The organism is Richelia intracellularis HH01, from assembly GCF_000350105.1.
Lineage (GTDB): Bacteria > Cyanobacteriota > Cyanobacteriia > Cyanobacteriales > Nostocaceae > Richelia > Richelia intracellularis.
In genome coordinates this window covers 1-57,671 of record NZ_CAIY01000038.1, presented here as the reverse complement: position 1 = coordinate 57,671, position 57,671 = coordinate 1, and the positions used below count along the sequence as shown (strand labels likewise).

Here is a 57,671-nt window from a genome sequence, read left to right as displayed (position 1 = left end):
TATCTATACTCCACAGTTTTTTCATTTTACCTCCCTGCTCACTGGCTATTGATTAAGGGGTATTCTAAATTAACAGTCATAATTCAACTTGAAAAAGCCAGTTGGCAGAGAGTATGAGGAAATAGACATTTAAAAATTAAAGTGTAACACTATAAAATAGATGTACACATTCTTAGTTATTTGTCAATTTCATCTAAGAAGATAATAAAACTGTTATCAGAGAATTACATCAAGTAATATTAATCCACGGAGTGTTGTCAATCATAATATCATCAAACTACCTGTTGTGCAGAGATACAATTCCACATGCAAAGTTACTAATTCTACTGTGAAAAAAGTGGATTGAATAATCACTGCCACCTGATTTTTTCTAAGCAATAATATTAGATTTGTTGGCAAGTGTAATCGATTCCCTTAAACTGCGTACTGCTGCAACCATTGCCACTTCACTATTAAGCTGGTTAATATAAGAACCAACACCCACACCAGCTGCACCAGATGCAATTGCCAATGGTACAGTGACATCAGAAAGACCGGAAGCACATAATACTGGGATAGAAATGGCACGGCTAATTTCATGAGTTGCAGCTAACGTAGGAGAGGCTTTTTCTATTAAACCTAATGTTCCTGAACTATTAGGTCTGCTGCTAGTACCACCCTCAGTTTGGATAATATCTGCACCAGCTTGAACTAATTCTTCTGCTAGTTGTACTTGTTTATCTAAGCTGAGAATGTGAGGGACTGTCACAGAAAGGCAAATATTTGGTAATAAAGTACGAGTTTGCTCCGTTAGAGCCAAAACTTCATCTGCCTGAAATTGAAGCCCTTGAGCATAAAAGCTATCAAAGTTACCAATTTCAATTAAGTCTGCACCGGCTGCTACTGCAGGTAGGAACTTTTCTGGTTCTACAGCAGACACGCAGATAGGAAGATTTGTTAGTTTCTTGGCTAGCCTTACTAAGGCTGGTTCTATAGCGATGTCAATAAAAGTTGCACCACCATGATTTGCTGCCTTGATAGTAGAAGTAACACTTTGAGGATTAAAATTATTCAAGCCACTGATAATTTTTAGGACTTGCCGTTTATTAAATATATTTAGGAGTGCAGGATGCATTGCCATAGTTTTTACCTTGAAGCTAAGTAAATTATAATTATACCAACCCTAAAGAACAATTTTATTTTGGATTTTGTATTAATGACTGGTAAGAAGATAGTATAATTGTACTTAAAGGTTGTTGCCATTACTTCAAATGAATAACCAAATAATCTCCAACTCTCAAAATACTTATTCTTTTTTGAGTCGAACTCAATGCTTACGAGTTAGTGATGGGAATATTAAATCAGTATTAGATGATTGCTGGAATGCCCCCCAATTGCTAGTAATAATTTGGTCACTATTAGGGGATTTCGATAGTTTGGAATATGCTTGGTGGTTACAAAGAGAGAGAAAGCTACTTTCTAACAAGGGAATTGCGGTTCGTGCTATTGGAATTGGTGATCGTGATTCTGGACTTAAATTTTGTAAATACACAGGATTTGCCCCAGAATGTTTGTTTGTAGAAGAGAAGGCGGAAATTCATTCCCAACTAGGACTATATGGCGGCTTATCTATTCAATTTCCCCTATTATCAGTCTCACAAAAGGCTTGGCTGAATTTTCTTGTCATGTGTACTGGAATTGGTAGCCCTGGCACTATGAAGGAGGTTTTTCGTGGTTACATAGGAGATAAAAAAGCACCACAATTAATTACTGATGATGAGTTTTTAGATTTTACTCCCCTACCAGTAATAAAAGGTTCATTGTTTAATTTAACTGGGGGAAAAGGTTTTCAACGTCCTTTTGAATTAGCAACCCTACGTTTGCGAAATATGATACATGTTTTGAGTAATTGGAATACTTACATGTCCAACACATCTTATTTGGTGCAAAGGGGAGGGACTTTTTTATTTGATGCTCAAGGATGTTTAATTTATGAACATCGTGACCGAGGTATTCTGGGTTTTGCAGAAGATATGGGCAACCCCTTATCTTTTCTTGGAAATTATTAACCTTGCAAGAATTGCCATATGTTAGAGTATTTTCACATTAAAATTTTACTTCACAAGTGTAATAAAATAAAGGCTAAAATCACAGTCTATTCCGTACAACTAATCAAGCTAATAATTAATTAGCTGGGGGCAGATAAGTGATAGTTCCAACCAATCCCCTAGTTGTGTTCCTATTTACCAAGTAATTTTACCAACCCAATACCGCTGAAATATAATCCTAATATTGCTCCTGCTAATAAACTCTGGGTAAGAGGATCGGTGGATGGGGTAAGTATAGCTCCCAGAACTACTGCTCCCAAAATAACGTAGCGCCAGCCGGAAATCATTGTTTGGGAAGAAACTATACCTAAAGAGCCTAATAATAGCTGAATTACAGGAATTTGGAAGGCTAAACCAGCACTAAAAAGTAATAGCAACACAAATTTAAAGTATTTATCGATAGACCACAACTGATCTACTACTTCTGCACCATAATTAATCAAAAAGTTTAATGCAGCGGGAATTAGTAAAAGGTAAGAAAATATTAAACCAGCAAAAAATAGAATACTAGAACCTAAGACTACTGGTCCTAAAAAGTGACGCTCACGACGGGTTAATCCAGGTAAAACAAATTGAATAATTTGATATAGAATGAAAGGACTAACAATTAGCAAACCACTATATCCAGCAACTTGAACAGAAACAAAGAAATACTCCCCAGGTGCGAGTTGAAGGAATTTAACTCCCTTGGCCGGGACTTCTAATAGCTGGACAATAGGTTTAACTATAATAAAACAGCCAATAGCAGCTATGACTGTAGCAACTAGAGCATAGAACATCCGCATCCGCAGTTCTTCTAAATGCTCAAACAGAGACATTTCCACATTACCTGGTAATTCATCCAGTGAATCATTATCTGCTAAAAAGCTATCTTCTTCGATATCAACTAACGTGTCTGCATCTTTTGAAAGTGGCATGATTCAGCTCTTAAGCATTACTTATGTCATTCTGATGACTATTTTATCTAGATGGGTAACTGAAAGGGATTTTCTTGATGATAATATGTGTTCTCGCTTTAAAGTCAGTGTATCTGCATAATCTATTCAGGGCAAGAATGCCTATGGCCAAAGGGTAGGACTTTTCCTGAAGGGGATTAAGTAATTTTCATAAGCAATTTTCACAATTCAGTTTTTCTACACTCTAGATCCTAACTAGAATATTATCTCACTAATAGGAGCTATGAATAATAAATGATAAAACTTGTGTGGGGTGATTGGCTGTATGTGCATCAAGCTCTTATTGTTATATAACCTTCATGTTATCTTTAGTTATGCTCTAACTCAATACATTTTAATAAGATTTCAGTAATTTCATTAGAAATCATTTTTCTCTAGTCTTTGTTTTTTCTGCTACTCCCAAGCCAATTGTCTATTAAATATAAATATTTATAGTTCTCAGCAAACAGTTATTACAGTGAATTTAAGTACAATGGCTAACACTTAACTAATAAGTAAATAACTGAAGAATTCTATATCCCTTATCCCATGGACTACCTAATATCTTGCAGTAGCATGGGGCCATTCATATAAATGAAACATAGGATTGTTGAAGTTGTTAGGTTTTCGAAACAAAACCACATTATTGATATAGGCACTCGAAAGAAAACATAAAGCTCCTCCTAAATCAAAGCAATTACCTTTATTATTGAGTTATGTTAATAAACTAATAAATTTAAATATTGAAATAACAAAAGTATTCCCACATCTATGATTATGATTAATTAATGGATAGAAACCATACTTCCTATAATCCATCTGTAAACTAGTAGTCGTAAAAAAATTATAAATGTTACAATTATTAAAAATACGCATAAAGAAATTTGACATTCAACCATTGATATCTAACTGGCTATGCTTGTTGAGTTTGTGGAATTTAGATAGAGCAGTTGTGAGAATTAACACTTAGGTAAATTTAATTACCATTTGCAGTTAAACTGAGAATATGTAAGGGTAACTGCGTACAAACTTGTTAAATCCCATATTGGCAAGTGGTAAATATTACTATTATCTAATCGATCTTATTCCAAATATCAAAGAAAATACCTAAAACTACATCATTCACGAAAAGTAGCACCATGAAGACTATCCCTAAACCCACAGATCTTGTGCGGACTTACTTACGCGAAATTGGTCGCGTACCACTTTTAACACATGAACAAGAAATTCAATATGGTAAACAAGTGCAGAAGGCTGCCATGTTATACAAAGTGAAAGAATCTTTGGCTAATCAGTTAGGATATGAACCAAGCTGGGAAGAATGGTTACGAGCAACCAAGTTAGAATTAACAGAATTAAAACAGGTGATTGCAGATGGTGAAATAGCTAAGAGGAAAATGGTGGAAGCAAATTTGCGTTTAGTAGTATCGGTTGCAAAGAAGTACATTAAGCGCAACGTCGATCTACTAGACTTAATTCAGGAAGGTAGTATTGGTATGCAGCGAGGGGTAGAAAAATTTGACCCTAGTAAAGGCTATAGGTTTTCTACATATGCCTACTGGTGGATACGACAGGCTATAACCAGAGCCATAGCAGAAAAGGGCAGAACTATTCGTCTTCCCATTCATATTACTGAGAAGCTAAATAAAATAAAAAAGGCCCAACGTACTATGTCTCAAACACTAGGACGGGCTCCGAATATTTCAGAGTTATCTACAGAACTGTCATTGACTCCTCAACAAGTAAGAGAATATTTAGAAAAGTCTCGTGCTCCTTTATCTTTAGATTTAAGGTTGGGAGATAACTATGACACTGAATTAGGAGAAATGTTGGAAGACCCTAATATTTCCCCGGAAGATTTTGTGATTCAATCTTCTCTTTCCTATGAAATAGAACACTTAATGGATAAATTAACCCCCCAGCAGAGAGAGGTTTTGTCTTTACGCTATGGCTTGAATGATGGGAACCCCTTGACCTTGGCAAGGATTGGTGAAATTCTTAATATTAGCCGTGAAAGAGTACGCCAAATTGAACGAGAAGCTTTAAAGAAACTGCGTAAAACCCAACCTAATATGAGTGAATATTTGGCAAGTTAGTCACTTTCTTCTGCTGACTCTTCTTTTCAGGACATAATTGTTCAGATATTTCCTTCCTTGAAAGATTTGCTGGTGCAATAGGCATAATATTTTAAGTTTTCTATGTCAGAAAATCTATTATAGAATTTTCCTATCTGTAGCTGTTAGCAACCTACCTAAAATCAAAAATAACACCTGACTTAATATCTTGCATCTCTAGTAGTAAATCCATTGCCCCTGATTTCTCTAATTTAGTTATTTTTCTATTAATTAGAGTAATATATATAAGTGAATTGTAATGATAATAAATACTCATAATAGAAATCCCCCATCCGTCATGGGGGATTTGTTGATTGCTTAAACTACTATTGGTTTAGATTAACCAAATTTCCCAGCAGTTGAAGCAATTAGAAAAGCTGCGTAGGTAAGAATATAACCAACAGTGAAGTGAGCTAAACCAACTACACGAGCTTGTATGATAGAGAGAGCAACAGGCTTATCTTTCCAGCGAATTAAGCTTGCCAAAGGTGTGCGTTCATGTGCCCAAACAAGAGTCTCAATTAACTCTTGCCAATAACCTCTCCAGGAAATTAAAAACATGAAACCAGTGGCCCAAACCAGATGTCCGAAGAGAAACATCCAAGCCCAAACAGATAGATTATTCATACCGTAGGGATTGTAACCATTGATTAACTGAGCAGAGTTAGCCCAAAGGTAATCACGGAACCAGCCCATTAAGTAAGTTGAGTTTTCGTTAAACTGAGCAACATTGCCCTGCCAAATACCTAGATGCTTCCAGTGCCAATAGAAGGTTACCCAACCAATAGTATTTAACATCCAGAACATAGCCAGGTAGAAGGAATCCCAAGCTGAAATATCACAAGTACCTCCACGGCCAGGGCCATCGCAAGGGAAAGCATAACCAAAGTCTTTTTTGTCGGGCATTAACTTAGAACCACGTGCATCTAAAGCACCTTTAATTAGTACTAGAGCAGTAGTATGAATTGCCAGAGCAAAAGCATGGTGTACTAGAAAATCTCCAGGCCCAATAGTTAAGAACAGAGAGTTTGTACCAGAGTTTATTGCATCAGACCAACCAGGTAACCAAGCAGCACCAGCCGTGGAAGGAAGACTACTAGCATTAGATAGTAGGATATCCATGCCATACATCACCTTGCCGTGAGCAGCTTGTATAAACTGTGCAAACACGGGTTCAATTAAAATTTGCTTTTCGGGAGTACCAAAAGCAACCACTACATCATTGTGGACATAAAGACCCAAGGTGTGAAAACCAAGAAACAGAGTTACCCAACTTAGGTGGGAAATTATCGTTTCTTTATGATTTATAATCCGGGCAAGAACATTATTTTTATTTTGTTCTGGATCGTAGTCGCGAACAAAGAAGATCGCACCATGAGCAAAAGCACCAACCATCAGAAAACCAGCAATGTATTGGTGATGAGTATACAATGCTGACATTGTAGTGTAGTCCCTAGCAATAAAGGCATAAGGAGGCAAGGCATACATGTGTTGTGCCACCAAAGAGGTAACTACACCTAAAGAGGCCAAGGCCAGTCCTAATTGGAAATGTAGGGAGTTGTTAACTGTGTCATAAAGACCCTTGTGACCATCACCCAGGCGACCAGAAGGAGGTATATGAGCATCAAGAATCTCCCTCATGTTATGACCAATGCCGAAGCTAGTCCGATACATATGGCCAGCAATAATGAAAATCACTGCAATTGCCAGATGGTGGTGAGCCATATCGGTTAACCACAACGATTCGGTTTGGGGATGGAAACCGCCCAAAAAGGTCAGGATTGCAGTTCCTGCACCTTGAGAAGTACCAAATACATGACTAGCAGTATCTGTATTTTGAGCATAAATCCCCCAGTTTCCACTAAAGAAAGGTTGTAAACCAGCTGGGTGTGGAGCAGTACTTAAAAAGTTATCCCAACCCACATGTTGTCCTCGAGATTCAGGAATGGCAACATGTACTAGGTGTCCTGTCCAGGCTAAGGAGCTAACACCAAATAAACCAGCTAAGTGGTGGTTGAGACGAGATTCAGCATTCTTAAACCAAGCTAGACTGGGGCGGAACTTGGGTTGTAAGTGTAACCAGCCAGCAAATAACAATACTGCTGCAAACATTAGCAGGAATACGGAACCCATATATAAGTCACCATTAGTCCGCATACCAATGGTGTACCACCAGTGATAGACACCAGAATAAGCTATGTTTACAGGATTAGAAGCACCTGCCTGGGTAAAAGCATCAATTGCTGGTTTGCCGAAGTGAGGGTCCCAAATTGCATGGGCAATGGGACGAATATGCAGAGGATCTTTAATCCACTGTTCAAAGTTACCTTGCCAGGCTACGTGGAAAAGATTGCCGGATGCCCATAGGAAAATGATTGCTAGATGACCAAAGTGAGTGGCGAAAATCTTTTGATAAAGATTTTCCTCATTCATGCCATCATGACTTTCAAAATCGTTGGCCATCGCCATTGCATACCAAATCCGACGCGTAGTCGGATCCTGTGCAAGATCCTGGCTAAATTTGGGAAATTTTGTTGCCATGGGTTATGATAATTTATCTGACCTTGAGCTATCACATATCAACGGCTGATTTTACGAGTTTAGAGTGTGGGATTGGGAGTTTACAACTACATTCTCCATCACTCACTACTCATAGTTTAAATAAGGCTTGTGACTAGCCTATTGAAAGTATATGTGCGTGGAAGAATGCCCAGGTAACGGTAATTCCTCCCAAGAGGTAGTGAGCTACCCCTACAGCACGGCCCTGAATGATACTCAGGGCGCGCGGCTGAATTGCAGGTGCAACTTTTAGCTTATTGTGTGCCCAAACAATAGACTCAATCAATTCTTGCCAATAGCCACGACCACTAAATAAGAACATCAAGCTGAAGGCCCAAATAAAGTGGCCAGCCAAGAACATCAAACCATAAGCAGATAACTCACTACCATAGGAATTGATAACTTGTGTTGATTGTGCCCATAAGAAATCGCGCAACCAGCCATTGATAGTAATAGCACTTTGGGCAAAGTTTCCGCCGGTAATGTGAGACACATTACCAGCTGTATCTATAGTTCCCCAAATATCGGATTGCATCTTCCAGCTAAAGTGAAAAATTACTATGGATAGGGAATTATACATCCAGAATAGACCTAGGAATACGTGATCCCATCCAGAAACTTGACAAGTACCACCACGACCAGGGCCATCACATGGGAAACGAAAGCCTAAATTACTTTTGTCTGGAATTAAACGAGAACTACGAGCAAATAGTAGACCCTTGAGTAGTATGAGTACGGTGACATGAATAGTAAAAGCATGGATATGGTGAACCATGAAATCAGCCGTACCTAGTGCAATGGGCATCATTGCGACTTTACCACCAATTGCAACTGCACCACCACCAAAAGCATGACTAACAGTTGTCAAGGCATTAGGAGCAGTACCACTACCAGGAGCCATCGTATGTAGGTTCTGTAACCACTGAGCAAATACAGGCTGCAATTTAATTGATGCATCCGAAAACATGTCTTGGGGTCTGCCTAAGGCACGCATTGTATCGTTATGGACATAAAGCCCAAAACTGTGGAATCCAAGGAAGATACATACCCAGTTTAGATGAGAAATAATTGCATCACGGTGACGAATCATCCGATCCAAAAGGTTATTCTGGTTAATAACAGGATCATAATCACGCACCATGAATATCGCTCCATGAGCACCTGCACCAACAATTAAAAACCCACCTATCCAAATATGGTGAGTAAATAAGCATAACTGAGTTGCATAGTCAGTTGCCAAGTATGGATATGGCGGCATTGAATACATGTGATGCGCAACAATGATACTCAATGAGCCCATCATAGCCAAGTTAACTGCCAGTTGAGCGTGCCAAGAGGTCGTAAGAATTTCATAAAGACCTTTGTGACCTTCACCTGTGAAAGGACCCTTATGACTTTCCAAAATTTCCTTCATGCTATGACCAATACCCCAGTTGGTACGGTACATATGGCCAGCAACAATAAATAATACTGCAATTGCTAAATGGTGATGGGCAATATCTGTCATCCACAAACTACCTGTTGTGGGGTTAAGACCACCTTTGAATGTGAGGAAGTCAGCATAAACACCCCAGTTAAAGGTAAAGAAGGGAGATAAACCCTGTGCAAAGCTAGGATAAAACTCCGCCATCTTGTCTGCATTAAAAAGCAGTTCATGAGGTAGGGGGATATCTCTTGCTACTATACCCTTATCCAAAAGTTGGTTAATAGGGGCAGATACATGTATCAGATGACCAGCCCAGCCTAAGGAACCACAACCCAGTAATACAGCCAAGTGGTGATTCATCATTGATTCCACATTCTGGAACCATTCAAGTTTGGGGGCTTTTTTGTGGTAGTGGAACCAGCCAGCAAATAAAAATAATCCTGCTAATAACAAACCACCTATTGCAGTACAGTAAAGCTGGAAGGAACTGGTAATACCCCAGCCACGCCAAACATGGAATAAACCCGATGTAATTTGAATGCCATGGAAGCCACCGCCAACATCACCATTCAAGATATCTTGGCCAACAATAGACCACACAACTTGAGCACTTGGTTTGACTCCAATGGGGTTATTTAACCAAGCCTCATAGTTTGAAAATTTTGCGCCGTGAAATATCATCCCACTTAGCCATAGGGTTACTACAGCCAAATGACCGAAGTGCGCAGAGAAGATTTTGCGGGATATATCTTCTAAGTCACTTGTATGTGTATCGAAATCATGGGCGAGGGCATGGAGGTTCCAAATCCATGTAGTGGTTTTGGGGCCTCTAGCTAAAGTCCTGTCAAAATGTCCTGGTTTTGCCCACTTCTCAAAGGAAGTTGCTACTGGATCCGTATCAACTAGAACTTTTGCCTTTTTCTCCTCTCGTTCTGGAGGACTTATCGTCATTCATACCCTCCTCTCTAATAAGGATTGAGGAATCATTGAAGTTACCAGTTATATTTCTGGTTGAGATTTGAAATCATTACCACCCCCAAATTTTAACTTGGGAATAGTTTTGGTGAAGAGAAGACTCTTGAAATTTAAGAGTGCTTTCTGTTGAATTATAGAGTCTTAACTTGCATGTTGTTAGACACATTTTAACAATACTTCAACATCCCTATATTATTTGAATAATAAGTCTTTTCAATTCAAAGAATATGCAAAAAAGTCAATAGTCTACTCATTTACTTTACAAAGGTAAACAATTTGTAAAAACAAGTATTGTATATAACTTCAAAATCAAACTTTGACTTATGCAAAGGACAAATTAAATTAATGCAGTAGAGTGTCACTCTACATTGGAATGCCAGAACTAAATGTTAAAATTAATCAAGTAATTATATATTTACAAAAAAATACTTTGGAAAAGCAAAATATATTTACAATTTGTAAATAATAATAATAATAAATAGATTTATTATTTCATTTTATGTACAGTTAATGAAGAACTAAGGAGAAATGGGAACTTATCAATACACAACACACGGGTATAAAACTCAGTTACCGTATCCTCAAGATAAATTATTGACTTTTAAGAAGTACTCCAATATGTTAGTTTGCCAGAAATTACATTTAATATAATCCTTACCTAATTACACTAATAGCTTCTAAGATTGTAATTATTTCAAAATGTACTTAAGATGAGAAGGTAACATAAAATAACTACAATTTAGAGAAATCTAATGTTAATAGAATTTTATCTACTGGTAGTTTAAAACAAACAAGTAAGCAAACAAAAAATGTTTACAGGACTTAGCCTGATTTTTTTATCATAATAATTTTTATTACTCAAATTATTACCTCTACCAAGGACTCTATATTAAACTGTTTAAACACTTTACTAACTCTACTGTAAGGAGTAAATATAAGTAAGGTTTAAACGCTTTTTAATTGAATGATTGTGCTGACTACCAACCAAATACTTGGAATCTTTGTAAACAATTTCACTTGACTAGTAATTATTTTAGGTACTAAAAACTTATGACATGTTTCAGCACTAAGCACCCATTTCAAAGCAGCATTGAAAAATAACTCAAGACCATTGTAACTACAGTTTTTTAGGGATAACATTGGAGAACAGTTGCCTATATAAGCGTAACTAGTTACGTATTTACCCCATTCTGAGTTTGCCATCATTTTTTATGGACATTCAGCTAATAAATATTGGTTTCGGCAACATTGTATCTGCTAACCGAGTAGTTGCCATTGTCAGTCCGGAGTCTGCACCCATTAAACGTATCATTAATGATGCAAGAGATAAGGGTAAACTGGTTGATTCAACTTATGGTCGTCGGACCAGGGCTGTAATTATTACTGATTCCAGCCATGTTATCCTTTCTGCAATTCAGCCGGAAACAATTGCAAATCGGTTTGTGATTGCCCGCGATCATCATAATACTGTGGATAAACACAATTTATAATTGACGGCACTATTGACTTACAATTAAAATCTCCCAGTGTTTATACGTAAATATACTAGTATGTGATAATTTAATGATTTCTTGTTTCGTCGAAATCTATAGTAGTGTTTGAAGCATCTCAATAGCAGATGCTTTCGAAAGCAGATTTTTTTATTTATGATTTGCAGGTTGAGCAAATGATAGCTTTGTTTAGTTACAATAAAAACACTCAAAAAAACTACCATTGGGAAAACTTATTGTTCTTACTGGTCCTAGCGGTGTGGGCAAGGGCACTCTAATGCGCTCATTAATCGAAAAGCATCCAGAGCTGTATTATTCTGTATCTGCAACGACCCGTGCCCCTCGTTTCGGTGAAGTAGATGGTAAGGATTATCACTTTATTAGCAGACAAAAATTTGAGCAATTGATTGCCCAAGAAGAGTTCCTAGAGTGGGCTGAATTTGCTGGCAATTATTATGGTACACTTAGAAAATGCGTATTAGATAAAATAAATATTAGTAAATTAGTACTACTAGAAATCGAGGTTGAGGGGGCTAAGCAAATTCGCAAGACTTTTCCTGAGGTCTTAAGTATTTTTATACTGCCACCATCAGTAAAAGAGCTGGAGAGAAGATTGCGTAGTCGGGCACAGGACTCCGATGATGCGGTTGCACAACGTTTAATATGTTCTCAAAGAGAAATTAAGGCTGCACATGAATTTGATTTGCAAATTGTTAATGACAAATTAGATGTAACCCTAAAAAAACTAGAATCAGCTCTGTTCAGGCCATCTAATTCTTAATTATCTTTATAAACAAAAATACACAAAGGTATCACAAATCAATACTCTGAATTCCTTTGTGCATATTATTTATTAGACAAGAAAGAAATATTTGGCCCACAATCAACCCCAATGGTAAGGTTATTCCCTATAAACCAATCAAACTTTTAATTAGTTCCAAATTACTGTAGATGAAGAATGCTGTAATTGCACCACCAATGCCACCAATAAGAAAGGCACTGGCAAAATTATTCCAATTTTCCTTGGAATTAAATGCATCTACGGGGAGATTGTTTATAGTGACATTAGACAAGGGTTTTCCAGGACTACTATTAGCGTAGAGAGATAATGCTCCTGTAAGAATAATCACTAAGCCAATAGCCTCTAATAAACCAGCTAGGTTGGAATTAGTTCCATTGCGTAATGGGCCCAGTACCAAAAATGGGCCATAAATAAAATAACCGTGAGCCATACCGACTTCTAGACCCCGTCTAAATGGGGTTAGACTAGGACGGTAGGCCGGCAAATTGCTAATAAACCACTTGACCAGGGGAGATGAATTTATAGGGGTTTCCAGATTGCCAATTTGGGGATCTCCTCCTGCAGCCATAATCGCTTCCCGGTTTCTGGGATCACTAGACAGATCTTTGGATGCATCTACTATTTGCACCATATTTATATTTGCCTCCAAATAAAAACGCTGGCATTATTACACATGAATAATCGTTGCTCTACTAATTCTATAACCACTGACTTTGAAAAATTAATTGAACTAATCCTCCAAATACTGCACGATAAAAATCGTATGCTAACAAATGCACCACGAACTTCATGATGCATTTAAATTGTCGGACAGCAAAACACTCCAGCACTAGAAAATAACCCATGGAGTTTAGACTTAAAATGTCTATTCCTAGTAGTTATTGTTAACCAAGTACAAACCCCACAATCAAACTTGTCACAGCCTATAATGGGTGGAAAAGCAAGTCAGGGAAAAAGCGATTGAATTCAATCAAAATACCAGCAGTTACGAACATCCAAATGGTAGTAATAACAGGAGCAGTGCAAAGAAACTTAATAAAAGCACCTTGCTTATCCATAAATTAATCTCCAAAACAAGTTAATTGACAAAGACAAAAAACTATTAGTTCAACGAGGGGAAACAGTGATTTCTGATTCCTTAGCAGTTAAACTTCCCGATAAAAGCTCTTGGATAGCAGCAGCAGGCCAAGCAAAACCAGACAAAATAATAGGCAAAGCCAGGCGAATATCTATTTGGATTTCCTTCTGTTCTGCATCCTTACTTCCCCTGATGGCAATTAGGTAAGCACGACCTACCCAACCAATCCATCCGGCAATATAAAGAAACATCAACCCAGGAATTACAAAGTCCCCTGCATGTTCCCAACGACCATCCACAATCAGGTGTGGTAGGCCTTCTGGGCCACAGAGAGCCTGCGAATAACGCTTGAACCTTTTTTCACCAGACATAGGGTCAGCAGTGGTATTACGTGCAGTGGCAGCACGTTCATGAAAAACAGAAGACTCACTGCAAGGGATGAGGTCAGCCCCTAAAGCTTTTGCCGAGGGGGCAAAATTTGACCAGAGGCAAATTGCTAGAACTACAGCAAACAATCGACGCATGGAATTGTTTCCTTGTATTACGAAACTAGAAGTCTTTTGTACAAAACGAAGCGGCTTGTACGGCTTGTTTATTGATATAACTTCCAGACCATCATACTCTTGCCCATGAAAGCAGTAAAGTTTAAGTAAATAAAAGTTAAAGCTTTCCAAATCAATCACGATTTTCGTAATGGGGCATTAATTCCATAATGGCAACTTTACTGGCAATTGAAACTAGTTGTGATGAAACTGCTGTGGCAGTTATTAAGAATCGTCAAGTTTGTAGCAGTGTAGTAAGTTCACAAACTTCAATTCATCAACCCTATGGGGGTGTGGTCCCGGAGGTCGCATCACGTAAGCATTTAGAAACCATTAATCCCGCTATTGCTCAAGCATTTTCAGAAGCACAATTAGATTGGGAGGATATTGATGCTATTGCTGCAACTGCTGCCCCTGGTTTGGTAGGAGCATTATTAGTAGGAACAACTGCAGCAAAAACCTTAGCTATAATCCATGAGAAACCATTTTTAGGGATCCATCACCTAGAAGGTCATATTTACGCTATATATTTAACTGAACCGGACCTAAAACCACCTTTCCTAAGTTTACTCGTATCTGGAGGGCATACCAGCCTAATTAATGTGAGGAAATGTGGGGAATATCAAACTTTAGGAGAAACCCGAGATGATGCTGCTGGGGAGGCCTTTGATAAGGTAGCGCGGTTGTTACAACTTGGATATCCTGGTGGACCAATCATCGACAAATTAGCGCAACAGGGTAATATGAAAGCCTTCAATCTACCAGAAGGGAGAATTTCGCTACCTGATGGTGGCTTTCATCCATATGACACTAGTTTTAGTGGCTTAAAAACAGCGGTTTGGCGCCTTGTACAGCAATTAAAACAAAAGGAAAATCCTTTACCAATAGCAGACATTGCTGCAAGCTTTCAAGGTACTATAGCTCAGGCACTAACTAAAAGAGTAATAAGCTGTGCTCTTGATTATGGATTAGAAACCATTACCATTGGTGGTGGAGTGGCAGCTAATAGTACCTTAAGAAGCAAACTCATAGCCGCAGCATCTAAATATAAGCTGCGGGTCATATTTCCCCGAATCGAATTCTGTACAGACAATGCTGCCATGATTGGCTGTGCAGCTGTAGAACATTTTGAAAGGGGACATACTTCTCCTTTATCCTTAGGTGTATATTCTCGTTTGCCATTAAGTAAAGTCATGGAGTTATATCAATGAATTAGGGAGAAATAGAAAATTAAAAATCTTTCACCCTCTCCTATATCCTAATTCCTAATTTATTCTGGTTAATAAGATAACGAATATGATTAGCCACTGCATCTGGCTGTTCTAGCATTGCGAAATTCCCACAGTCAGGGATTTCGAGCACATTATCACCACAATTATCAAAAAGAGGATGAAAACTCGCTAAATGGCGAACATATTTGGGTTCCATTACCTGATCATTCGCACCAGCTAAAAAATATACAGGCTGCTTCAATTGAGAAACCAACTGTGGCAAGTGATTGATCTCGTCTTCTGTGGTTGAATCTAGCAATGTTCCCAAAGCAGCTTCTGGATTAGCAACTATAAAATCAACAACTCGTTGACGTGCCCAATAGCGTTCTAGGGGACGGGCCACATTACTTCTTGCGAATAACAAATCAATTAGAGGTAGCTGAAATAACCACCGGGGACGAATTTGTAAAAACCTTTGTCCGGCAGAGCGAAATTCTTCAAAAGCTTCTTTGAGATAGATACCCCCACCTGCATTTATACAAATTACCCCATGAACTAAATTTGTTAACTCGGCAGCAGCCCACAAAGCAATGGTTCCTCCCCAAGAATGACCAACTAGCCAGGCACTTGTTATATTCAATTTTTCCAGCAAAATTTTTAGATCACAAGCATACTTAGCAGGTGTATAGATGGAATTAAAGGGATTTCCACTCATACCACCATCATTTGTCACCATTACATTCGTACGTTCAATATGGCTAGTGGTAATCTGACACTGGGACTGACCAAAACCCCGTAAATCATAAGATAGGCACTGAAAACTATCTGCCAGTCGAGAAATAACAGGCTGCCAATAACCACGACTGTTAAGCCAACCATGAACAAACACCAAAGTAAGGTGGGAAGAGGTCGAATATGTTAGTTCATATACATGGGGAACGCCTAATATTTCTATGGTTGCCATCATAATTCCATCCTTACCTTACTTTAGGAACCCCTAAAGAAGCAGGCATTTAAAATAAAAATGAGGATAAGTAATCGCAATGTGGAGTGATGAGGTTTCAACCTTATTTATTCATAGCTTTAGGATTTTTCCATCAGACAGTACACGTGAACTAAAAAAATTGAGGCAGTAAGTCAGCCTCAATTACCAAAATCGGTAGACCAAAAATTAGATTGCCACAATATAAAATATGGATTTGAACCTATTTTAGTACTAGACAAATTTAAGTATTACTACTAGCATATTTTACCTTTCACACTTCCCCCTATCCCCCAAAACTTAACAAACTACTATACTGTATGGCGAAACCTTAAAACCAACATTTTATAAATTTGTTGGTTGAATATAAACTACGACTATGGGTAATCAAACCATAATCAACAAAAATACTCAACATTTAATTTCATATAAAAGAGTAATTCTTATTAGGTTGAGTCCAAAGTGCCTTATTCTCCCTTACAAGTTAAATTCAATTTTATAGTGATGATTTTTTTAATAAAGGGAACAAGCTAATAAGCTGGTTATAGTTTTTGTAAGTGATTTTTCCTGCGCACTGATTGTTCATAATAACGGTAAGCAATCTAATTGAAATACTTTGATTTTAGGGTAGAAGGTTTTCAGTTTGAAATTAGTGCTTTCTGGGGGGTAGGAAGAATATAATGGTTTGCTTTTCCTGTCAATCTCTACTCTAAATGGTAATTTGTACGCCAGAAAGAAATTATTAGGGGTTTCAGAACATAGGTACATATTCTACCAAATTCAGCCCTAGCTTTTTAATTTCCTTTTTGGTAATACACAATTGCCAAGTCTATAGCATGGAGCTATTATTTTTGATCTGCAGTTGAATTTTAGATATTTGGTCAATTTTTACTAGTTTCTACGACAAAATGTTAGAGTTGAAAATGATTGACGTATTATCAACGCTAAATACTCTGTTGGTACCAATGTTCTTCCCAAAACTAACTTAATTTATGTTATGGGAAAAGTAAAAGTATACAGATATGCAACACGTTGATAAGTAATCTCTCATTGAAATATAGTCCATTTTTACTATCCGGACCGTGCTAACATGGGTTTTTGGAAAGCTTGGTTTAGTAACCCTGAAGCGATTACTACGGCAAAAAATACATTTGTTGAGGAAGAGAAGATAAATGCTAAAGCTAATAAAAAAAATGTTGGTAATCATATTATATTCAGTACAGAACGGGAAATAGATTTATATCAGTTGGAAGAACTATGCGATGCTGTAGGTTGGTCACGACGTCCACTACGCAAGGTTAAAAAGGCAATTGAGCATAGTTTTCTTGTTGTCTCCATGTGGCAAGTACAAAATACTCAAAAACATTTGATCGGCTTTGCTCGCGCCACATCAGATCATGCTTTTAATGCCACAATTTGGGATGTGGTAGTCCATCCCAAATTTCAAGGTAAAGGGTTGGGCAAAGTACTTATGCAATATATTCTTAAACAACTTAGAAGTGAAGAAATCAGTAATGTGACTCTGTTTGCTGATCCCGATGTTGTCGAGTTTTATCAGAGCTTGGGTTTCATGCCTGATCCTGAAGGAATTAAGGGAATGTTCTGGTATCCACACTAGTGTTTTCATTTGCATTTACATTTTTACACTAAAACATATGGAGCTTTTTAATTTATAGTTTCTATCAACAATGACTATAAGGTACTAGTCTCTTTCTCTTTTGACTTTTATAAAATTCCTTAAATTACCAGCACTAGATGTAAATACTATGGTAAGATAGAACTCACATTGGGAGAATTCAAGTTAACCCTTCAAAGGCAGTATAATTAGGTACCTGGAGTTAGCTTCTGAACTCGGCCATGGATCTACGGGATGTAGCGCAGCTTGGTAGCGCGCCTGCTTTGGGAGCAGGATGCCGCAGGTTCGAATCCTGTCATCCCGATATATACTCTTACCCTAGATTTTGCAAATAATATCTAGGTTTTTGTCTTTAATTGGATCTTTAATCCTAAATGAACTTGAACATTTGTGTGAATTGGAGAATTTCTAAAAAATAATTTCAGTTAAGAGATTTAACTGAAATTATTTTTTGGTATTTGCAAGTCATATTAGCCTAGGAGGGTAAGTAGCCAACCTAAATACAATTGATACAGGTTATTTTCCGGTATTTTAGATTCTTTACTATCTATATCGATATTTACTTAAATCCGTAATATTTGCCTCTACAATTCTACCATCTTGCCTGGTGATTATCCCTAGAATAACAATTATTTATATAGCTATTCTTTGAGTGAATAGCTATATTCTTCTCCATGACTGCAATAACTATTGATATATGTCAATATTATTAAGTAATTGGATATATTAATTATTCCCCTTTAGATGAGTTCCTCAAAATACTTAAATTTAATCTGAACTTCTTGTAGTGGTATTAGATTAATTAGTTTTCATGATAAATTAGATCAAAATAAATGGAATAATAATCCTGCCATAATTATCAGAATCATGGCCACTGTATTATTCTTTTTTAGATTTGAATATTTTAGAATAAAGAAAAGACTAGAAAAGCATTGTTTGTTTTTATTTATAAGAGTACATACTCAATAAAATGCTTCCAGTTATTATTAAATGACCTTGTATTTAAGCAGAAGTATGTTTGAACGTTAAAAGCTAATACAAAGTTTTCTTAGTCGTAAGAAAAAGATACACTGAATTACAACTCTTGTGTGACATACATATATAATTCAGGAAATTACCTTGCTCAATTAATAAGTATTTAATGCTAGGAGTCGTTATGAGATCATTGGTTTATTGGGGTATGAAATTAGGCTTATTAGGAACGACTCTAATAACATCTATACTAATTGATATTGCCCCATTGCTAGCATTATCAGAATCCGAGGTAGTCAAAAAATTAAATAACACGCCATGTTTTTTAATTACCAATAGTAATGGTTTGCCATTAACTCGCCGTTTATCAGATAAAGATGGAAAGTCAAGTTTATCCTACACCCAAGTATTTATGAGTATTAGAGAAGCTCAATCCTTTATCAGTAAATTGCAGCAACAAAAAAACAAGCTCCTAAAATTGCAGCAATGATAAATGAACTAAGGATAACAACTGTGGGATTGGGAGACATCCACAAAAAGTCTCGTGAAAGTGCCAAACACCCCAATGGTTTGAAGTTTGCTTTTCAACCAGGACAAGAAGAGATTAAAGGTGCGCTCGCTTTGCTAAAGCAGCAGGGTAGGAAAATTGATAAATTCATTAGTGTACCTCTATTTATGATCAGTGCAGAAGGCAAGGGATATATATCAATAAAAAGGGGGCCAAATCAGGATGAAATCATTCCATTGTACTTTAGTAAGAAAGATGCCCAAAATCTATTAAAACAAGTGAAGAAAAAATATCCCAAAGCTAAATTGGAGGTAGGCGATATCGATGGGGTACTCAATGTGTTGTACAAGAGGAATGATTCGTGGTTAAGCCAAGTATTTTTAGTCCCATCTTCTGACAGTTTACAATTTTTTAGTCAGATGCAGAAAACAAAGGATAGTAATCATAAACTTCTTAAGCCAAAGGGTTAATACATAGTGGAAAAGCAGTTTTTCGTTTCCGGTTTGGAACTTTGGCATTGGCGAAACAAAGCGATTGAAGCTGCGGTCGCGTCTAATATTTCCCCTAGAGAGGTTGACTGGTTATTACTAAAAGTAGCTAGTTTAGATCGGTTATCAATCTGTTTAGATTATTTCAAAGAATGGCCAAAAATTGTCTTAAAATTTCCCTTTAAGGATTTAGAAGTAATGTGGCAAAGACGAATCACAGAACGTCTGCCAGTACAGTATATTGCTGGAATTACATCTTGGAGGCAATTTGAACTAATAGTTTCTACTAGGGTGTTAATTCCCAGACCGGAAACTGAAATTTTGATTGATTTGGCAATAGAAGCAACTCAGTATACTAAGGAGGATTTAAATTTAAATCAAGGGCATTGGGCTGATTTGGGGACGGGCAGTGGTGCAATAGCATTGGGGCTAGCTGACGCTTTTCCCAATGCTATTATTCATGCCGTGGACTGCTCTAGTGATGCTTTGGTAATCGCACAGCAGAATGCCGAGAAATATGGTTTTGCTCATATAGTCAAATTTTATGAAGGTTATTGGTGGCAACCCTTGGAATTACTTAAAGGCCAATTCAGTGGAATGGTTTCTAACCCCCCTTATATCCCTGTTGGGATGCTGCCAAATTTACAACCAGAGGTTAGACAGCATGAACCCCATTTAGCTTTGGATGGGGGAGAGTTCGGCTTGGATTGTATTCTCCACTTGATAAATTTATCCCCCAGATATTTATGTCCAGGAGGTTTGTGGTTATTGGAAATTATGGCTGGACAAGCTGATATGGTTAAAAAATTATTAGAACGGCAAGGTAGCTATGATAATATCCATATCCATACTGATTTGGCTGGAATTGAACGTTTTGCTGTTGCCCAAATAAAGAGATAGGGAGAGAAGAAGCTGAGGAGAAATAAATCTTTCAATATTCCCTATTTTCTTAAACTATGAGTCAAGTTAGTATTACTGAATTAATAGCTGGTGCGATTAGTGGTCATTTGGTAAGTTTTCCTACAGATACTGTTCCTGCGCTGGCTACCTTACCAGAAAAAGCTGATTTAATATTTGATGTGAAACAACGCAGTAAGGATAAACCTTTAATCCTTATTGCAGCTAGTACTGATGATTTATGGAGTTTTGTTCAAGGAAGCGATTCTGAGTTTGAAATTTGGCGGCAAGTAGCCCAGAAATACTGGCCTGGGGCCTTGACTTTAGTATTACCCTCTTCTGCAAAAGTACCCTCAGTAATGAACCCCATGAATCGAACTACAATTGGTATTCGCGTTTCTAATAGTCCAATTGCCCGACAGATTTTAAGCCATACAGGACCAATGGCAACTAGTAGTGCCAATTTGTCTGGAAAACCGGCTTTGCAAACGATGGCAGAAATTAGTATTACTTTCCCTAAAGCTCTTACATTAAGAGTAACAAAAGAATATGAATATATGGAGCTATTAGGCAGTGGTTTAGCTTCCACTATTGCTAAATGGGAAAACAAAAAAAGTTGGCAGGTTTTACGTCAAGGTCAAATAGAGTTGTGACAGTTACATTGTAAGTATCACTATTTACTCCTTTCAATCTTACATAGTCAATAAATTAATTTATAATTACTAAAAAGCCATATGACTTGGATTAATTGGGCATATCTGGGAGTAGGAGTTGGGCTAGGAATATTAATTAAAAGAATTGAGCAACATTCCCAGGATATAATGATCACCACCTCAAGAAAGTCTGACCATGACAACCATAAATTAGATTTGCAGCAGCAAATACAAAAAACTCAAATGGCATATGAAATGGCAAGAGAAATGAGCTATTTCAAGTCAGGATTTTTGGCTAGAACTACACATGTGTTACGTTCTCCCTTGAATGGCCTGATCGGATTACACCAGTTAATCTTATCTGACTTATGTGATAGCTCAGAAGAAGAGCGAAAGTTCTTATCTCAAGCTAATGAAAGAGCATTAAAGTTATTGAAATTAATTGATGAAATTCTTCTAATTGCTAAGATGGAACATGGGACTAACGAATTAAATATCAGCTCTGTATCCTTGGCTGAATTATTGAAGAATGTACATCAAATTATTTACATGTTGGCAGAAAATCGTAACTATCCCTTACAGGTAAGAATCCCTGATGCAGATATTTATGTGTTGGCTGATGTTTATTGGTTACGGCAAGTACTGGTGAATTTATTGAGTTTAGCTATTCTAAATATGGAAGAAGGTAGCATTTCTGTTTCTAGCAACAATAATACTGAAAATAATATAGTTCATATTTATTTAGATGTTCCCCAAGCCACAATTCCTGAAAGTGAAGCCATTGATTACTTAAACCCAGATGTGTTTAATCGAGACCAGGAAAATCATGTTTCACCAGGGATGAGACTGTTAATGAATCAGACAATTTTAGAATTGATGGGGGGAAAACTGGAAATAGTTCCCTATCCCATACTTGAAGAAGCTGGGAAATTTACAAGATTACAGGTTTCGATTCCCCAAGGGCTTGTTTCAACTGCATCCCCCCAACCGTCAGAGAGGATGAATTAGATTGGTTATATAAAACCATGGTGCTTGTGGAATTCAGTTGAAATCCGATACGTTGATAGAAACGTTGTTGATGAGTTGTCATCAAATATATTCTTTCCACCCGATGTATACAGGGGTGGCTTATAACTGTTTCCACTAATTTACTTCCTAAACCACTACCTTGATATTCCGGGTGAATTATCACATCCCAAATAGTAGCACGATAGATACCATCGGATATTGCCCTAGCAAAACCAATCAGTTTTTGTTGATCCCAAACTGTAATTACGGGGTTGCTATTATTAATAGCAATGTTGAGATCTTCTAAACTGCGGTCTTGTGCCCAGAAAGCTGATACATCAAAAAGCTTTTGTAATTGGTGAAGATCAATCTCTGATTTATGATCACTAAACAAAATAAGAGAATTATTCATAAGAGATTTGTTGGAGAATTAAGGGAAAATTAGTACCTAGGTGGTGATAGTGATAAACACTAAGTAAGCATTGGAGCAAGATTGGCTTATATGGACAATAATGACTGGATCAAATAGGAAAAGCCCTGAAGCGTTGTTCGCAATCCTTTAGTACTGTCTATAAACAATCAGAACGATTGCTTTATTATTCTATGCCAATACATTTTTCGAGTATGAAGCAGAGCTCGCTTGCTAAATCTTCAGGATAAATTGTTTTGCATTCTGTTCTAAATTCAAATATTATCCAACATTTGATTTACCAGATACTTTAGATTTGATATTGACTATACTAAAACACATTGATGTGAATGCATAAATTAGAAAGAATTTTATGAATATAATTTTGGATAAGAAGATTCTATTGTCAGAACAATAATTCTAATGATATGTAGCATAGAAAAACTGATTTGGTCTTTTATTAAGTTGAGTAAGTTATGATTAATGGAGGTTAATATTCTATTCAATTCCTTCAAGATTCGGAAAAATAAAAATAGAATGCTTGTATTAAAAATCTAATTCACACTTGCAATTAAGTTTATATATGGATGGAAAGCAGAGGTGAGGTTTGAGTTTCAAACAGTAAAATTTTAGGAAAAGTTCACTACATCTTAGAGATATAGTGGCGATTTTATCTGATGTTAATGTTTGGGTATACGCTGATTAGGTATTTCTTAGAATCGGAAAATAACATAATCATATTTTTATCCTCCATCAGGAAGCTCATAAATAGTGAATTTTTCAAAGATAATGGAGTTGATTCCGTACGATTTGTAACAATGGGTTTTTTTGATGGTGGAATAGTATACCTGAAGTCATGATTACTTATGAATTACTCGATACTTGATCTTATAAAGTTATGGAGCTCCAAGAAAGAAGTATGATCTTATACCATCTTCTAGGAGGTTGACTAAGGAATATTAACCGAAATCCTGATCTATTTCCCATCAACTCCAATCTAAAATCCAAACAAAATTGGTTATGATAGCCCTTATTGCAGTGAGTAATTATATGCAAAGAAGGCGATCACTATTAGCTTTGATTATATTTTTATTAATTGCCTCATTGGCAGTTATTATTAGTCCCGTCTTTCCCTTAGAATTGGGTTTGGATTTGAAAGGTGGTTCTCAGTTAACTATTCAGATTAATACCACACCGGAAATTAAGGAGATAACCAAAAAAGAATTAGAAGCTGTACAAAAAGTTGTTGAAGGTAGAATTAATGCCTCTGGAGTTGTAGAACCCTTAATTCAAGGAGTCGGTAATGACCAGATTTTAGTACAATTGCCAGGTGTAGACAATCCAGAGGAAGCTGAGCGTAGGCTGAAAGGAACAGCACTGTTGGAATTCCGCCAACAAAAACAAGACACGGAAGCTCAATTATTTGCTTTACGTACTTTGGGAAAACAACTTCAAACCAAACAGCAGGAATTACTGGCTAGGAAAGAAGAGAATAATTCTGAAGAAGTTGTCAAGAATAAGGCCTCTTTGGAAGAGAATAAACAGGAAATCAAGGAATTATTTGAAAGTACAAACCCTCCACTGACTGGTAAATTGCTAGATGATGCCTATGGAGAACCGACCCAAGGTAGTAACTGGAACGTAGCTATTCGTTTCAAATCTAAGGGTGGAGACTTATTTACAAATCTCACTAAACAATTAGCTGGAACTGGACGCAGTATAGGTATTTTCCTCGATGATGAATTAATTAGTTTCCCTACTGTGGGGCCAGAATTTGCTATCACAGGCATTACAGGTGGTGCAGCAGTAATTACCGGAACTTTTACAGCACAAGAAGCGCAAGACTTAGGTATTCAATTAAAAGGAGGCTCTTTACCTGTTCCCATAGAAGTTGTAGAAATTCGTACTGTAGGTGCAACTTTAGGGCAAGATAGCATTAAACATAGCATATATGCTGCTTTAGGTGGTTTAGTACTAGTTTTAGTTTTTATGGTGGTTTACTATCGACTACCAGGAGTGATAGCTGATATATCTCTAATAATTTACTCAATTCTGACATTAGCTTGCTTTATACTTCTGGGTGTAACTCTCACACTGCCAGGTATAGCAGGTTTTATCTTAAGTATTGGTATGGCTGTGGATGCAAATATATTAATTTTTGAACGAACAAGAGAAGAATTGTGTACAGGGAAATCCTTATACCGTTCGGTAGAGTCTGGATTTTACAGGGCATTTTCAAGTATATTAGATAGCAATCTAACAACCCTCATTGCCTGTACAGCCCTATATTTTTTGGGTTATAGTTTCGTCAAGGGTTTTGCTGTAACCTTAGCCATAGGTGTGGTTGTTAGTATGTTTACTGCTACTACCTGTAGTCGTACTTTAATGTTTATGGCAGTATCAACCCCCAATCTTCGAAAACCAGAACTATTTTGTCCTAAGTTACCTACTTCTAAAACAGCAGAGGTGACACAGTGAAATTACATATTAATAAATGGCGATCACTTTGGTGGAGTATTTCTGCTGCAATAATTGCTCTTGGGATCACATCCATGATAATTTCTTGGCAAATCACTAGTTACCCTCTTCGTCCTAGTTTGGATTTTATTGGTGGAACACGTTTGCTACTTGGGAGAGATTGTAGTAAGACTGAAAACTGTAATAAGCCCATTGATATTAATTTGGTACGTGATATTGTCAGGCAGCAGGGTTTAGGTGATAGCAGCATCCAAATTATTGCTGATAAGGAATCAGGAAAAAATGATGGACTACTAGTTCGTACCAAAACTCTAGATGTGGATCAACGTAAGAACCTACAAGACAGAATCAGTGCTGAGATTGGTTCATTTAGCCCCAATAAGAATCAGATTGATACTGTTGGTCCAACTCTAGGACTTCAATTATTTAACTCAGGAATCGTAGCTTTAATAGTTTCCTTTATTGGTATTGTTATTTATCTCGGTATTCGCTTTCAGTGGGATTACTCTGTCTTTGCTATTGTTGCAATCTTACACGATTTATTAGTAACAGTGGGGGTCTTTTCCGTCCTTGGTTTATTTTTAAATATGGAAGTTGGCAGCCTATTTATTGTTGCATTGTTGACAATTACAGGTTTTTCCGTAAATGATACTGTGGTCATATATGATCGCATCCGAGAAAATCTTAAAAACCAAGGCAATATTCCCTTTAATGAGATTGTAGATAATGCTGTTAATCAATCCATTACCCGTTCAGTTAATACAACTTTAACTACTCTAATGAGTCTAGTTGCAATTTTTTTATTTGGTGGTGAAACATTAAGAAACTTTGCCTTGGCATTGATTATTGGTTTTAGCGTAGGTGCTTATTCGAGTATATTTATTGCCAGCACTCTTCTTGCTTGGTGGCGGGAACGTAAAGGTGAATCTAACATCAACTATACTCCAAAACCTATTGACGCAAATGTAGATAACTCATAGAATTACTTATTCTCTTGATTCCCAGCCATGGATCCACTAGAAAAAATCCTACCAACAGATGTAAACATGGCAATTTCTGATCCTCATTTTGCTCGGCAGGTGCAAAAGTTGCATAATTTGACAATCCGTGGCAGATGGTTACTTATCAGCTGCTTATGGCTGATAATTGCCCCATTGTCTCTGTGGGGTCTCAAAGAGGAAATATTATTATGGCGGCAGTATTTTACTTGGGTTGCGATTCGATATGCACTGTACTATCACCCATTCTCAACTTTGGGTTTAGTCATTTGTGTTAGCATGACAGTCGTAGTTCTTGTTTTGCAAAGCCGTAATTTTATCTTTGGTTTACCACAGTCTGAGCTTAAACGTCTTGAACAGAAAGTTTCTCAAATAAGACAGCAGGGCCAGAGCCATCCTCTCTGGAAGTGGATCAACAATTAGACATGTTAAAATATATGAGAACCAAACTAGTTTGTTATGTATTCAAATATACACACACGGTTTTGTTTTATGGTTGCCATTAGGTTTAAATAACCTCAAGTTGCAAACCAAATTCTACAATCATATTGATTTTTTGAAACTTGTATACATACTGCTGTCATAATTACTACTGTCACAAGGACATTCTCACAAAACTATATTAGTCAGTATTTAACTATTCAAAAAAAAGCAATTGATAAATTTAACTTCTAAAATTCACTTTGCAATTTATGCAGCTTTAAAAGACCGCTTTTCAATTTTTTTGTTAAAAATATAATAAACACTTGTAATAGACAAAAACTATTTATTCTCCGGGGATAAGTGTCCTTTCCCCTGTTCTGAGATACAGAGGAAGGCACTTATTTGTCCTGCAATTTTTCGCCCCTAATATTTGGGTTATCAGAATGCTGGATTTTATCCTCCAATGAATTTAGACCCTTAAAGCTACCATTTTTTCGACAGCTTCAACAACTTGTTCTGGCTGGACAATAGTTAAACGTTCTAAATTACCATTATAAGGAGTGGGGATATCCTGTGAGGCAAGCCGTAATACAGGTGCGTCCAATTCATCAAATAGTCTGTCATTAATAGAAGCAGTTAATTCTGCCCCAATACCGCCACTACGCATACATTCCTCCACAATAATCACCTTGTGGGTTTTTCGGATTGATTGACCAATAGTATCAAAATCCAAGGGTTTGAGAGAAATTAAATCAATTATTTCTGGATCATAACCTTGTTGCTCCAAAGTATTTACCGCTTGTATAACGTGGTATCGCATCCGCGAGTAAGTCAGAATAGTTACATCTTTTCCAAAACGTACCACTTCTGCTTTATCCAGCGGTAGAATATATTCTTCAGATGGCAAATCTTCCTTGAGATTGTACAGTAGTACATGTTCAAAAAAGAGCACTGGATTATCATCCCGGATAGCCGACTTAAGAAGTCCTTTGGCGTTATAAGGAGTCGAACAGGCAACTATTTTTAAGCCTGGCACAGCTTGAAAATAAGCCTCAAGACGTTGAGAGTGCTCTGCACCTAACTGTTTCCCTACACCACCAGGACCCCTAATAACCATAGGAATTTTAAAATTACCACCAGAAGTATAGCGCAGCATCCCAGCGTTATTAGCAATTTGGTTAAAGGCTAAGAGTAAAAACCCCATATTCATCCCTTCAACAATTGGTCTTAATCCAGTAATTGCTGCTCCTACTGCTAAACCCGTAAAGCTATTTTCAGCAATAGGAGTATCTAGTAGTCGCAAATCACCATATTTTTTATATAAATCTTTAGTGACCTTGTAGGAACCGCCATAGTGTCCCACGTCTTCACCGAGTAAAAACACGGTAGAATCGCGAGCCATTTCTTCATCAATGGCTTCCCGCAGAGCGTTAAAAAGTACTGTTTCTGCCATTCCAACTATAATACAATGATTGTTTTAGAATCTTACCGTGTATTTGCCCCTGATAAGGTGAGCAATGCTTCAAAGCAAATCCTATAAAATAAAGGACTTGGTAAACATCAATGTAAAACCCACGTGGGGAACTTTCCTGAGTAAAGGGATAAAAGCAATTAAAGCTTCAATACCAAAGACAAACCACACCAGCAGCATATTTTAGTATCAATATTTTTATTCTGCGATTGTGTTTACATGCCTGTTCACATGACTATTAAACCTCAATTTGGAGGGATTGCCTAGTACATCAGGGTACAAGTAAGAAACTAGCATGTAAAGAAGTACAAAAATTGATTAATTACAGCTTTTCACATTTTTATAATTATCAACTTGTTTACACCACCATGTTATCTTGAACCACTGAACTATGTAACTTTTTAGAATGCAACAAGTGTGGCAATACTTTTCCCTAACTCTTGCAGAGAATACAGGGATAGGGATGTATACCAAACTGACACTATTTTAACCTTAATAGTAAAGTTATACGGAAAATAGTGAATAAAAATCATGGAAACTCGACTGAAGTTAGAAATCATGAGAACCACCTACTATTTTCTCCCGACTCATAATTATCTTACCCAGAAGCTTAATTCATAGATAGTTGAGCTAATTTTGCCATGGGTACTTCTTCAACCTGAGGTAACTTTTCTAAGGGTAGACGAGTAGACTGGTTTCCTCCAGACAATCGTTTCAGCAATTCAGGCCTTGGATCATGTAATAAGTAAATAATACGATCACCATCTTCCCAACCATAATTAGCTGTTATTACCTGTAAATGTCCTTTCCTTTCCAATAATAAGGGTACTAATTCCCCTGTTTCAATTAATCTTTGTATTCCTTCATGTTGCTGAGTTAATTCCGCACTTGTGAATGTGGTAGTTCCCAATTTAACTTGTCCATCATTTAAATACTGGTTCCAGGTTTTGATTGCTAAATTAGATGAAAATGCCTGGCTCACTTTATTCTTTTCGCTAGAACTATTGGTTTGGGGACTTCTGGGAAATATAGCCAAAACCCTAGGAGGTTCAAATTCTTCTGCTGCTCTCTGGGCAAGGACAAAGTTTACCTCCCCATTATTAGTCATTGCCAAAAAAGTTCCCATTGATAACAATCCAGCTTCTTCTAAAACCCCTGTATCTAGTGCGCTGCTAGCAATTACTCGAATGTTCTGTGCTTCTGCCTGCTCTGAAGCCTGCTTATCAGTATCAATCATTACTACTGGTTCCCCTCTATCCTGAAAGAATTGAGCCACCAATAAACTGAGGGGATTACAACCCACAATTACTAATCCAGTGGTATCCGTGGCGGTAATTCGCAACCATTGAGCAAGAAAACCAGCCGTTAAACCTTGACAAACAACGGTCATAATAATTGTCAAGAATACTAATGCTTTAATAGAATCGCCACCATTAATACCCCTTTGGGTAAGTAAAATACCAAATAAGGAGGCAATTGAGGCACAAACAATACCTCTGGGAGCCACCCAACTTAAAAATGCTTTCTGCCGCCAGTTGAGATTGCTATTCCAGGTACAGAATAAGATGTTGATAGGGCGAACCACAAACATGAGCACTAAAACTGTACACAAACTACCCCAGCCTAAAGCAAAGATGCTATCAATCGATAAATCAGCCGCCAGCAAGATAAACAACACCGAAAGGCTTAGAATTGTTAGTTGACCTTTGAAATGACGTAACAATCGCTCATCTGGAACGGAAGAATTGGCAAATACGGCCCCTGCTACTACTGTTGTCATTACTCCTGACTCACTCCGGATCATTTGGGCGATTACAAATAGGCCCCAGAGAATTGCTAATACGACTAAATTCTTCAGTTCAAACGACAAAAAATTAGCACGCTTAAAAATTAAACTCATTAAGTAACCACCTCCACCTCCAATGGCTACTCCTATGCCCAGACGTAATAACAGTCCAATAATTGCATTGGCTGGATCTGTATCACCATTCAAAATTGTGTCCAACACTACAAATGCTAGAATGGCCCCTACAGGATCGATTAAAATTCCTTCTCCTTCTAACAAAGTTGCTACCTGACGATCCACGTTAACGTGCTTGAGTAGTGGTCCAATCACTGTTGGTCCAGTAACAACAACAATAGAGGCATATAAAAAAGCAATCGGCCAGGGAAATTCTCCCAACCAGTGCGCTGCCATACTACCACCCAGCAATGTAATCATCGTCCCTAAGGTTACAAGTAATTGCAAACTCACAGAGACCCTGCCAATTTCTCGCAAATTCAGGTTTAGCCCACCTTCAAACAAAATAATTGCTGTGGCAAGAGAAACAATTACTTCCAGTCCTGTACCCAGTACATGGGGGTGTAGCAAGTCTATACCATCCGGACCTAGCAAAATTCCAAATGGCAACAGAAACAAGATGCTAGGAACCCTTAGATAGGCTGCTAACACTTGGGCACTAATACCTGCAATGACGGTAAGCACCATCTGCAGGGTAATTTCAAAAGATGCTTCCATGTAGTAGATTTTGAGTATTAGATTTCAAAATCCTTCGTAAAGAACAGTAAACATTACTCTTACAGGCTACAACATCATACCCCATGTGTTTTCGGTAGTGAAGACTTTGAAATATTTTTTCGATATGATGGCATTTAACTTCATCAATTCTCTAAGAAGGCTTGGGTGCTTATTTGGCAGCCAAACACACAAGTTAGAATTCAATTAATATAGATAAAAAATTAGAAATATATTGACATTGAGAACAAAGTCAGCTAAGTTTGAAATTGATTGGGCGTTTTGCCCCCATCGTCTAGAGGCCTAGGACACCTCCCTTTCACGGAGGCGACGGGGATTCGAATTCCCCTGGGGGTACTTTCCACATAATAGTATGAAGAATTGGGATTGACTTGTTAAGTCATATCCCCTCTCATGTCTATACGACTGGTATTTGTGCGACCCTTTTATGAATTGCTAGAAAGTTACTTCTTATGTCTTCAGAGAGACGATTCTCGGTTATGTAAACTGGTATTATTGCTTTAGGCAAAACTTCTAATGTGTAGGATAATCGTGTCCCTTGCAGCCCTTCTGTTTCGTAGCTTTCTAGGTTCCATTTCCCAGAAAATTTTTTAAAGTCCCCTTCTATCATACGGAAGTTTATCTCTTTGGGGAATGATTCTTCCAGATCTAAAACTACACGGGCACTAAAATTGAACTTAAAAAAACGTTGAGTGCCAATCTGTTCCACGCGTATACCACTATTCGGGTGGTGAATGCGTCGGCTGCGAGAAAGACTGGGAAGAAAATCGGCCAGAGCGTCATAGTCGGTTAGCACTTTCCACACATTCTCTATTGGATGAATAATATTGCTATGGGCAGTAATTTGCCTCTTACGACCACCAACTTTCTTGACATGGACATGAGCTTCTGTCGGATATACCGGAGCTGTCCCTGGAATTAAAATGTTATCGGCATCAATTATTTCCTTTGTCTGTATCAATGGGTGAGGATTGGGTTCATTCTGAGGATTGGGTTCATTCACTGTTCGAATATGGTTGATTGTCTTCAGCAAACTGGGGAAGCATAACTGTAAAACAAATATTGCTTAAATTATCACCCTCGCTAAGGGGGGTGCTTTCCACTTTTATTGAACCATTCAGGTGTTGAACTAGGGATTTGGCCAGCGCCAAGCCCAATCCAGTTCCTGGGGTCCATCGGCCCTTCCCACGACGAAATCTGTCAAAGATATAAGTAGCTTCTTCTTTTGAAATAGCACGCCCTATGTTATTTACCTCTATGATAACTCGATCTATCAGCTGTTCGACTCGTTGGGTTACCTTTAAATTAATATTACTGCCATGTTGAGAGTATTTAACGGCATTATTTAATAACTCTTGTAATATCCGTTTAAAGCTTTCTATTTCCGTCTGTGATTCTAATGGATTACTTTGCAAGTCCAAAGAGATAGTTAATCCCTTCTCCGCCACTTGATTCTGGATAGATGCAATAAAATTCTTAGTGATTATATTTATATCTACAGTTTCATATTGAAGAGGCTGACTATGACTATCCAACTTTTGTAGGGTTAGTAAATCATTTATTAAATTAATTTCCTTGCTACATTCTTGCTCAAGAATTTCTAGATAGCGTGTCTGACGGTCTGGGGTTATTCCTGGGTTGTGGAGGTTGCGAATTGCCATCCACATATTAGTTAAAGGGTAACGAAGACGGTCGCTCATATTGCTTAAGAACTCATCTTTTAAATCATTAAGTTCTTGTAATTGCTTAACATGTTGTTGCTTAATCTCGTACAATTTTGCTTGGACTTCTAAACTACGTTGTAATTGTGCCGTACGTTCGCCAACTAGGTTTTGGACTTGTCTGAGAGTTTGAGATTGAATAATTATATTGACAATCTGGGCACAAATCATTTCTAGGATATTTAATTCTCTGTTCTTCCATTGGCGATTTTGAGATTGCTGTAGGACTAGAAAGCCTAAAATTTTCCCTTGGCTTTCTAAAGGCATTAGTAGTACTGTAGGTAGTTCAGATAGTCGAAAGATTGGAGCCGCGCTGAAATTATAACCCTCTTGCTGTTCTAAATCTTCATTGACAATTATAGGCCTAATAGATGCTGTAAACACCCGTTGACATAGCGCACAATCAGCAAGAGAGAAAGATTCCTTTAGATTAGTTTTATTCTGACAGATATTCGATGTTTCTATTGACCACTCACCAACAAGATTAACTTTTGCTTTTGGAACTTGTCCTCTTTGACGCTTAAATAAGGGGTCCGTGTATTTTAAAAGCATTAATAACCCACGATCTGCATGTAGGGTTTCTGCTATTGATGCAACTGCCAATTGGAGTATTTGATTTAAGTCCAGGTTGCTGCGGCTAAGTATGGTGAGTTTCTTTAATAAATTTTGATATTGGGAGCTAGCTTCTATACTTTGTTTTTGAAAGTCAATTTTTTGAGCTTGGAGCAATTGTGCAAAAGCAATCGCACACAGGGGCTCTAACAACTTGAGTAGTTTTTTTTCTGCTCCACTCCACTCATAAGGCTGGGAGTGAATAAGGATAACCACACCATTATTATTATTGCCGAAATGTGTAGGAAGACCTAGAACTGTTTTGATTGGTAGTGGTAAATACTGACACCCAACGACCAGACTACGCTCTATGGTTGAAATATCTTCGATGGTGAATGACTCTTCTGCACACTGCATAACTGGCCAATCTAATTCGTCTATAGCAGAAAAATTGTCATTTTGAGTCATTCCCAAGTACTTTTGAGCACACCAATTAGCAGTTATAGCCTCACCATCATCACCAGGAAGAGCCACTAAGCAGCAACAATCCACTTCAAAGGTTTCACCCACAACTCGGGCAATTTCCTGCAGTACCTCTACCCCTAACAGATTAGCGGCTATAATTCGATTAATCTGTGGTACCAATTTTTGAATTGGTTTTTCCTGATGCTGCATCAGCTTAAGTGGGTTTTGTGTTTCTCGACCTGCTTCACCTGTTATCTTCGAGATAGATGATAACTGCTTTGTCGTGGCTGGTATACTTTCAGATAATGACCCCATACTTACTGCCCTTAAATTAAGCTATTTTTGCCATAGACTTTTTTATCTGACTCCGGCTACGATCTGATCAAATTAAACTGTTTACACCCCAAATATTATAGCCCCGTTCCACTGCAGACCATTAAGTAGGTATTTTTTATATGAATCCAAACACCCAATCTCAATTTATCTTGTAGGACAGGGATTGTTTTAGAGATACAGTTCTAGAGGCAAATAAGTACAATTCATCTACCCAGAAGACAGGATATAACTTCTACAGCTTAGAGACAAACCGTTTAGATACAAACCGTAAATTTTCTAGACTTACAACCAGGAGAAAATAGTTATATTACGCATTCCTACCGAAGCTGTAAAAAACGCATATTGCAATTTAAAATTTAAAACATAAATAATAATTCCCATCACTGCTTATGATTCCTAACACTTAAAAATCATGGAAATTGTCTGCTAGGAGGCGAAAACCACTGGGTATTATAACCTGGCGATTTGAGAGCTACAATGTTAACTACTAATTATGCTAAGCTAGGTATGTATGTCAAGGATTGTTGGACCCCCCACTAAACAGATAAACAATAACTTATAAATTCCCATATACAAATTGAGTATTTACAATATACAAATTGAGTATTTACAACTCTTAAATTCTCTAAATAACAAGGCATTATAGCCTTTAATTTTGTATCAAGTGTAAAAATTTAGTTAAAAACCTAAATTTAAATTGCCCCCTTTTCGGTATATTTAAGCATTAGCAACTAAATAAGGAATTTAGTTATTAAGCTACATTCCTTATTCCTCCCAATGACAAACTTAAACGGCTAAGCTTTCTATCGTTAGGGGTACCATATCACCCGTTTTTGTTAGCCCTAGAAGCATTTGTTGTTTTGGCTGAATACTTTGACCTGTAAGTACACAACGCTCTTCCTTTTGTGCAGTTGCAGTAATGCTAACCCTAATATCATTTTTAGAAAATAGTGGTTTCCAATCACCTGACTTTTGTTGTACATAATTCCAAAGAATATCCCGAATAAGAGCTTGATATCCCTGACTCCCGGATAACTCTTTGAGCTTGTCCTTGAGTTCTTTTTCTAAGCGAATACTAGTAACTTCCATGTCAGTAGTTGCGGTGCGTGTTATGGCATGCATGATTTTCTCTACTAAAAAATGTAAAACACAGTAATACAATTGTAGTATATTAGTATGAATGTTCAAGAAGTAAAAATTTTTATGACATACTCTTATTCCATCTTATGTATGTGCTGCTAAACTATGAACAAATTTAGGAATTAGCCATTATTTTAGAATTGGGGTATTTGATTCATACTTTTTTTCTGGCACTAATATAAATCTTCATAGAATAGAGGCAAAGCTGACAATTTTAAATTCACTCTTTAATATGCTTAATATGCGGAAATAAGTTGTTGATAAATAAAAATATGATTGTCAAACTTCAAATTTCAGAGGTATCTAACGGGTATCTAACGAAATTTTCTCTTTAAAAAGTGATGGTCTCTTCAAGGTAATATTATGATTAGTTAATCATAATATTACCTTACTGAATAGTAGAGTAAAACAAGAAGATATAAGTAATTTTACTTGCATGAATTTAGTCGTTTTGTTCACCCAGTATATTCACTTAATAACCAATTCTGTTTAATAAAAATCATGGAAAGTTTTATTGGGAAATTTTCTAAGAACTACCATAAGTATTTATGATAGTTCTCAATTATTTATGGTTTTATTTTTCAATTTTACTAGAGATAGCTCAATTTATATCAATCTATTAAACTGGAAAATCTCTTAATTATTTTAGTCAGAGATTTTAACCAATTTCTCCAAATGGTAGGTAATATGAATTTAACTGATATTGCCCTTGGGATATAACCGAATAATAATTATAGGCGATATACATACTATAATTATCATATATTAGAGGTTTTTAAAACTGGAATTATTAACAGAGTTGAACTTGTTACCATAATAAGTATCAGAGGAATTAAATAAAGTAGAATTTGCATTAGTCAAAATATAGGGTATTTTTTGTAATTCTCCTAGTATTTATCCTAATAATAACTTGATGATAATTAATTTTTTAAATCATTATTCATCCCAAGTTTATTTATACTATTTCATAGCTATATAGTGACTATTATTAATAGTCACTATATAGCTTATCTCTTCCCAATAATTATAATATGCCCTAGATACTTTAATGTTTTACTACCTAGTTAATAGTTAATAATGGTAGGAACTTTACCTAATTATTCAACATCTTCTATATCCTCCAGAAGATACTATTCATTATTATCACTAATCTATACACTTCCTAAAGTCTTAAATTTTTTAGGAGATAAGATAATATTCCATTATTAGAAATAGGTATAAAAATATATATTTTCATTCTCCTAGTTTTTAGTAATCCAAAGTTATGATTTATTACATCAATTGTGCTAGCTCATATAATCTTTTAAGCATGGCTATTAATCTATACCCATATTCTATATCTGCTGACCATCTGCCAGACAATTGATTAATTAGGGGAGCAACGCCACGCGTGACAAAGCGAAAACGCGGATCAACAATATCCTGAACAATAGGTTCCAAACTAGCATAAGCTTTTAAATGTTGAATATGTGCCCTTACACCAAGTCTTGGACTACTGAAAGATGCCACTTCCAACCCTCCACCAAACGTACCTAGGCCGGCAAAGTTGTTTTGTTCTGGTCTAATATCACTACTAAATTCAAGAAATCCAGTTTCTATACACATCTGACAAAAAGCAATATCATAATTTACTCCTTCAGTAGTACCTTCTTCTCGGTATAGTTCAGGTAAATTTGGAAATTTTGTTAGAGCATTTTTATTATTATTTTGCAGAAATAATTGTAACTGTACTTCAGTAGTATTACCATGAGACATAATCAAGTCGATTTGTCCAGGACATATAGTTAAATTGGAACGTAGGATTGCTGTACGAGTTGCTTCATTCCAACCCACAAATACGTTAAATTCTCGTAATTCGATCGCTTTTATATATACCACCTGTCGATAACTTATACGACGCACATTGATAGACTTAGATAAGTCAATACGTAAGCAATCTGCCAAATCTACAGGAATATAAGAATTACCATTAACCAGTATTCCTTGCTCTGGATAATTTTGCCCGTTGATTTTAATATTGATAATAGGATAATTTTTTTCCGGTTGGTTTAGAGGAGGAGAATCAGGCCTTACAAACTGACTCCAGGATTCCAGCCCATCAGCAACGCCCTGAGCAAAATCATGACGATGGTTTTGTAGCAAGGCTCGGTCATCTGGACTACTTAGGAAACCAACTTGTAAATACACAGAAGGAGCTGCTACTTGACGACAAAATGCTAAGTTACCTAAACCAGCGTCTGTATCGGGTTTTGATCCTAGATTTGGTAATTGGGTAACCCGACTTAATAGTTTTAGGAGTAATAAATCAGCATGTTTTTTGCGCTCGTTATTACTAGCAATATAAAATGCACTTGCACCCCTTATAAATGGGCTTCTAGCTGCATCCATGTGAATTTCTACTGCTATATCTCCTCTGTCATCACGGGAGTTAATCCAATTAATTGTATTTGCTGCACTCAAACTATCCGGAACCGATAGGACTTCAAAACTCCTTGTTCTTAATTCAGTGACAATCAAATCACGCAATAATATCATTTCTCTGGCTTCTGTAGTTCCACCCGCAATAGAACCCGGGTCTATTCTTCCCCATTCTCGACCCCCGTGAGCTGCTGAAATAAAAATACGCCCCATATATTAAGTATTTCCTCTGATTTTTAATAAAACTCCGGCTTTGCTCAGTTTGTTTGAACCATGAGATATTGTATATAGGATCCTAAATATGGCAGTAACAATACAAATAGTTATTAGTATTATGGCGACAAATCTAGAGTGAGCATAAAATAATATAAACATACGCCAGAAACCTAACCACCAAAATTGCTTTCTCGGAATATAGAAAAGGAAAAATAAATATTTAGTAATTGCCGATTTTCTATTGTTTATCCATTTTTGTAATATAAAATCCAAAATTTGCAATATGTTTATTCAACGCTTGCATCCAGAGACCATTGAAGAGGTTAAACAAAGAACTGACATATATGAGCTTGTGTCAGAGTACGTTGTTTTGCGCAAGCGTGGTAAGGATTTTATTGGTTTATGTCCTTTCCATAAGGAAAAAACCCCTAGCTTTACTATTAACCAAGCCAAGCAAATGTACTATTGCTTTGGGTGTCAGGCTGGGGGAAATGCTATTAAGTTCTTAATGGAATTAGGAAAAACTTCCTTTACTGAAGTGATAATTGACTTAGCACAGCGTTACCAAATTCCTGTTAAGAGTCTCGACTTTGAACAAACACAGGAGCTGCAAAGAAAATTATCTCTCAGGGAACAAATTTATGAAGTATTGGCTTTAACAGGAAAATTCTATCAGTATGCCCTTAAACAAACCCAAGGGAAAAATGCCTTGGATTATCTATCAAATTATCGAAAACTCTCTGAGTCTACTATACACAATTTTGCTTTGGGTTATGCTCCCGCAGGTTGGGGAGTTCTCTACCATCATTTTGTAGAGAATAAACACTATCCTGTGAAACTGTTAGAACAGGCAGGCTTAATTAAACCACAGAAATCCGGTGATGGCTATTATGATATTTTTCGTGATCGCTTAATGATTCCCATTCATGATGTCATGGGGAGGATAATTGGTTTCGGTGGAAGAGCCTTAGGAGAAAACCAGCCTAAGTATATTAACTCTCCAGAAACAGAACTTTTCAACAAGGGTAAAACTTTATTTGCTTTGGATAAGGCAAAACATGGTATTTCTCAGAAAGATCAAGCAGTTGTGGTAGAAGGATATTTTGATGCAATTGCTCTTCATGCTTCTGGTATAAATAATGTAGTGGCTTCTTTAGGTACTGCTTTCAGTGTGGAACAGGCTCGGTTAGTTTTACGCTATACAGATTCTAAACAAATTATCTTAAATTTTGATGCTGATTCTGCCGGTATTAATGCTACGGAGAGGGCTATTGGGGAAATTGCCCAACTCGCATACACAGGTGAAGTACAACTGAAAATTCTTAATATCTCTGATGGAAAGGATGCTGATGAATACTTGCAAGTATATACTTCCAAGGATTATCAACAACTAATAGAAAATGCTCCGCTGTGGTTAGATTGGAAAATTCAACAAATTATCTATAACCGGGATTTGAAACAAGCAACAGATTTCCAGCAGGTTTCACAGCAACTAGTAAAACTACTTACAAGTATAACAAATACTGATGCTCGTAACTACTACATTACCTACTGTGCTGAAATCCTCAGCTTAGGAGATAGCAGACTAATACCCCTAAGAATTGAAAATCTATTAACTCACATTTCTCCAACCACTAGTAATTATAAACAAATACAATTACTGACAAGTCAAAATCAATCTATTCTTTCAAATCAAAGATCCAATTTTTCAGAAAGTAGTTTACTAGAAGCAGCAGAAGGTTTATTACTGCAGATTTATTTGCACTGTTATGAATATAGAGAATTTATTTTTGATAAATTGGAGGAGTATAATTTACAATTTAGTTTGTCCCATCATCGCTTTTTATGGCAGAAAATTTTAGAAGTATCGGAAAGTGTAAACTATGATTTACTCTCGACAGTACAAGATAAATGTCTAGAATTTCCTGAAAAGATTGGCCTGATTTCACATTTATTTTACCTGAGCGAGAAGAATGAAAAAGATATGTTGCGAATACCCCAATTAATTCAAGCAGCAATTGCTTCTATGGAAATAGTACTGACAGAAAAGAGGTATCGCTATTTTTTGAATCTTTGGGAAAAAACAGATGCAAACATGAAACCAAAGCATTCAACATACTATTACAAGGCATTTTATACCGAGAAACAAAAATTACTACTATTAGAAAAGCAGCGGCAATTTACAATTTCTAATTTATTATAGTCATCAGTCTAATAATTTACTTAAGGTTGAATAATTTGAGGGTTAGTTCAAACTTGAATTTAAAAAGTAACACACAGTCGGTAGTAAATATGATATGCTTAATCATAAACTTGGCAAACTTAGCCAAAAAACTATAATAAATCACTTAATATTCACAAGTCTGCATAGTTATCAGTAAGTTGTTAGTGTGTAAGAAATACCCCACTAAAGGGAAAATGACTGTTTTCTTTTTTCGCTCAGCATAATTCTTGTTAGATTTCACTTCCTCATTTTTTTTAATCATTGCAATATTAAAAATTATCTCGCAACCATAGTTTAGACTAAATTTTGGATTTTAAAGCAGATGAATCAAAAGCAATTAGGAACTGAAAAACAGGTGTAAAAGTCAATAAATTATTGAGGACAGTTACAATAGACACCATAAAAGACTACTGCAACTATCTAGAATGGACAGTATTAACTACATGACTAATTACATCTGTGCAGTAGAAATATCTACAAAACGCCCGCAATATAATTATTATTCCTAGAAGCAAAATTAGTAAGGTAATTAGATTTTCTACTTCTGTTATTAAAAGTTTGAAGTATTTATATACCTAATATTTATTAACTAAAGGCAGATGCCAGGACTAGTTTATCCTAAGAGTCCTAATATTCTCATGATTAGGACTGTAAAGACAATATAAATTATTGATGATTGATGTACAGTTAACTTGTTGAAGCTGTTTCCTCAATATATACCCCAACCAACTAGAAAAAATTCTAAACCCGGGTTTATTCATGGAAAAATAGGGGTTTGACCTACTGAGGTACCAGTGGCCGGTAGTCTTTAATGTTTATTAAATCGTCGGCACAATTAAAAACAACAATGCTTGTTCTTCAATTCCTTCTAATTCAACAGTTAAAGTATAATAATGTTGATTTTCAGTGCAGGGTAATTCCACGCTTAGAAAATCCGGATAGTCAGACTTTGCCATTACATGCAATTTGCCCCCTTGTAATTTGATGCTTCCTTCACTAGGTAATTGAGTTCTTACTAGTATTTTAGGTGATTCATTTGTAAACTTCAATTCAACTTCTACGTACAATTCTCCATTACTAGTCAGCAATTGCCTATTTAGTAGTGGATTTGTAGCAGAAATGCTCACATTAAAAATGTCCAGTAATTGTTTGGCTGTTAGCAAAGACAATGCCATCTGCTGGCATGCTTGCAATTCTGAGTAATCACTATCTATATTAGGTATAATTGCCAAGGAATCAGAGGAACGCGAAGAAGTACTTCTAAGTACCAATCCTGCTATATCGTTCAACTCTTGATAATTTTCAGGAAATATACTTTCTACCACCTTGACCAACTTTGATCCTAAAGGTAGTGAAGAAGTCAAGTATTGCTGACAGAATGTCAGCAATACTTGAAATACATTTTCCGGGATGGAAATAGGCAAACTTAACTTATCAGGAATAAATTTTAGTGATGGTTTATTATCCAAACAATCTGGATATTCCTGTAATTGAGACTCCCACGGGAATACAGGTGGGTGGTTTTCTATTTGGATTTGTAGCCGACGTTTCAAGACGGCTTGGAAACGTTCTTGCACAGTAGGAATTTCTCCTAATTGAAAGGTTTCGGGCATTTTTAGAGACTCAAAATCGCCAACCATGAAAGTGGCGGCGGTTTCAAGAATGTTGTCTACCCAGGTAATTTCCTTGAGTGGCAATCCATTACCCTGTGGAATGTCAGCAATATATTCTAACAACAGGGCAAGTAACTTATACTTCAAGGATTCTGAGTCACTATTCATGAGTAGATGTACGTGATCCGGACATTAGAGAGTTACGAATTTCCCAAGCCTGCTCAAGAATTTTAAACCAGCATTTTTGTAATTGAGCTATGGATAACCCTAATTTTCTAGCAATTTGTTCATCTGTTTGTCCTTTTTGTTTTAATTTTAATAGAGAACGCTGATTATCGTCCAGTTTCTCTGTATATGTTTTCCATTCTTGTGGGGTCAAACCTAAATTAGCCTTTAAATCTGCTTCTAACCACTCGTGAACTAACTCCCACTTGTGTAATAAGGCAAATCTGATTAAGTGATATTTGAAGCGTTGTTGTAAATAATCTCGCTGACGAGAGTTTAAGCCGAGGATATTCTCAATTTCCTGTGCGGATAGGTCTTGAAGGCGTAAGACAAAATAATCCGTACAATCTGATTGTTGCTTTTCATCAAGGTAATCCATTAACTCTTTAACTACTACAGAACGTAAACTCTCTTCTGGGGGTTCTGGCTCTATTTGGGTTGCCATAGCATTGCGTAATAGCTGTACTGCGGGATCTTCCCAGGTAGTATCAGATTCACCACTACTACCTTCAGCAGCTTTTTCCATATCCACACAGGTCTCTGGAGGTTGCTGCTGAGAAAATGTTTGTGCCCGTAGAATAATTAATTGCTGTTGACGACCAGGTAGGGGTATGCGTCGTTTTCCATAACGCTCCGTAAATGCCATGTACTCTGCTAGTTCTATTAAGGTTCGAGGACAATAAGTTGGGAGTAATTGATTTTCTCGCCGGAAAGCATTTAATGATTCCAAATAGAAACCTTGTAAAAAGTCTTCTATTACAGTCAGTCGCCCTTGATAGCTCAATTGTCTTTGGGGAGAGTTAATATAACGGTAAATAATTGCACTAAGAGTGCTATGTAACTCAATTCTGCCTCGGTTTGACCCTAGTTGATAGTACTTAATACACTGCTGTAGTCTGTGCTTGGCTAGAGTCATTGCTGCACTGGCAATCGCACCAGAAGCCTGTATGCGTTTGCTCTCACAGCAAATACGCTCCACTTCTGCAGCAATTCGACATGCCACATGGTGACAATTTTTTGCTGAAGCACCAGTTAATGTTTTAAGCTCCTGTAATAGGAGTTCAAATATCGCCTCCACGCCAATAGATTTTTCTCCCTGAGTAGTTGTGGTTGCGGCTAAATTCATAGTCTTGTTATTCGAAAGACCCTAACATAACTTAATGGAAGTCTGTGTTGACAGTTAGTGGGCTAAGGGTTTTGCATGTAAGCTAAATACACCTTAATCCTATGATGAGGATTTAACTTGGATTATTACTCCCCAATCTTATGAGATTGTTTATCCGCTACAAAAAATAGTTATAGCCAATACTTTAGGAGTTATTGATTGATCACGATGGATCTAGATATGCAAATTCAATCACTCATTGACAATGCACCCCAAGATAGTTATAGCCAATACATTAGGAATTGTTTACATATCACGATGGATCTAGATACGTAAATTCAATCACTCATTGACAATTCACCCCAAGATAGTTATAGCCAATACATTAGGAATTGTTTACATATCACAATGGATCTAGATACGCAAATTCAATTACTCATTGACAATGCACCCCAAGATGGTGTGACCCCACAACTGATAGCAGCAATTGCTCCAGTATTGAGCAAGATTACTCACAAGTTAAGCCATCACCATTACTACATTCACCAAAACCCACAGCAGTCTTGGGTTGTAACTATATTAAGCAAGCACACTAATTCAGTAGCACAAAAGCGTGTTATTTATGCTTTTGGCGACTTGAAATACATTTCCCCCAGCTACTTAGTAGGATTGGATGACCATGTTATAGCTATTCCCATGCCCGTGGTTGATGTTTTATTTCAATTGGTGGCTTTGAATTCCGTAGACAGTATAGTGTTTATAGAATCACCATATACTGAATCAAGATCAGTAGAAATACGACGAGCAGAATTACATAAACAAATTGAGAATCAATTAAAAAAATTACCTCCAACTGTTAATATACCCGATGATATTGTCTAAGCTAACTTATATTTTTAGAAATTGGCCTGATGTACTGGTATTATTTTAACCCTCAAGCGAAGTATTGAAAATAACTAGTTTTAACTCTCAAGTAAAGTATTGAAAATAACTAGAATTTTTCTCAGCTTTGAGGTATCCCATCTCTACTAAACTCTGGAGACAGAAAATAATCATAGACCTCTAAGGAAACCACAACTTTATCTAAAAAGAAAGGGTAAATATAATATCCCCAGTTTTTTATTCGGCAAAAATTGGGAGTTAGGAGTAAGTAAATCTCATATATACAACTTGTTTGTATCCTTGAAATGTTTTCTAGCTATGATAGATGGCTAGAAAACCGGCTTTGTCTGAAATTACTCCCTCCCCTATTTTTTACCTTATATAACAGGGTTATTTATCCCCCTAAAAGTTATATCCATCAAAGCGAAGAGCTCAAACAGAATTTGTTTATTCAACTCAACTTATAACTCTTATGATTCATTTTGAACTTTCATCAAGATCGGGCTAGTTTATTCATTATTCTGATATGCTATTCAAGCCTGCTAGACACATAATTAGCTAAATTAATCAGAGTTTGGCGTGATTGAGAGGGTGTAAGCTCTTCTATATTATCCACAGCTATTTTTGAATATTTAATAGCTAATTCCCTCGATTTCTGAATACCTTGGCTATTTTTAATTAGAGCTATTGCTTGCTCTAAATCTCCTTCTTGAGCAAACTCTCTTTCAATTAGTACTTCCAAATATGGCTTCTCTTCTAAGGCAAACAAAACTGGTGCTGTTAGATTTCCACTCTTCAAATCAGATCCAACAGGCTTCCCCAATGCACTACTGGAGCTCGTAAAATCTAAAATATCATCTACAATTTGGAATGCCAAGCCTAAATGACGACCATAACTGTATATATATTCAGCTGTTTCTGTAGTTACGTTGCTTAATAGTCCTGCAGCTTTAGAACTATTGGCTATTAGTGAAGCGGTCTTATAATAGCTTTTCTGCAAGTAAATCTCCAAAGATGTACTTGTATCTAAGCGATTTAGCCCCTGCTGAATTTCCCCAACTGCCAGGTCCATAATAACTTCTGATAATAATTTTACCACTTCTAAATTATTTAAATTTGCTAGATACCATGAAGATTGAGCAAATAGAAAGTCTCCTGCCAATACTGCTATACGGTTACCAAAGATGTTATGTACTGTGGCTACACTACGCCTTATCTCTGATTCATCTACAACATCATCATGTACTAAGCTTGCTGTATGAATCATTTCTGTAATTTCAGCTAACCGTCGATGACATGGGTTAATGTCTTGTTCTTGCATTGTTGCCCGTGATACAAGTAGTACAATTGCAGGTCGAATACGTTTACCACCAGCTCCAAACAGGTGTTCGGCTGCAGCATAAAGGATAGGATGACGATTTCCTACTAACTGCTTTAGATTATCTGCTAGTATCTTTAGGTCTGCTTCGACAGGGGCAAATAGAGATGTGGCTGGGAACATAGATTGGCCGACTCTGGCTTAGGTTACGGAAGTTTACATATCCTATGATCATTTTAAAATAACCTAGTGCTAGTGAGAAGTTTTCATCTATGATTCCCTCGATTCCTTCTATTCCACTTATAATATAACAGTGTGAATCACATGTAATTATTTGGTAGGTCCAGTCTTACTCTCTAACTTTACCTTTAGATTGATCTATAATGAAAATTGTTTAAGTATATAAATAGTACTTATTGTCAATGTTAATTTATATTAACTGATACTTTGAAAAGTAAAATACCTCATTGAGTTTCCTCGTGCTTTTGTACTTTATGTTGATATTTTCTACAGGTATAATACATAAGTTGTAATACATAGAATTAATAATCTTCAAACTAGGTACTCAGAACTATGCGTTTTACTGTTTGCTATTTCTCTATACTTTCAGATGTTTTTAGAAGAGTATGCAATCATCAAAAAGTATATTCATGAATCTTATACTAAATCAAATACTATCCAGAATATTAGATAAGAATAATAAAATAGTGTTTAATTACTCTTATACAACAGTAAATATATATATGCAGGTATCTAAAAGTATTAAGTACAAGTAAGATAATACTTGTTTCAAATATGAAAAAATGCTACAAAATCCATTGTAGTAAGTTTCTGCAATTATTAATACACAACAATAAGAAATATAATTGATAATATTTAAACTGCAGTCATTATTTAGTATGGCTAATATATCTCATACTTAAATAAGTATTAAAATACTATACTTCTTGAGTTAGCTAAGAAATACTAAGATTATAGTATCTTAGCGATATGAAAAGGCTTGCCATTCTTAAAATCCAAAATCATAAATATTTTAGACTTAACAACAAATAATTAGAATAGGAGAATATTAAAGAAATCAATAATGGTTTTACTATAAATCTAAAGACAGATGAGACTTGCCATACTACTATTTAAAGTAGACACTATGAATTTTATCTCGGATTTCTAAAAATTCTGTATGACTTATCGGATTTATACTAAGCACAATGCTTCCAATATATAACCGATACATAACTATGACTGAATTGTAAATTTGGCAAAAATATGTCTTATAAATTAGGCATATTTGTGTTAACCTAATAGTTAAGAGATTTTGATATTTTATTGAATTCACTCTAAAGAAGTCTAAGGTCAGTAAGCATTTTTGCTATGTCGGAAGTCTAAGTCTAAATGAATAATTTTCAGCTCGACTAGGGATGATTTCCAATGTCAAAGCTGGAGGTGTGAACCTCTAGGCTAGGAGTTGTAAACTACCTAGGGATTATGCCGTATTTCTTTGCCATGCCTGGGACGCCTGTATTATCTATGGTAAAAGGGATACATACAAAGTTCAAAAGGCTAGTTAACATTGGGCGAAGGGCAGTCACAATTCTGGCAAGAATAATTGATTGTATAAGAACAAACTATCAAGTGTAAGTTTTGATAGCCACGTTATACCTATTGGTGAGATCTTCTTTTGAGATAATTACTGGGAGAAAAATAGTTAGTGGAAAGGTGCCTATGTTGATATTTATTTTAGCTGCGGGATATTTATTTGCTGTTTACATTTTATTAGCGATCGCTAAGCGTAGTTGTAAAAGAAACGAGGACTTCATGTATCAGATGGGTAAAAGTAAATCTCAATCAGATGTTTCTGTAGCCCGTCAAGTGGGTGAAGTTATTAGTAGTCCAGAGTCGATTCTTAATAGTTGAAGGATGGACGATGGGATATGCGGATAGATTGGATGGCAGTAACTAGCTGCAGAAAACTTACAGTCTATGCATTATATATGTACGGACTGTCAGTTCTTGCAAAAAGAACTACCTGGTTTGTGTTGGAGAAAGGCCACTAATGAGATCAAGAGGAAAAAATAGAGGGTATTTTAGGTACAGAATGATTATGTTAACTTCTTAAATAAGATACATTACTAACTAACAATATATTTCAACATATTTACAGGGCTTTTATACTAATATTCTGTATCCCTAATCCTTTATAGTCTGAATAACTGCATAATGTTGAAGACTCACAGTCTCTACCATAGGAGTGTATCCTAACCATCGGAGGGCAGAACGTGCAAATGCTTGGGAACAGCCACTAACAGCAAAACGTGTCGGTAAGGCTGAATAATTATTATTTTTTAAGTTGCTTATGTCTAATTTTTGGGAACAAGTAGCAACAAGATGAACAGCTGGATCAATCAGTTGAACATTTTCAGGCAGTAGTGCTCGCAACACAGGTGAGAGATGGGGATAATGAGTACAGCCATATATTAAGGTGTCAATCTCTTTTTCTATTAGTGGCTTTAAATAGGAGCTTGCCACCTCTGTTGTATAGGGGTCATAAATCCGATTTTGTTCAATTAAAGGTACAAACTCCGGACAACTAACTTGCCAAACTTCTAAGTCCTCTGTAATTTCTAAAATTAATCGTTTGTAAGCATTGCTTTTAGCAGTTGCAGGGGTGGCAATAACCCCTATTTTTTTCCCCACTTGTACTGCGGCCTTTGCCCCTGGTAAAATCAAGCCAAGAATAGGAAAGTCAAATTCTGCACGCACGGCTTCTAAAGCCAGAGCAGAACTCGTATTACAGGCCATAAGTACCATTTTTACCCCTTGTAATTGCATCCAGTCCAAAATTTCCCGCACAAACTGTAAAATTTCTGACTGGGAACGAATACCATAGGGGAGTCTTGCAGTATCCCCAAAGTAGATGATAGATTCTTGAGGAAGTTGTTGGTACAACTGTCTAAGTACGGTTAAACCGCCTATTCCACTATCAAAAATTCCAATGGGGGCACGTTGAGGTTCTTTGGAGTTAAAAGAGGGAAGATTGCTGTTAAAGTTCATTGAATATGAAAACACAGGCAAAATCTGATTTTAGTCTTTTGATTAAAATATATGATTAATTAGGCTGTTTGATACTTAATAATTAACCCTGGTTGGATCTTTATATAAAGTATTTATCACCTAATGATACTGCTATTTTTAGTTTATGTCTTAAGTAATCCAAAATTCTATTTGTGATTTATAATTAAATATTATGATTGACCTAAATAAATAGACTTGAGACTAAAAGTATGCAATCATCATGCATAAAACCTTGAATAGTAAACCATGTAAAAGATAAGTGTCATACAATGAAATATAGGGTAAGTGTAAGCAATTATTAGGTTTTGTTGTGTAACTTATATCAAAACTCAAAGTATTTTATTAAGAGTTATACTCATACATTTGTGATGAACAATAGGTTTCATGTTCGGAAGAGTACTTAGATATATAAGTTACATAGGATTGCAGAATCCATTTCAGATGAGAATATCATAGTAATGTAGAAAATATTAAATAATATAGGACAATTTACCAAGTATTTTTATGAGTTTGGGATGCTTATTATTGATGGAGTTGAATTTCTTATTAAATGACCAAACAATTATAAGAAAAAAATAATTCAGTAATAAATTAAGGTACACCTAAGAAACGTCTGAAATTCAGTACATTTTAGAAAAAAAATATCAGAAAGTATAAATGTCAAGAAAAATCACAATTCTGGATATATATCAGCAACTATACCCAATAATATAAAAATTCGATGGATATAGGATTTCTTGCAATTCAGGCATATCACATTACTATATACAACAAGTATAAAGGTAATCAATTAGTCTAAAAGCAAAAGGATAAAATAGAGAATTGGTTACTTATCAATGATTTACTAAATACTTCTATTAAACCAGCCTATTTTTTTGGCACTAAGTAAGTAAATCAGCAATATCTCAGACCTCAAACTAAGTAGACTTGTGGTTATAAATAAAATTATATGAGCTTTTAAATTGGTATTGATTTAGAGCTAAAATGCCAGGGTAGTAATTCTGTATAGAAATATATTGACATTATTAGTTTGCCATAATCATGGTAATAAGACATAGCAAAATACTTAATTTTACAGTTAATTACTTCCTCAGTATCATGATATTATTGATGAGAGCATAATAAAATTGAGGCTATGGTAGTGTTTATAGAAGTTTACAATATATTTTATAAATCATAAAAGTTAATCATCTCCCATAGTTAACTAAGCACAAATCATATTAGTTAAAATTTGAGTTATTGAAATTATTATAAGTAAGAATTGAAAAAGTAATTTTAACTATTTTTTATTCTTTAATTTCTTTATATTTGCTAAAGTACTTTTATTGCTTACGCATAATTAAAATATACCAGAATTTATATATCAAATGAAAAAATATGAAACTAGATAACATACTATTTTATCAGTAAATCAAATTTGTGAAGGAAGGTAAAGTATAGATTTTAGATGTGGTGATGGTATATTGCATATAAATATAATTAACTGACAATTTGTACGTATGCGTTTTCCCCCAGTGGTTATGTATTCTACTCTATACCGTTCCTGAGCTATAACTTTAGATGATAAACAATGGAAAGTCGCACCCTTTGAGGTGGAAGTAATAGAAAAACCTGTAACTATAACTACTGCAAGGGTAGGAGTGCGATTACAAACGCATCCCTGCAAGATATATTTTGACAAGTTTGGCCATATCTTTACTGCAGATACAGGTATGGATATTGGCTGACGAGTAGAACAAACTACTACTTAGAAGAAAATTCAACTAAGGGAAAAGTTCTAGGGTTTTTAAGGAAGGTTAGGAAGTCCAAATGATAGGGGAAAATGCTATACCCATTAGACAACAGATTGCTACTACCGTATTAACAGATGAGATGTATCAGGCAATTCCTTTTCTAAAATTCATCTCACCTGAAGTTAATTACAGATGTCTTGCAAATGAATACCTACAGTAGTGAGTTAGATTACTATATTATCTATGGTGAAGAACTTGCATATATTACTTGTACTTATACCCAACTCACAGGCTTAGGAGATATGCCTCCACTGTAGACATTGAGTTAGTATCAGTAACAGATGATTCATAACAAACCCCATTAACCATAGTTTTTTGGGATTGAGGTGGAAAGAATTTGTCATCAGTATACTGTTCTATCTCTATAATTTATTTTGGTTACTAGTAAACACAGATGACCCCACCTCACCTTAAAGCCCATACTATACAATTAATTCAGAGGTTCTTAAACTCACGAATTATATGATCAAATTATTTTGGGCTCATCTCTAAATGGCTGCATCAATTTATCGTCCTGGGGTAGGATATCGCTCAGTTTATCTCCCAGTAGGTACTTAGTATAATAATTGCTGGACAGGGGAAAGCTACATAGAAGGAAGGTAAATTTTAGCGGATACCCCTCTATAAAGAATGCCTATATGTATTCTTTAAGGATCCATTGATGCAATATGTGGGCAATTTCTCAGTGGGTAAAATAAGATTCTTAGTTACCCCTGGGATAGGAAAATTTATCCTATATGAATAGGATGGTGTTTCTTTTGCCTATCGATAAGGTATTTATGCAATTACTAACTATCAGGCATTTCAATAAAGAGGAAAAGTCGTAGTGAAGATTCTATCCAGGCAAGGGAAATGGATTTCTTCACCTCGCGAAGTTACAGTTTCAGTTATTAGGAAAGGGGAACAGGAATTTATTGATACAAGTATAAGCAGGAATTTAGTATTTTAATTTTTATTTAGTATATTGTTGTATTAGTATGAGCAAAGTTCACTTTACTCATATTAATGTTATTGTCATTAACTTTTAGCTATTCATTAATAATATCAGTGTGACACAAGTACAGAGCAGTCTCTCATCTGTACTCAAATGCATATGAGAGACTGCTCTATGGCTGATCAAACCCAGATAAAATGGATGCACGCTAATTGACAGTCAAGATGTTCTCCTCTTAGAACATCTTGAGGAAAAAATATAGTTTCACGTATCAATGCAGAAGTAATTGATATGTGAAACTTAGGGTTTAAATAAATAGTTAGTAAGGTAGAGTTGACTATATAACATTAACAAATTAGCAGTATAAAACATATCTATTGAATGGGAACAGCTACTGGTTTTTCTTGTGACAAGTACCAAAATATAATCTTTATTCTGTCAAATAGTTTTCAGGTTTTATTTCCAGTTATTCTGAGAAATCTTACCCTTGTTAGTTTGAATTTTGCAATGAGCGTAGAAGTTTAGCAACTCTATCAACTCATAAATGAATGGCAAATTCAACTTTGAGTTAGATTTTTGGTATCTATCTGCAAAAATGGTCAGCTAATATTCTTGGAACTTAACTTTAGACTCAAGTAGGTAATCGTAGCATAGCCATATTGGAAAAATCGTATTGTGTTATAGCTATGCAACTATATCTTCATTATTTTGGTTAAAGCATTAACATAAATAATTATGAAATTATTCAAGTTCATCCCAAATTTACTGCAACCAATTCTCGGTTATAAATCAGCAATATTTAAGTTTAATTAATGTGTAGGGATATGTAAATTCCTATCTTTCACGTATTGCCTCTTGCAAATTTGGATATGCAGATAATTCTGCAAAAGTATATGCTTCCCAGGCGATTTCAGACTTATCAGCTCAGAGATGAACATCTTTATCTTTACTCAACTTAAATGTAACTATGCCTATTGATGGAGTGTTTTATTGTGGGATATAATTCCCACAATAAAACTTAAAAACTGCTCGTGTTGTTCATACTCTCTCATAAAGCAAGTGCCTTAAAAACATCTATAATTTTTTTATGAGTTTTTGATAATCGGTATTTAGCCCAATTTTAGAGGTTTAAGCCTTATACATCAAAAATTATAGGTAGTTTACAATATCTTACTTTTTGCTTTTTTTTTCGAGTACAAGTAACTTATTAGTAAACCAAACTATTCAATAAATTTTAAGTTTCTAGTAATTATTGAATTAGTTTAGAGCCAATTTCATGAGCTATCATGACAAGTTTCAGATGCTTTATTTGCAGTCAGTTGCTTGTTTATAAAGTTCCTTAAATCTTTTCTGTTGATGATTGTGATCCACAATTGGTTCGGGGTAATTAATTGCATGGCGTTCTAGGGGAGATATTTTACCAGTAACCAGATACTCAGGATCTAGAGATTGCAATTCAGGAATCCATTTTCTGATATATTCCCCTTCACGATCAAATTTTTGGGTCTGACTAATTGGATTAAAGATTCGCAGTGGTTTGGGATCCATACCACTAGAAGTACTCCATTGCCAACCTCCATTATTTGAGGATAAATCACCATCTATCAGGTTCTGCATAAAATATTTCTCTCCCCACTGGGAGTCAATAATCAGATCTTTAGTCAAGAAACTAGCAACAATCATTCGACAACGGTTATGCATCCATCCTGTTTGATTTAACTGACGCATGGCTGCATCAATTATTGGATAACCAGTTTTACCCTTACACCAAGCTTGAAAGTATTCAGTGTTGTTTTCCCAAGGAAAATTTTTGAAGGCTTTCCGGTAAGCACTTTCTGCTAACTCTGGGAAATGATACATAACATGTTGATAAAATTCTCGCCAAGCTAATTCTTGTTGATATGCATGAATACTTACCTTAGTTTCATCACTACAGCTATTTTCTAGGGCTTTCAGTGTGGCTTGCCACACAGTGCGAATGCTAATAACCCCAAATTTTAATGCTGCACTGAGTTGTGAGGTTCCTTCTATACTAGGTAAATTACGTTGTTCTTGGTATTCATTAATAGTTTTTTTACAGAATTTTTCTAACTTCTCTTTAGCTGCTGTTTCGCCTGGTTCTAGAATTAATTGACTTTCCCATACAAATCCTAAATCTCTAGAACTAGGCAGTGCAATAACTCCATTGTTAGCAGCAATTTCTTTTTGTGCGTCATCTAGACCAATAATATTATCTAGCCTATATACAGGTTCTGCTTTGGTTTTGCTATTCCAATTCTTCCAAAAAGGACTGTAAACTGTGTATGGCCGCTTAGTACCTGTAAAAATATCATGTGGTGAACTTAACAAATGGTCCCAATTCTGTTCAAGTACCTGAATACCCTGATTTCGTAGAACTTCCATAGTCATATAATCACGTTTCTGGGCATAGGGTTCCACATCCCAATTCCAGAATACAGCTTTAGCATTCAAAGCAATAGCCAATTTGGGAATAACTTTCACTGGGTTTCCCTGGAGAATTAGTAACTGGCTGCCTGCTTTTTGGTAATCTTTTTGTAATGCTTGTAAACAGCCCACCATATATTTCATTCTTACAGGAGCAATATCATTTCCTTTGATAATATGAGGGTCAAAGCAAAATAAACCTACTACTTGAGGACTTAATTCTCTTGCATTTAACAGCCCAGTATTATCAGTAATCCGTAAATCTCGCCTATGCCAAAACATAATTAAATTGGACATTTTTCATTAATTAATTTTTCTTATATATGATATTCTAAGACATGTGAAAGCTTATTATACTGACAACATTAGTATTTCATTTTACTCAGAACTCTAAGAAAATATTTGATAATATCATAGGGGTAAAAAATATTTTTGTTGGTAACTTATAATCCCAAGTCTGTTGAAAGTATCAAGTAAATTAACCTGGTATGTTTCTGTATTACCCAAAATTTTCTAATATCATCATCCTTGTATCTAAAAGTTTATGACTCCATAAATAAAGTTTTTACAAACAACTTATATGCCTTTTTCTATTTTTTTCATAAGTATGAAAATAGCACTGAAGAATGGAGCCAGTATAAACTGTTTATACAGACAAGAAAATTAAACTAATGAACATTACAATAAATTGGTAGAAAGCTAAAGACATCAGGGATAAATTAGGCTCCTTTATTGAAATTTAGACCGAATTTTATATTTTAAAACCCAAATATTAAAAATAATAAAATATTTGGGATATTTAAGAAAAATTTAATATTCAAAGATTAAATAGCTTATAACCAATTAGTATAGATTAAGCTAGATTCAGAAATTTATCATCTCAGATGCTATTTGTTTGTGCCTTTGACTAAGAAATTTGACTTGGGACTTTAACTCAATTAATCAATATTCAAATTTTCAAGATGTGTGTTGTAAATTTGAATATTGTTCTAATATAGATGAGGAGACTTGGGCTTTTTACAAATCAATTGATTCATAATAATATAAGATATTATCAAAAACCATTAGTAGCTATATATACATAAACAAGCCAGATTAATTGACCAAGGTTACTATTAATTATCAGAATAATATGCAATTATTATTGGGGAACTAATAGTTGCTTGGCACCTAAAATGATAATTAGCTAATAAAAATTATTCATAAATTATTAGAGTAAATAGTTGATATTGAATTGTCTGGTTTGTAGAGTAAAAAAGTTAAGTTAAACATAATTTATGTGTTGGGTATGCATTAAGTTATGTAATTTACTAAGAACTTCAAACTACTACTTACTCAGGAACTCTATATGTTGGTCTATTCTGCCTCGTACGACTTTCTAAAGCTCATTTAAACCTTGTATTAGGCTAAATTTCAATAATAAATATTGAGAGTAATGATACATTTGTAATGCCTTTGTCTTAACTAGTTAGTCATCCGAGATATATGACAATTTATAATAAAAGTTGTGTCATATACAAATTTACTCCAACTATAAAAATTCTGAGCTTTAACTTAACTTAGCTACTAAATAATTCTCCAAGAGAATTTGGCTGGTTAATAGGTCTTCTACTGTAATTCTTAAGAACCTTTGTTTATCAACTATAAACATAACTTTAATCCGATCAATTCCTGGAAATCCTGGTGGTGTTAAATGGACAATAATTTTTGAACCATCTCTGTCATTTAAAGTTTTGGCAACAGCCTGACTATTATCCAAATGCCGAGTGAATAAACGATCACCATCAAGATAAACTTCTGTATTACTGCCTGTTTTTGTTCCCAATTCCCCTATTATTAATTCAATACTGTGTTGGTTTTCTGAAGAAGCCCCTAATAGTAATTCTACTGATTCAGTCATGGGGTAGGATTGTCCTTCTTTAATAAGAGTATGCCAGCTATGTTGACTTTGCCGATGATCCCAATAGCGAATACCATAGCTATGGTAAAGGAAATCCTTGACTACAAGACCTTGTGTTACTTGTAAAGCTCCTTGAGCTATTGCTTCAAAGGGATACTCATAATGGATTTTATCTTCATTAAAATACTGCTTTAACCATGTCTGCACTGCTGGTATTTGGGAAGTTCCTCCTACTAACAAAACCCCGTTAATATCATCCTCGTCTATTCCTTGTCTTCTTGCTTGTTGTAACAGTTGAGCCATCGAATTATCTAAGCGGACAAAAAAGAAGTTTACTTTGAGGATATTTTCTAAAGTATCCCGATCCAGTTTTAATTCATAAGTCTCCAAATTCTCATCATCAAAGTATAATTCACTAACTTGTTGCTGTTTAGACAGCTGGACTTTAACCTTTTCTGATAATTTTGTTGTTAAAGCATTAATCATTAACCCTTGGGTTTTAGCAAAGTAATCTACTAGCCAATTATCAATATCTACTCCCCCCAAGTTTTGACCTACCTTACCTAATACATGAGCAATTTTTGTATTTTGCTTGGAGTTATCTACTAAGGATTTATTACCCCACTTTAATAAAAAACCTAAAGGCTCCTGATTTACAAGGGAATTGTGTGATGACCTCACTAAAGATAAATCTAAAGTCCCCCCACCAAAATCGACCACCAAGAAAATTTCTTGGTTTTCTAAACCGTATCCCAAAGCAGCAGCAGTGGGCTCATCTAACATCCTTATTTGTTCCACTGGTAATTCCAGACACACTTTACCCAACCAGTGGCGATAGGCTTCAAAACTATCCACAGGTACCGTTAATACTAATGAATCCAAACATCCTTCTAGAGGTGCTAATTGTTCACATACCTGGGAAATAAACCATTGTCCCACCTGTTCAAAGGTAATAGTTCTTCCGTCTAACTTTGGCAAAAACCCTTGGATATTTGTACCAATACCGCGCTTAAAATTACGAAAAAACCGGGATTCCCCGCTTATATCCAAACCTTGATCACGTACTTGTTGTCCTACTAATACTTTATCCTCAGATGCATCCTCAACATATACCAAACTCGGTATTATTGGTGGATTAGGAATTTGTCGGATAGATAAGCCATCAATACTGATAGTTTCTGCTCGCTGGTTAATTGGGTTCCAACGCGCAACAACTGTATTACTTGTACCAAAATCAATTGCAATTGCCATATTGTCTTGATCTTATTACCTGATGGAGATAATTTCTAAAGGAAGCACATGGTAAATTCATTCTCTCATTTTTTGTGTCTATGAGAGAATAAGGTAGTAAAAGTAATAATATTATTTGCTTTCTCAATAAATTACCTGGTATAGAAATATAAATAATTTTCAAGCTTAACTATTTATATACTTTTGTTAGTCAATTAACTATTTTCCAGTTTGGATTTGCTTTTTTATAAAAACTTATTTAAAAAGCTTATTTATATAGAAGATATTTTAAATAAATAGGTAATATATGCCTTAATTAAATATGAAGACTAGAACTTTTTACGTAGCAATACCCCCAGAATATTGTAATATCTATACATTAGAGGAATTTATAATTAAAACTAGACTTTTTAGTTACAGAAAGAGGATAAACTAATTATAACAATAATAAATATCGGAATAACACTTTAAGTAAGAGTCGATAATATAAGCAACATCCAGATTGAATAAGGATATATTTAAACTTCAGGAAAAATATTTATTATCATTTATTAACAAAAATTTCTGTTTCAGAGTAACACAATTTTATCATGGAAGATAACCTCAGCTTATTTAATTTATAACAAATATTATTTTCAATTAAAATAAACTTAATTTAGGATTAACTGAAATTAAACATCTTGCCAGATAAGCAAATTACAAGAGATTTTCTAATTTTTCTTTCAGACAATGGTATGAGTAAAAACTTAATAAAAATATATAGGGTGAATCATTGAAGTCTTTAACATTATTAATTGATTCATGATTTGTGTGAAAAGCAAAGATATATTAACAATAACTTGGGCACAGTGAATCACAGTAACGAGCAGCAAATAGTTTTAGGTAATTATGGAAAATTACAGCTAGGAATAATTCCACTGAAATGAATTCCACAACTATGATTATATAGCAATAATTATAATTGATTATATTCTGGTTTAAATATATCTGAATTCCCTGAAAAATTAATAATAATTCAGATATATTTATCTACTAAAAGACTTCATAAATTGCAGAATTTACTAATAGTAAATTGGTAAAAACTACAAGTAAATTATGTATAGGGTTTAGAAAAAATTTTGCTGTATTCAAATCCTATAGCAAGCTAGATATAGTGTATTTATCAAAAGTAAAGTAATAATGAACATTATTACTTTACTTTCTGCTATTAGCTTATATAAATTTTATTTGATAGTAGTCTAGAACAAACAGGGTTAACAAGTTAAATTATTTTAAGTAGCTACAAATATATCCTAATTAATAACCTATTTAATTAACTAGGAATTATATCCTAGAACTACTTTATCAATTTTGTATGTAGTAAATTACATCATTGTATTTGAGTTATGACTCTTTATCATAGAT

40 protein-coding genes and 2 tRNA genes are annotated in these 57,671 nt (G+C 35.6%); 20 read left to right on the top strand and 22 right to left on the bottom strand.

What is annotated here, in order from left to right:
* Nucleotides 1-370: 370 nt before the first annotated feature.
* Nucleotides 371-1,120 carry a DUF561 domain-containing protein gene (locus tag RINTHH_RS04600; protein ID WP_008233473.1) on the bottom strand — a complete coding sequence of 250 codons (750 nt, stop codon included), beginning with the start codon at nt 1,118-1,120 and terminating at the stop codon, nt 371-373.
* 130 nt (nt 1,121-1,250) lie between these two features.
* Between RINTHH_RS04600 and RINTHH_RS04595 the strand changes: the two genes are divergently transcribed.
* The gene (locus tag RINTHH_RS04595; RefSeq protein ID WP_044304636.1) at nt 1,251-2,048 is read left to right on the top strand and encodes a peroxiredoxin-like family protein; all 798 of its coding nucleotides are present in this window, start codon (nt 1,251-1,253) and stop codon (nt 2,046-2,048) included.
* A gap of 170 nt (nt 2,049-2,218) precedes the next feature.
* Here RINTHH_RS04595 and tatC read toward each other — a convergent pair whose 3' ends face one another.
* The gene (tatC, locus tag RINTHH_RS04590; RefSeq protein ID WP_008233470.1) at nt 2,219-3,004 is read right to left on the bottom strand and encodes a twin-arginine translocase subunit TatC; all 786 of its coding nucleotides are present in this window, start codon (nt 3,002-3,004) and stop codon (nt 2,219-2,221) included.
* A 1,157-nt stretch (nt 3,005-4,161) separates the two neighbouring features.
* Here tatC and RINTHH_RS04585 point away from each other — a divergent pair.
* Entirely contained in the window at nt 4,162-5,118 is a 957-nt protein-coding gene (locus tag RINTHH_RS04585; RefSeq protein ID WP_008226289.1) for an RNA polymerase sigma factor, RpoD/SigA family, read from the top strand.
* A 357-nt stretch (nt 5,119-5,475) separates the two neighbouring features.
* Here the strand turns inward: RINTHH_RS04585 and psaB are convergent, their stop codons facing one another.
* Nucleotides 5,476-7,677, bottom strand: coding sequence for a photosystem I core protein PsaB (gene psaB, locus RINTHH_RS04580; protein WP_044304635.1), 2,202 nt, complete (start codon nt 7,675-7,677; stop codon nt 5,476-5,478).
* Between the two features lie 133 nt (nt 7,678-7,810).
* Nucleotides 7,811-10,072: a photosystem I core protein PsaA gene (psaA, locus tag RINTHH_RS04575; protein WP_008233456.1), complete on the bottom strand. Its 2,262-nt coding sequence runs from the start codon at nt 10,070-10,072 to the stop codon at nt 7,811-7,813.
* Nucleotides 10,073-11,307: 1,235 nt separating this feature from the next.
* Here psaA and remA point away from each other — a divergent pair.
* Together remA and gmk are read left to right on the top strand one after the other, a co-directional pair.
* On the top strand, nt 11,308-11,586 hold the full coding sequence (gene remA, locus RINTHH_RS04565; RefSeq protein ID WP_008233454.1) for an extracellular matrix/biofilm regulator RemA: 279 nt from the start codon (nt 11,308-11,310) through the stop codon (nt 11,584-11,586).
* Between the two features lie 223 nt (nt 11,587-11,809).
* A complete protein-coding gene (gene gmk / locus RINTHH_RS04560; RefSeq protein WP_008233428.1) occupies nt 11,810-12,367 on the top strand; it encodes a guanylate kinase in 558 nt (185 codons plus the stop codon).
* Nucleotides 12,368-12,494: 127 nt separating this feature from the next.
* On the opposite strand, the gene RINTHH_RS04555 is transcribed toward gmk, so the two are convergent.
* From RINTHH_RS04555 to RINTHH_RS04545, 3 genes are all read right to left on the bottom strand, one after another.
* Complete coding sequence (locus tag RINTHH_RS04555) at nt 12,495-13,019, bottom strand: photosystem I reaction center subunit XI (protein ID WP_008233423.1); 525 nt, start codon at nt 13,017-13,019, stop codon at nt 12,495-12,497.
* A 292-nt stretch (nt 13,020-13,311) separates the two neighbouring features.
* The gene (gene psaJ / locus RINTHH_RS04550) at nt 13,312-13,446 is read right to left on the bottom strand and encodes a photosystem I reaction center subunit IX (RefSeq protein ID WP_008229746.1); all 135 of its coding nucleotides are present in this window, start codon (nt 13,444-13,446) and stop codon (nt 13,312-13,314) included.
* Between the two features lie 49 nt (nt 13,447-13,495).
* Nucleotides 13,496-13,990, bottom strand: a complete 495-nt coding sequence (locus tag RINTHH_RS04545; protein ID WP_044304631.1) for a photosystem I reaction center subunit III — start codon at nt 13,988-13,990, stop codon at nt 13,496-13,498.
* A gap of 188 nt (nt 13,991-14,178) precedes the next feature.
* On the opposite strand from RINTHH_RS04545, the gene tsaD reads away from it, so the two are divergent.
* The gene (tsaD, locus tag RINTHH_RS04540) at nt 14,179-15,219 is read left to right on the top strand and encodes a tRNA (adenosine(37)-N6)-threonylcarbamoyltransferase complex transferase subunit TsaD (protein WP_008233420.1); all 1,041 of its coding nucleotides are present in this window, start codon (nt 14,179-14,181) and stop codon (nt 15,217-15,219) included.
* A gap of 40 nt (nt 15,220-15,259) precedes the next feature.
* On the opposite strand, the gene RINTHH_RS04535 is transcribed toward tsaD, so the two are convergent.
* Nucleotides 15,260-16,183: an alpha/beta fold hydrolase gene (locus tag RINTHH_RS04535; RefSeq protein WP_044304644.1), complete on the bottom strand. Its 924-nt coding sequence runs from the start codon at nt 16,181-16,183 to the stop codon at nt 15,260-15,262.
* Nucleotides 16,184-17,291: 1,108 nt separating this feature from the next.
* Between RINTHH_RS04535 and RINTHH_RS04530 the strand changes: the two genes are divergently transcribed.
* From RINTHH_RS04530 to RINTHH_RS04505, 7 genes are all read left to right on the top strand, one after another.
* Nucleotides 17,292-17,819 (top strand): GNAT family N-acetyltransferase, encoded by a 528-nt coding sequence (locus RINTHH_RS04530; protein WP_008233418.1) that lies wholly within the window; start codon nt 17,292-17,294, stop codon nt 17,817-17,819.
* A 248-nt stretch (nt 17,820-18,067) separates the two neighbouring features.
* A tRNA-Pro gene (locus RINTHH_RS04525) sits at nt 18,068-18,141 on the top strand.
* An 852-nt stretch (nt 18,142-18,993) separates the two neighbouring features.
* Entirely contained in the window at nt 18,994-19,299 is a 306-nt protein-coding gene (locus RINTHH_RS11360) for a Tic22 family protein (RefSeq protein ID WP_008233417.1), read from the top strand.
* Nucleotides 19,296-19,787: a Tic22 family protein gene (locus tag RINTHH_RS11355; RefSeq protein ID WP_008233416.1), complete on the top strand. Its 492-nt coding sequence runs from the start codon at nt 19,296-19,298 to the stop codon at nt 19,785-19,787. Before RINTHH_RS11360 ends, RINTHH_RS11355 begins: the two co-directional genes overlap by 4 nt.
* Nucleotides 19,788-19,790: 3 nt before the next feature.
* Nucleotides 19,791-20,705: a peptide chain release factor N(5)-glutamine methyltransferase gene (gene prmC, locus RINTHH_RS04515; protein ID WP_044304628.1), complete on the top strand. Its 915-nt coding sequence runs from the start codon at nt 19,791-19,793 to the stop codon at nt 20,703-20,705.
* A 56-nt stretch (nt 20,706-20,761) separates the two neighbouring features.
* Nucleotides 20,762-21,355, top strand: a complete 594-nt coding sequence (locus RINTHH_RS04510; protein ID WP_008233414.1) for an L-threonylcarbamoyladenylate synthase — start codon at nt 20,762-20,764, stop codon at nt 21,353-21,355.
* Between the two features lie 81 nt (nt 21,356-21,436).
* Entirely contained in the window at nt 21,437-22,363 is a 927-nt protein-coding gene (locus RINTHH_RS04505) for a sensor histidine kinase (protein ID WP_008233413.1), read from the top strand.
* On the opposite strand, the gene RINTHH_RS04500 is transcribed toward RINTHH_RS04505, so the two are convergent.
* Nucleotides 22,287-22,775 (bottom strand): GNAT family N-acetyltransferase, encoded by a 489-nt coding sequence (locus RINTHH_RS04500; RefSeq protein WP_044304627.1) that lies wholly within the window; start codon nt 22,773-22,775, stop codon nt 22,287-22,289. The genes RINTHH_RS04505 and RINTHH_RS04500 overlap by 77 nt on opposite strands.
* A 1,047-nt stretch (nt 22,776-23,822) precedes the next feature.
* Here RINTHH_RS04500 and secD point away from each other — a divergent pair.
* The 3 genes from secD to RINTHH_RS04485 are packed head-to-tail and all read left to right on the top strand — an operon-like array spanning nt 23,823 to nt 26,671.
* Nucleotides 23,823-25,250 carry a protein translocase subunit SecD gene (gene secD / locus RINTHH_RS04495; protein ID WP_008233410.1) on the top strand — a complete coding sequence of 476 codons (1,428 nt, stop codon included), beginning with the start codon at nt 23,823-23,825 and terminating at the stop codon, nt 25,248-25,250.
* On the top strand, nt 25,247-26,230 hold the full coding sequence (gene secF / locus RINTHH_RS04490) for a protein translocase subunit SecF (protein WP_008233409.1): 984 nt from the start codon (nt 25,247-25,249) through the stop codon (nt 26,228-26,230). The genes secD and secF overlap by 4 nt, the downstream gene beginning before the upstream one ends.
* Before the next feature lie 27 nt (nt 26,231-26,257).
* Nucleotides 26,258-26,671, top strand: coding sequence for a hypothetical protein (locus tag RINTHH_RS04485; RefSeq protein WP_008233408.1), 414 nt, complete (start codon nt 26,258-26,260; stop codon nt 26,669-26,671).
* Nucleotides 26,672-27,140: 469 nt separating this feature from the next.
* Here the strand turns inward: RINTHH_RS04485 and RINTHH_RS04480 are convergent, their stop codons facing one another.
* Nucleotides 27,141-28,124, bottom strand: a complete 984-nt coding sequence (locus tag RINTHH_RS04480) for an alpha-ketoacid dehydrogenase subunit beta (protein ID WP_008233407.1) — start codon at nt 28,122-28,124, stop codon at nt 27,141-27,143.
* A 628-nt stretch (nt 28,125-28,752) separates the two neighbouring features.
* Nucleotides 28,753-30,660, bottom strand: coding sequence for a cation:proton antiporter (locus RINTHH_RS04475; protein ID WP_008233405.1), 1,908 nt, complete (start codon nt 30,658-30,660; stop codon nt 28,753-28,755).
* A gap of 281 nt (nt 30,661-30,941) precedes the next feature.
* Between RINTHH_RS04475 and RINTHH_RS04470 the strand changes: the two genes are divergently transcribed.
* Nucleotides 30,942-31,014, top strand: a tRNA-Glu gene (locus RINTHH_RS04470).
* A gap of 61 nt (nt 31,015-31,075) precedes the next feature.
* On the opposite strand, the gene RINTHH_RS04465 is transcribed toward RINTHH_RS04470, so the two are convergent.
* The 4 genes from RINTHH_RS04465 to tftA form a co-directional block, all read right to left on the bottom strand.
* Nucleotides 31,076-31,681: an SRPBCC family protein gene (locus RINTHH_RS04465; protein ID WP_231291155.1), complete on the bottom strand. Its 606-nt coding sequence runs from the start codon at nt 31,679-31,681 to the stop codon at nt 31,076-31,078.
* Entirely contained in the window at nt 31,674-33,731 is a 2,058-nt protein-coding gene (locus RINTHH_RS04460) for a sensor histidine kinase (protein WP_008233395.1), read from the bottom strand. Before RINTHH_RS04460 ends, RINTHH_RS04465 begins: the two co-directional genes overlap by 8 nt.
* 807 nt (nt 33,732-34,538) lie before the next feature.
* Nucleotides 34,539-34,874 carry a ribbon-helix-helix domain-containing protein gene (locus tag RINTHH_RS04455; protein ID WP_044304626.1) on the bottom strand — a complete coding sequence of 112 codons (336 nt, stop codon included), beginning with the start codon at nt 34,872-34,874 and terminating at the stop codon, nt 34,539-34,541.
* Between the two features lie 1,290 nt (nt 34,875-36,164).
* The gene (gene tftA / locus RINTHH_RS04450; protein ID WP_008233391.1) at nt 36,165-37,523 is read right to left on the bottom strand and encodes a hormogonium tapered terminus morphoprotein TftA; all 1,359 of its coding nucleotides are present in this window, start codon (nt 37,521-37,523) and stop codon (nt 36,165-36,167) included.
* A 286-nt stretch (nt 37,524-37,809) separates the two neighbouring features.
* Between tftA and dnaG the strand changes: the two genes are divergently transcribed.
* Nucleotides 37,810-39,729 (top strand): DNA primase, encoded by a 1,920-nt coding sequence (gene dnaG, locus RINTHH_RS04445; protein ID WP_044304624.1) that lies wholly within the window; start codon nt 37,810-37,812, stop codon nt 39,727-39,729.
* A gap of 839 nt (nt 39,730-40,568) precedes the next feature.
* Here dnaG and RINTHH_RS04440 read toward each other — a convergent pair.
* Both RINTHH_RS04440 and hetZ read right to left on the bottom strand, forming a co-directional pair.
* Entirely contained in the window at nt 40,569-41,531 is a 963-nt protein-coding gene (locus tag RINTHH_RS04440) for a hypothetical protein (protein ID WP_044304623.1), read from the bottom strand.
* Nucleotides 41,524-42,714, bottom strand: coding sequence for a heterocyst differentiation protein HetZ (gene hetZ, locus RINTHH_RS04435; RefSeq protein ID WP_008233385.1), 1,191 nt, complete (start codon nt 42,712-42,714; stop codon nt 41,524-41,526). The genes RINTHH_RS04440 and hetZ overlap by 8 nt, the downstream gene beginning before the upstream one ends.
* A gap of 387 nt (nt 42,715-43,101) precedes the next feature.
* On the opposite strand from hetZ, the gene RINTHH_RS04430 reads away from it, so the two are divergent.
* A complete protein-coding gene (locus RINTHH_RS04430) occupies nt 43,102-43,575 on the top strand; it encodes a hypothetical protein (RefSeq protein WP_008233383.1) in 474 nt (157 codons plus the stop codon).
* Between the two features lie 529 nt (nt 43,576-44,104).
* Here RINTHH_RS04430 and sds read toward each other — a convergent pair.
* Nucleotides 44,105-45,076 carry a solanesyl diphosphate synthase gene (sds, locus tag RINTHH_RS04425; RefSeq protein ID WP_008233376.1) on the bottom strand — a complete coding sequence of 324 codons (972 nt, stop codon included), beginning with the start codon at nt 45,074-45,076 and terminating at the stop codon, nt 44,105-44,107.
* A 1,539-nt stretch (nt 45,077-46,615) separates the two neighbouring features.
* Between sds and RINTHH_RS04420 the strand changes: the two genes are divergently transcribed.
* Nucleotides 46,616-46,807 (top strand): hypothetical protein, encoded by a 192-nt coding sequence (locus tag RINTHH_RS04420; RefSeq protein ID WP_008233371.1) that lies wholly within the window; start codon nt 46,616-46,618, stop codon nt 46,805-46,807.
* A 273-nt stretch (nt 46,808-47,080) separates the two neighbouring features.
* Here RINTHH_RS04420 and murI read toward each other — a convergent pair whose 3' ends face one another.
* Together murI and RINTHH_RS10990 are read right to left on the bottom strand one after the other, a co-directional pair.
* Nucleotides 47,081-47,944 carry a glutamate racemase gene (gene murI / locus RINTHH_RS04415; RefSeq protein ID WP_044304621.1) on the bottom strand — a complete coding sequence of 288 codons (864 nt, stop codon included), beginning with the start codon at nt 47,942-47,944 and terminating at the stop codon, nt 47,081-47,083.
* Between the two features lie 1,432 nt (nt 47,945-49,376).
* Nucleotides 49,377-49,631: a hypothetical protein gene (locus RINTHH_RS10990; protein WP_196794880.1), complete on the bottom strand. Its 255-nt coding sequence runs from the start codon at nt 49,629-49,631 to the stop codon at nt 49,377-49,379.
* Nucleotides 49,632-50,584: 953 nt separating this feature from the next.
* Between RINTHH_RS10990 and RINTHH_RS11350 the strand changes: the two genes are divergently transcribed.
* Complete coding sequence (locus RINTHH_RS11350) at nt 50,585-50,707, top strand: hypothetical protein (protein WP_269208829.1); 123 nt, start codon at nt 50,585-50,587, stop codon at nt 50,705-50,707.
* A 1,290-nt stretch (nt 50,708-51,997) separates the two neighbouring features.
* Here RINTHH_RS11350 and RINTHH_RS04410 read toward each other — a convergent pair.
* On the bottom strand, nt 51,998-53,434 hold the full coding sequence (locus tag RINTHH_RS04410; RefSeq protein WP_008233365.1) for an FAD-binding domain-containing protein: 1,437 nt from the start codon (nt 53,432-53,434) through the stop codon (nt 51,998-52,000).
* Nucleotides 53,435-54,686: 1,252 nt separating this feature from the next.
* Complete coding sequence (locus RINTHH_RS04405; protein ID WP_008233364.1) at nt 54,687-56,288, bottom strand: Hsp70 family protein; 1,602 nt, start codon at nt 56,286-56,288, stop codon at nt 54,687-54,689.
* Nucleotides 56,289-57,671: the final 1,383 nt, after the last annotated feature.

What these genes read in the sequence shown, in the direction of transcription:
- dnaG (WP_044304624.1), top strand. Translation starts at nt 37,810, where the DNA reads ATGTTTATTCAACGCTTGCATCCAGAGACCATTGAAGAGGTTAAACAA.
- RINTHH_RS04505 (WP_008233413.1), top strand. Translation starts at nt 21,437, where the DNA reads ATGACTTGGATTAATTGGGCATATCTGGGAGTAGGAGTTGGGCTAGGA.
- tsaD (WP_008233420.1), top strand. Translation starts at nt 14,179, where the DNA reads ATGGCAACTTTACTGGCAATTGAAACTAGTTGTGATGAAACTGCTGTG.
- hetZ (WP_008233385.1), bottom strand. Translation starts at nt 42,714, where the DNA reads ATGAATTTAGCCGCAACCACAACTACTCAGGGAGAAAAATCTATTGGC.
- psaJ (WP_008229746.1), bottom strand. Translation starts at nt 13,446, where the DNA reads ATGGATAAGCAAGGTGCTTTTATTAAGTTTCTTTGCACTGCTCCTGTT.
- RINTHH_RS04545 (WP_044304631.1), bottom strand. Translation starts at nt 13,990, where the DNA reads ATGCGTCGATTGTTTGCTGTAGTTCTAGCAATTTGCCTCTGGTCAAAT.
- remA (WP_008233454.1), top strand. Translation starts at nt 11,308, where the DNA reads ATGGACATTCAGCTAATAAATATTGGTTTCGGCAACATTGTATCTGCT.
- RINTHH_RS04585 (WP_008226289.1), top strand. Translation starts at nt 4,162, where the DNA reads ATGAAGACTATCCCTAAACCCACAGATCTTGTGCGGACTTACTTACGC.
- tatC (WP_008233470.1), bottom strand. Translation starts at nt 3,004, where the DNA reads ATGCCACTTTCAAAAGATGCAGACACGTTAGTTGATATCGAAGAAGAT.
- sds (WP_008233376.1), bottom strand. Translation starts at nt 45,076, where the DNA reads ATGTTCCCAGCCACATCTCTATTTGCCCCTGTCGAAGCAGACCTAAAG.
- RINTHH_RS04460 (WP_008233395.1), bottom strand. Translation starts at nt 33,731, where the DNA reads ATGGGGTCATTATCTGAAAGTATACCAGCCACGACAAAGCAGTTATCA.
- psaB (WP_044304635.1), bottom strand. Translation starts at nt 7,677, where the DNA reads ATGGCAACAAAATTTCCCAAATTTAGCCAGGATCTTGCACAGGATCCG.
- RINTHH_RS04410 (WP_008233365.1), bottom strand. Translation starts at nt 53,434, where the DNA reads ATGTCCAATTTAATTATGTTTTGGCATAGGCGAGATTTACGGATTACT.
- RINTHH_RS04555 (WP_008233423.1), bottom strand. Translation starts at nt 13,019, where the DNA reads ATGGTGCAAATAGTAGATGCATCCAAAGATCTGTCTAGTGATCCCAGA.
- RINTHH_RS04405 (WP_008233364.1), bottom strand. Translation starts at nt 56,288, where the DNA reads ATGGCAATTGCAATTGATTTTGGTACAAGTAATACAGTTGTTGCGCGT.
- RINTHH_RS04535 (WP_044304644.1), bottom strand. Translation starts at nt 16,183, where the DNA reads ATGGCAACCATAGAAATATTAGGCGTTCCCCATGTATATGAACTAACA.
- RINTHH_RS04455 (WP_044304626.1), bottom strand. Translation starts at nt 34,874, where the DNA reads ATGCATGCCATAACACGCACCGCAACTACTGACATGGAAGTTACTAGT.
- RINTHH_RS11355 (WP_008233416.1), top strand. Translation starts at nt 19,296, where the DNA reads ATGATAAATGAACTAAGGATAACAACTGTGGGATTGGGAGACATCCAC.
- RINTHH_RS11360 (WP_008233417.1), top strand. Translation starts at nt 18,994, where the DNA reads ATGAGATCATTGGTTTATTGGGGTATGAAATTAGGCTTATTAGGAACG.
- RINTHH_RS04430 (WP_008233383.1), top strand. Translation starts at nt 43,102, where the DNA reads ATGGATCTAGATACGCAAATTCAATTACTCATTGACAATGCACCCCAA.
- RINTHH_RS04500 (WP_044304627.1), bottom strand. Translation starts at nt 22,775, where the DNA reads ATGAATAATTCTCTTATTTTGTTTAGTGATCATAAATCAGAGATTGAT.
- RINTHH_RS04600 (WP_008233473.1), bottom strand. Translation starts at nt 1,120, where the DNA reads ATGGCAATGCATCCTGCACTCCTAAATATATTTAATAAACGGCAAGTC.
- RINTHH_RS04480 (WP_008233407.1), bottom strand. Translation starts at nt 28,124, where the DNA reads ATGGCAGAAACAGTACTTTTTAACGCTCTGCGGGAAGCCATTGATGAA.
- RINTHH_RS04440 (WP_044304623.1), bottom strand. Translation starts at nt 41,531, where the DNA reads ATGAATAGTGACTCAGAATCCTTGAAGTATAAGTTACTTGCCCTGTTG.
- RINTHH_RS04475 (WP_008233405.1), bottom strand. Translation starts at nt 30,660, where the DNA reads ATGGAAGCATCTTTTGAAATTACCCTGCAGATGGTGCTTACCGTCATT.
- psaA (WP_008233456.1), bottom strand. Translation starts at nt 10,072, where the DNA reads ATGACGATAAGTCCTCCAGAACGAGAGGAGAAAAAGGCAAAAGTTCTA.
- RINTHH_RS04485 (WP_008233408.1), top strand. Translation starts at nt 26,258, where the DNA reads ATGGATCCACTAGAAAAAATCCTACCAACAGATGTAAACATGGCAATT.
- tftA (WP_008233391.1), bottom strand. Translation starts at nt 37,523, where the DNA reads ATGGGGCGTATTTTTATTTCAGCAGCTCACGGGGGTCGAGAATGGGGA.
- RINTHH_RS04510 (WP_008233414.1), top strand. Translation starts at nt 20,762, where the DNA reads ATGAGTCAAGTTAGTATTACTGAATTAATAGCTGGTGCGATTAGTGGT.
- murI (WP_044304621.1), bottom strand. Translation starts at nt 47,944, where the DNA reads ATGAACTTTAACAGCAATCTTCCCTCTTTTAACTCCAAAGAACCTCAA.
- RINTHH_RS04420 (WP_008233371.1), top strand. Translation starts at nt 46,616, where the DNA reads ATGTTGATATTTATTTTAGCTGCGGGATATTTATTTGCTGTTTACATT.
- secD (WP_008233410.1), top strand. Translation starts at nt 23,823, where the DNA reads ATGCAAAGAAGGCGATCACTATTAGCTTTGATTATATTTTTATTAATT.
- RINTHH_RS04530 (WP_008233418.1), top strand. Translation starts at nt 17,292, where the DNA reads ATGGGTTTTTGGAAAGCTTGGTTTAGTAACCCTGAAGCGATTACTACG.
- RINTHH_RS04595 (WP_044304636.1), top strand. Translation starts at nt 1,251, where the DNA reads ATGAATAACCAAATAATCTCCAACTCTCAAAATACTTATTCTTTTTTG.